Origin of the sequence: Pricia mediterranea (assembly GCF_032248455.1) — a bacterium.
GTDB lineage: Bacteria > Bacteroidota > Bacteroidia > Flavobacteriales > Flavobacteriaceae > Pricia > Pricia mediterranea.
This window is the reverse complement of the sequence record NZ_JAVTTP010000001.1, coordinates 1,095,759-1,153,429: the sequence shown is the minus strand read 5'-3', so window position 1 is coordinate 1,153,429 and position 57,671 is coordinate 1,095,759. Positions and strand designations below refer to the sequence as shown.

49 protein-coding genes (2 of these 49 cut by a window edge) are annotated in these 57,671 nt (G+C 45.5%); 24 read left to right on the top strand and 25 right to left on the bottom strand.

Translation table 11 applies throughout. The annotated features are described in order from the left end of the window. The 7 genes from RQM65_RS04875 to RQM65_RS04845 form a co-directional block, all read left to right on the top strand. Nucleotides 1-250 carry the end of a recombinase family protein gene (locus RQM65_RS04875; RefSeq protein WP_314013127.1) on the top strand. The gene continues 422 nt to the left of window position 1, outside the view, so 250 of the gene's 672 nt are visible here — the last part of the coding sequence; its start codon lies beyond the left edge, outside the window; its stop codon occupies nt 248-250. A gap of 27 nt (nt 251-277) precedes the next feature. Continuing rightward, a complete protein-coding gene (locus RQM65_RS04870) occupies nt 278-1,282 on the top strand; it encodes a PDDEXK nuclease domain-containing protein (protein WP_314013126.1) in 1,005 nt (334 codons plus the stop codon). Between the two features lie 86 nt (nt 1,283-1,368). Further along, nucleotides 1,369-2,445 carry a trypsin-like peptidase domain-containing protein gene (locus tag RQM65_RS04865; protein WP_314013125.1) on the top strand — a complete coding sequence of 359 codons (1,077 nt, stop codon included), beginning with the start codon at nt 1,369-1,371 and terminating at the stop codon, nt 2,443-2,445. Nucleotides 2,446-2,494: 49 nt separating this feature from the next. Beyond that, nucleotides 2,495-3,847, top strand: coding sequence for a YopA family protein (locus RQM65_RS04860; RefSeq protein WP_314013124.1), 1,353 nt, complete (start codon nt 2,495-2,497; stop codon nt 3,845-3,847). A gap of 387 nt (nt 3,848-4,234) precedes the next feature. Continuing rightward, on the top strand, nt 4,235-4,843 hold the full coding sequence (locus RQM65_RS04855) for a DUF2971 domain-containing protein (protein ID WP_314013123.1): 609 nt from the start codon (nt 4,235-4,237) through the stop codon (nt 4,841-4,843). A gap of 345 nt (nt 4,844-5,188) precedes the next feature. Then, nucleotides 5,189-5,461: a hypothetical protein gene (locus RQM65_RS04850; protein WP_314013122.1), complete on the top strand. Its 273-nt coding sequence runs from the start codon at nt 5,189-5,191 to the stop codon at nt 5,459-5,461. A gap of 38 nt (nt 5,462-5,499) precedes the next feature. Next, on the top strand, nt 5,500-5,967 hold the full coding sequence (locus RQM65_RS04845; protein WP_314013121.1) for a hypothetical protein: 468 nt from the start codon (nt 5,500-5,502) through the stop codon (nt 5,965-5,967). Between the two features lie 103 nt (nt 5,968-6,070). Here RQM65_RS04845 and RQM65_RS04840 read toward each other — a convergent pair whose 3' ends face one another. Together RQM65_RS04840 and RQM65_RS04835 are read right to left on the bottom strand one after the other, a co-directional pair. Continuing rightward, complete coding sequence (locus tag RQM65_RS04840) at nt 6,071-6,271, bottom strand: hypothetical protein (protein WP_314013120.1); 201 nt, start codon at nt 6,269-6,271, stop codon at nt 6,071-6,073. 472 nt (nt 6,272-6,743) lie between these two features. Then, on the bottom strand, nt 6,744-6,914 hold the full coding sequence (locus RQM65_RS04835) for a DUF6747 family protein (protein WP_314013119.1): 171 nt from the start codon (nt 6,912-6,914) through the stop codon (nt 6,744-6,746). A 641-nt stretch (nt 6,915-7,555) separates the two neighbouring features. On the opposite strand from RQM65_RS04835, the gene RQM65_RS04830 reads away from it, so the two are divergent. After that, nucleotides 7,556-7,765, top strand: coding sequence for a hypothetical protein (locus tag RQM65_RS04830; RefSeq protein WP_314013118.1), 210 nt, complete (start codon nt 7,556-7,558; stop codon nt 7,763-7,765). A gap of 217 nt (nt 7,766-7,982) precedes the next feature. Here RQM65_RS04830 and RQM65_RS04825 read toward each other — a convergent pair whose 3' ends face one another. The 4 genes from RQM65_RS04825 to RQM65_RS04810 form a co-directional block, all read right to left on the bottom strand. Beyond that, nucleotides 7,983-10,082, bottom strand: a complete 2,100-nt coding sequence (locus RQM65_RS04825; RefSeq protein WP_314013117.1) for a PAS domain-containing protein — start codon at nt 10,080-10,082, stop codon at nt 7,983-7,985. Nucleotides 10,083-10,230: 148 nt separating this feature from the next. Continuing rightward, complete coding sequence (locus tag RQM65_RS04820; protein WP_314013116.1) at nt 10,231-10,650, bottom strand: response regulator; 420 nt, start codon at nt 10,648-10,650, stop codon at nt 10,231-10,233. A 203-nt stretch (nt 10,651-10,853) separates the two neighbouring features. Then, complete coding sequence (locus tag RQM65_RS04815) at nt 10,854-11,279, bottom strand: response regulator (RefSeq protein WP_314013115.1); 426 nt, start codon at nt 11,277-11,279, stop codon at nt 10,854-10,856. Between the two features lie 318 nt (nt 11,280-11,597). Beyond that, nucleotides 11,598-11,990, bottom strand: a complete 393-nt coding sequence (locus tag RQM65_RS04810) for a response regulator (RefSeq protein ID WP_314013114.1) — start codon at nt 11,988-11,990, stop codon at nt 11,598-11,600. A gap of 360 nt (nt 11,991-12,350) precedes the next feature. Between RQM65_RS04810 and RQM65_RS04805 the strand changes: the two genes are divergently transcribed. The 4 genes from RQM65_RS04805 (at nt 12,351) to RQM65_RS04790 (ending at nt 16,772) form a co-directional block, all read left to right on the top strand. Beyond that, the gene (locus tag RQM65_RS04805) at nt 12,351-12,698 is read left to right on the top strand and encodes a hypothetical protein (protein ID WP_314013113.1); all 348 of its coding nucleotides are present in this window, start codon (nt 12,351-12,353) and stop codon (nt 12,696-12,698) included. Between the two features lie 330 nt (nt 12,699-13,028). After that, nucleotides 13,029-13,259, top strand: coding sequence for a hypothetical protein (locus tag RQM65_RS04800; RefSeq protein ID WP_314013112.1), 231 nt, complete (start codon nt 13,029-13,031; stop codon nt 13,257-13,259). 424 nt (nt 13,260-13,683) lie between these two features. After that, nucleotides 13,684-14,832, top strand: a complete 1,149-nt coding sequence (locus RQM65_RS04795) for a zinc-dependent alcohol dehydrogenase (protein WP_314013111.1) — start codon at nt 13,684-13,686, stop codon at nt 14,830-14,832. A 1,280-nt stretch (nt 14,833-16,112) separates the two neighbouring features. Beyond that, complete coding sequence (locus RQM65_RS04790) at nt 16,113-16,772, top strand: porin family protein (protein WP_314013110.1); 660 nt, start codon at nt 16,113-16,115, stop codon at nt 16,770-16,772. Nucleotides 16,773-17,315: 543 nt separating this feature from the next. Here RQM65_RS04790 and RQM65_RS04785 read toward each other — a convergent pair. Then, the gene (locus RQM65_RS04785) at nt 17,316-19,070 is read right to left on the bottom strand and encodes a PAS domain-containing sensor histidine kinase (protein ID WP_314013109.1); all 1,755 of its coding nucleotides are present in this window, start codon (nt 19,068-19,070) and stop codon (nt 17,316-17,318) included. A gap of 347 nt (nt 19,071-19,417) precedes the next feature. On the opposite strand from RQM65_RS04785, the gene RQM65_RS04780 reads away from it, so the two are divergent. After that, nucleotides 19,418-20,710: a Glu/Leu/Phe/Val family dehydrogenase gene (locus RQM65_RS04780; protein ID WP_314013108.1), complete on the top strand. Its 1,293-nt coding sequence runs from the start codon at nt 19,418-19,420 to the stop codon at nt 20,708-20,710. Nucleotides 20,711-20,788: 78 nt separating this feature from the next. Here the strand turns inward: RQM65_RS04780 and RQM65_RS04775 are convergent, their stop codons facing one another. From RQM65_RS04775 to rpe, 4 genes are all read right to left on the bottom strand, one after another. Then, the gene (locus RQM65_RS04775) at nt 20,789-23,800 is read right to left on the bottom strand and encodes an SbcC/MukB-like Walker B domain-containing protein (protein ID WP_314013107.1); all 3,012 of its coding nucleotides are present in this window, start codon (nt 23,798-23,800) and stop codon (nt 20,789-20,791) included. A 31-nt stretch (nt 23,801-23,831) separates the two neighbouring features. Continuing rightward, entirely contained in the window at nt 23,832-25,040 is a 1,209-nt protein-coding gene (locus RQM65_RS04770) for an exonuclease SbcCD subunit D C-terminal domain-containing protein (protein WP_314013106.1), read from the bottom strand. A gap of 171 nt (nt 25,041-25,211) precedes the next feature. Then, the gene (locus RQM65_RS04765; protein ID WP_314013105.1) at nt 25,212-26,195 is read right to left on the bottom strand and encodes a YpdA family putative bacillithiol disulfide reductase; all 984 of its coding nucleotides are present in this window, start codon (nt 26,193-26,195) and stop codon (nt 25,212-25,214) included. Further along, nucleotides 26,192-26,854, bottom strand: a complete 663-nt coding sequence (rpe, locus tag RQM65_RS04760; protein ID WP_314013104.1) for a ribulose-phosphate 3-epimerase — start codon at nt 26,852-26,854, stop codon at nt 26,192-26,194. Before rpe ends, RQM65_RS04765 begins: the two co-directional genes overlap by 4 nt. A gap of 307 nt (nt 26,855-27,161) precedes the next feature. Here rpe and RQM65_RS04755 point away from each other — a divergent pair, with 307 nt between their 5' ends. The 3 genes from RQM65_RS04755 (at nt 27,162) to RQM65_RS04745 (ending at nt 30,946) form a co-directional block, all read left to right on the top strand. Beyond that, nucleotides 27,162-28,871, top strand: a complete 1,710-nt coding sequence (locus RQM65_RS04755; protein ID WP_314013103.1) for a peptidase MATCAP family protein — start codon at nt 27,162-27,164, stop codon at nt 28,869-28,871. 102 nt (nt 28,872-28,973) lie between these two features. After that, nucleotides 28,974-30,026 carry an ATP-grasp domain-containing protein gene (locus RQM65_RS04750; RefSeq protein WP_314013102.1) on the top strand — a complete coding sequence of 351 codons (1,053 nt, stop codon included), beginning with the start codon at nt 28,974-28,976 and terminating at the stop codon, nt 30,024-30,026. 20 nt (nt 30,027-30,046) lie between these two features. Continuing rightward, nucleotides 30,047-30,946, top strand: coding sequence for a succinylglutamate desuccinylase/aspartoacylase domain-containing protein (locus RQM65_RS04745; RefSeq protein ID WP_314013101.1), 900 nt, complete (start codon nt 30,047-30,049; stop codon nt 30,944-30,946). 107 nt (nt 30,947-31,053) lie between these two features. Here RQM65_RS04745 and RQM65_RS04740 read toward each other — a convergent pair whose 3' ends face one another. The 8 genes from RQM65_RS04740 to tamL form a co-directional block, all read right to left on the bottom strand. Then, nucleotides 31,054-31,512, bottom strand: a complete 459-nt coding sequence (locus RQM65_RS04740; protein ID WP_314013100.1) for a tRNA (cytidine(34)-2'-O)-methyltransferase — start codon at nt 31,510-31,512, stop codon at nt 31,054-31,056. A gap of 6 nt (nt 31,513-31,518) precedes the next feature. After that, complete coding sequence (locus tag RQM65_RS04735) at nt 31,519-31,743, bottom strand: VF530 family protein (RefSeq protein ID WP_314013099.1); 225 nt, start codon at nt 31,741-31,743, stop codon at nt 31,519-31,521. A gap of 153 nt (nt 31,744-31,896) precedes the next feature. Beyond that, nucleotides 31,897-32,760: a sigma-70 family RNA polymerase sigma factor gene (locus RQM65_RS04730; RefSeq protein WP_314013098.1), complete on the bottom strand. Its 864-nt coding sequence runs from the start codon at nt 32,758-32,760 to the stop codon at nt 31,897-31,899. A gap of 256 nt (nt 32,761-33,016) precedes the next feature. Next, a complete protein-coding gene (locus RQM65_RS04725; RefSeq protein WP_314013097.1) occupies nt 33,017-35,248 on the bottom strand; it encodes a polyribonucleotide nucleotidyltransferase in 2,232 nt (743 codons plus the stop codon). Between the two features lie 285 nt (nt 35,249-35,533). Then, a complete protein-coding gene (gene rpsO / locus RQM65_RS04720; RefSeq protein ID WP_314013096.1) occupies nt 35,534-35,803 on the bottom strand; it encodes a 30S ribosomal protein S15 in 270 nt (89 codons plus the stop codon). A gap of 148 nt (nt 35,804-35,951) precedes the next feature. After that, a complete protein-coding gene (accD, locus tag RQM65_RS04715; RefSeq protein WP_314016785.1) occupies nt 35,952-36,812 on the bottom strand; it encodes an acetyl-CoA carboxylase, carboxyltransferase subunit beta in 861 nt (286 codons plus the stop codon). Nucleotides 36,813-36,870: 58 nt separating this feature from the next. Further along, nucleotides 36,871-37,938 (bottom strand): class II fructose-bisphosphate aldolase, encoded by a 1,068-nt coding sequence (fbaA, locus tag RQM65_RS04710; protein ID WP_314013095.1) that lies wholly within the window; start codon nt 37,936-37,938, stop codon nt 36,871-36,873. A gap of 259 nt (nt 37,939-38,197) precedes the next feature. Further along, entirely contained in the window at nt 38,198-40,801 is a 2,604-nt protein-coding gene (gene tamL, locus RQM65_RS04705) for a translocation and assembly module lipoprotein TamL (RefSeq protein WP_314013094.1), read from the bottom strand. Between the two features lie 243 nt (nt 40,802-41,044). Here tamL and RQM65_RS04700 point away from each other — a divergent pair, with 243 nt between their 5' ends. Further along, nucleotides 41,045-41,785 (top strand): TrmH family RNA methyltransferase, encoded by a 741-nt coding sequence (locus tag RQM65_RS04700; protein ID WP_314013093.1) that lies wholly within the window; start codon nt 41,045-41,047, stop codon nt 41,783-41,785. 138 nt (nt 41,786-41,923) lie between these two features. Here RQM65_RS04700 and RQM65_RS04695 read toward each other — a convergent pair whose 3' ends face one another. Both RQM65_RS04695 and RQM65_RS04690 read right to left on the bottom strand, forming a co-directional pair. Further along, a complete protein-coding gene (locus RQM65_RS04695) occupies nt 41,924-42,709 on the bottom strand; it encodes an SDR family oxidoreductase (protein WP_314013092.1) in 786 nt (261 codons plus the stop codon). Between the two features lie 137 nt (nt 42,710-42,846). After that, nucleotides 42,847-43,164, bottom strand: coding sequence for a cupin domain-containing protein (locus RQM65_RS04690; protein ID WP_314013091.1), 318 nt, complete (start codon nt 43,162-43,164; stop codon nt 42,847-42,849). 234 nt (nt 43,165-43,398) lie between these two features. Here RQM65_RS04690 and RQM65_RS04685 point away from each other — a divergent pair, with 234 nt between their 5' ends. From RQM65_RS04685 to RQM65_RS04660, 6 genes are all read left to right on the top strand, one after another. Further along, nucleotides 43,399-44,754: a UDP-N-acetylmuramate--L-alanine ligase gene (locus RQM65_RS04685; protein ID WP_314013090.1), complete on the top strand. Its 1,356-nt coding sequence runs from the start codon at nt 43,399-43,401 to the stop codon at nt 44,752-44,754. Between the two features lie 125 nt (nt 44,755-44,879). Next, nucleotides 44,880-45,578, top strand: coding sequence for a RadC family protein (radC, locus tag RQM65_RS04680; RefSeq protein WP_314013089.1), 699 nt, complete (start codon nt 44,880-44,882; stop codon nt 45,576-45,578). 380 nt (nt 45,579-45,958) lie between these two features. Further along, nucleotides 45,959-47,254 carry a DUF7033 domain-containing protein gene (locus tag RQM65_RS04675; protein WP_314013088.1) on the top strand — a complete coding sequence of 432 codons (1,296 nt, stop codon included), beginning with the start codon at nt 45,959-45,961 and terminating at the stop codon, nt 47,252-47,254. Nucleotides 47,255-47,474: 220 nt separating this feature from the next. Beyond that, nucleotides 47,475-48,020, top strand: a complete 546-nt coding sequence (locus RQM65_RS04670) for a hypothetical protein (protein WP_314013087.1) — start codon at nt 47,475-47,477, stop codon at nt 48,018-48,020. After that, a complete protein-coding gene (locus tag RQM65_RS04665) occupies nt 48,017-49,438 on the top strand; it encodes a DUF5723 family protein (RefSeq protein ID WP_314013086.1) in 1,422 nt (473 codons plus the stop codon). Before RQM65_RS04670 ends, RQM65_RS04665 begins: the two co-directional genes overlap by 4 nt. Nucleotides 49,439-49,639: 201 nt before the next feature. Continuing rightward, nucleotides 49,640-50,584: a hypothetical protein gene (locus RQM65_RS04660; protein WP_314013085.1), complete on the top strand. Its 945-nt coding sequence runs from the start codon at nt 49,640-49,642 to the stop codon at nt 50,582-50,584. Nucleotides 50,585-50,728: 144 nt separating this feature from the next. Here the strand turns inward: RQM65_RS04660 and RQM65_RS04655 are convergent, their stop codons facing one another. After that, nucleotides 50,729-52,006, bottom strand: coding sequence for a replication-associated recombination protein A (locus RQM65_RS04655; RefSeq protein ID WP_314013084.1), 1,278 nt, complete (start codon nt 52,004-52,006; stop codon nt 50,729-50,731). A 123-nt stretch (nt 52,007-52,129) separates the two neighbouring features. On the opposite strand from RQM65_RS04655, the gene RQM65_RS04650 reads away from it, so the two are divergent. Further along, nucleotides 52,130-52,861 carry a rhomboid family intramembrane serine protease gene (locus RQM65_RS04650; protein ID WP_314013083.1) on the top strand — a complete coding sequence of 244 codons (732 nt, stop codon included), beginning with the start codon at nt 52,130-52,132 and terminating at the stop codon, nt 52,859-52,861. 142 nt (nt 52,862-53,003) lie between these two features. Here RQM65_RS04650 and rlmB read toward each other — a convergent pair whose 3' ends face one another. From rlmB to RQM65_RS04635, 3 genes are all read right to left on the bottom strand, one after another. Continuing rightward, nucleotides 53,004-53,747, bottom strand: coding sequence for a 23S rRNA (guanosine(2251)-2'-O)-methyltransferase RlmB (gene rlmB, locus RQM65_RS04645; protein ID WP_314013082.1), 744 nt, complete (start codon nt 53,745-53,747; stop codon nt 53,004-53,006). A gap of 72 nt (nt 53,748-53,819) precedes the next feature. Then, nucleotides 53,820-55,340 carry a SusD/RagB family nutrient-binding outer membrane lipoprotein gene (locus RQM65_RS04640; RefSeq protein WP_314013081.1) on the bottom strand — a complete coding sequence of 507 codons (1,521 nt, stop codon included), beginning with the start codon at nt 55,338-55,340 and terminating at the stop codon, nt 53,820-53,822. Between the two features lie 10 nt (nt 55,341-55,350). Beyond that, nucleotides 55,351-57,671 carry the 3' portion of a SusC/RagA family TonB-linked outer membrane protein gene (locus RQM65_RS04635; protein ID WP_314013080.1) on the bottom strand. It continues 895 nt past the right edge of the window, so 2,321 of the gene's 3,216 nt are visible here — the last part of the coding sequence; its start codon lies off the right edge, out of view — the gene reads right to left on this strand; it ends in the stop codon at nt 55,351-55,353.

Below are 57,671 nucleotides of genomic sequence, written 5' to 3'. Positions count from 1 at the left end.
CCGAAAAAAAGGACTGGGTAAGGAGGCCAAACAAAAAGCTATTCTGGCGGCCTCGTATTATCGGCAGAACAACTTACCGGTCACCGACATCATGAAATTAGCCGGTATCAAGTCCAAACCTACACTTTACAAATATTTGGCCATTGAGGGGAGACGGAACTGCAAAGAATGTGGAATCGTTTTCTGGGACAAGGAACAAGATTTGGACAATTGTTTTTGTGATAACCATATCAAACTAACAAGAACTTAAATGTAGCACAACTGTGCTATAAAAGCCATGAAAAAAGAAATCTCAAATTCACTGTTCCTTGAACTTGCCAAGACTATCGAGTATGGCAAGAAAAGGGTGACAGCCCAGATAAACGGAACGCTGACACTAGTATATTGGCAGGTCGGTTCCAAGATAAATACGCATATTCTGGAAGAAGAGCGTGCGGAGTATGCCGGTGAAATAGTGGCGTCGCTATCTGAACAGTTGGTCGAACATTTTGGAAAAAGCTTTGAGTTGCGCAACCTAAGACGCATGATGCAGTTCTCCAAAGTTTTCCCCAAGTTGGAAATTGTGTCATCACTGATGACACAATTGAGCTGGACCCATTTCATAGTTCTTTTGCCAATCAAAAACGATGATAAGCGCCACTTCTATGCGGTAAAAACCGCCGAAGAGGGATGGAGCACAAGACAACTTCAATACCAGATTGAACGAAAGGCTTACGAGAGGAAAGAAATTGCCCAAAGCCAAATAATGCTTGAATCGAATAAAGTCAGCGCTTCTTTCAAAGACCCCTACCTATTGGATTTTCTAGGTGTAAAGGACGGTTATCAGGAAAAAGACCTTGAATCCGCCATAATCAAGGAACTGGAACTTTTCATTCTTGAACTGGGAAAAGGGTTCGCATTTGTAGAACGTCAAAAAAGGATGATTATTGATGGAATCGATTTTCATCTGGACCTTCTGTTTTACCATAGAAAACTGAAACGTCTGGTCGCAATTGAGCTTAAACTTGAGCATTTTAAGGCGGCCCACAAGGGACAGATGGAACTTTATCTCAAATGGCTCAACCGATATGAGAGACAGGAAGGGGAGGAGCACCCGATCGGCCTGATTTTATGTGCAGAGAAAAGTAACGAGCAGGTTGAACTTTTAGAAATGGGAAAGCATGGCATCATGGTCGCAGAATACTGGACAGAGCTGCCCGCAAAGGATAAATTGGAAGCAAAGTTGCACGAGGCTTTGGTAGAAGCTAGAGAACGCCTATCGAAAATGCGCCTTGACCATTAAAATTTGAGGATTGTGTCATCATTGATGACACAATTAAATTTAAAAAAAGGAAGAATTGCTGCTGTTTAGCATAACAATATTAAGAAATGAAATTTTATAAAATATTAATTCTATTTTCAGCGCACTTCTTTATATCTCACACGGTAATTTGTCAGAATAAGGACAAAGCCGTTAGAAAACTATTTAGTTCGATAGTTTACCTTTCAGACTCTATTTCTCAACGAGCAGGCACTGGGTTTCTCATATCCAAAGATCTTGATGATTATCTGGTGACAGCTGAGCATGTAGCTAAAAGTATCTCAATCCACGGATCCGTTCAGTACAGAGGAGAAAACGGTACGAGAAAGAAAATACCCATCGCTCATTTACTAAATTCAAATAAAACGAATAATATAAGTTGGATAGTACATCCAACTGCAGACGTTGCTGTTTTACATTTGGGGCTTCGAAAGATGGATTCAATTGAACTCAGTAAACTTGATATAAGGACCATCTCATATTCTTCACTCAATGACAGTTTGGCGGCCCCTGATAGACTTAGAGAGGTTACCGTGTTTGGATTTCCTTTGAACTTAGGCATATCATCCAGTAATATTTCACCGGTCACTAAAAATCTCCGACCGTCTAGTGATATTGTATACATTCAAAGAGCCGACAATAAAAAACTTAATCCATTTTTTATTTTAGATGATCCCAGTATATCAGGATTTAGCGGTGGTCCTGTAATGCATACCTATAACCCCAAAATTCCTGACTATATGGATGATCCTATAGAGGTATCTCCAACTATTTTAGGTTTGGTACATGGCACCATAAGTGATAAAACTGGCGGTTTTGCCGCTATTGTTCCGTCAATTAATATCGTTGAGACTATAGAATTGGCACCATCGTTTAACGGGCTGTACAAATTCTATTATCCAAACGGTAAATTATGGAGCGAGAGAATATATAAGAATGGAATTCCTTGGAGAGTTATTTCAAATTATAGTCCTGAAGGGGAGTCTCAAGAAAAAGGCACTTTAAAAAATGGCAATGGCACGATAGAAATCTATGATGAAAGTGGAACATTAAAATGGAGTTTTCATTATAAAAATGGCAGGCCACAGGGGAACTCCTATCATATGAGCGATGCTGAAATTATGAAAAGTGGAATGAGAAACTAAGCAAGTAGACAAGTTCAAATAAAGGAATCATTATAAATATTCATATTGAATGCTAACTCAGAAAGAATTTGAAAACATTCCCATTGCTCTTGAGGAAAGTACTGCAATGTCGGTGCCTAATGAACCAATCGAAATTTTCGAAGGCGCATTCAATTTTAAACTTGATGAAACCGACAGACTTCACGCTGCTAACGGCAGGTTGGAAATAGTTTGGCAACCTACCATTCGTATAAAACTATTTTGCGAATATGAAAGCTCTGAGTCTATAGGCTTTCATGACCTATTTTTGGCAGAATACATTTTTCTCAAAATGGATTCCGAAATTTTTTACAAATGTTTTATTACCAAATCATCTTCCAATAAACGACTAATACAGGGAGAACTAATGGAGACGCCGTTTTTCGGCAATATAGATGCAAATATTGACCATGTCTTATTTGATGTTCCGAACTTAAGAAAGTTTCATGGAGATATTGTAAAGAGAGAGCTAGATGGCGGTCTTAGTTCGACAAGTAGTAGACTTGTTCTAACTAATAAAAAATTTATTACAATCTTAGAAATGCGCCATTCCTTTGATAGTTTATCTGAAACTCTTAGGAATGAAGGGGGGTATCTCTTTTTACACAACGGTCTAATAAAAAAGAAAAGAAACAACCAGTTGATGACACATGAAGATTTGAAAAATCAAATTCAATGTCTTGACTTTTTTTTATCGTTTTTTAATGGACGTGCCGTCTGTGCAATGTTCCTCAAAGGAAAAGTTGGTCACCAAAAAGTCTGGGAAGACTATCAATATCTAAATACTGAAAATTATAGATCCAGTTTTTCTTGGGCACCTACTAATATAAAATCCAAGCATCTGCAATCATTATGGTCAAGTTTCTGCAAAATATGGAACTATCGAGAAGATAGTAGTTTTCTGACTTTTGCCGTAAAATGGTACAACGAAGCTAATATGAATGAAGTTTCCACTGATACTCGACTAATTATGGCTCAAACCACTTTAGAATTAATTTATAATTGGTGGTTGATTGAAAAGAATCAGTTGATAACAATAAATGATGCAAACAATCTTGCAGCAGAAAATAAGATAAGATTAGTCTTGGCTCAAATCGGAATATCCTATGAAATACCTGTGGAATTTACAGGTTTAATATTGCAAAAGAAGAAACAAGTTTTTAAGGACGGACCGAATTCGATAGTATACATTCGTAATTCACTTGTTCATTCTAATACTAATAAAATTAAAGGTGTTACCAATTTACCCCCAGAGACGAGAGGAGAGGCCGTAATATTAGCAAACTGGTATATCGAGTTGGCCTTACTTAAGATATTAGACTATAATGGAAAATATCAAAAGCGCATGGGAGGTGTCGAATTAGTTCCATGGGTAAATACATGAAGTTCATAAATTTCATAGGTGAAGAAAATAATTCGGGGTAGTAGAATCCCGCAGAAAAGTTCAAATAAAGGAAGGAAAACTTACATTGAAAGAAATAAGTGATCGGGTAGTGATTTCTATGCTCATTGTAAGTCTTTAAGATATCAAGGGCTTAACGGGGAATTAAGGTTTCACAAGAATTGACAGAGCGCTACATTGACAAAGAATAATAGTATGCCTATAATAAAACGAGGGCCAAATTCATCTCTTTTTAAGTACCCATCCAACAATTACTTGTTGGTAAAGTACCTTGATATAACAAAATTTATATCCTTACTGCAAAGGGAGTCACTATTCTTCTGTAGGCTAGATATATTAGAAGACCATTTCGAGGGTACTACGTCTAGTTTGAATCAGGAAAAGAGGTACGAATATTTTGCGAATCGCCATAATTATATATCTGGTCACCCTAAATTAACGGATAGAGAGATTGTAGAGAACGTCCATATACTTAATCAGGAGGCGGAAAAATTTAAAAAGTTAGTATGTGTTAGTTGTTGGAATAAAAGTAAGAATGAGTCAGCTGCACTTTGGAAGATATATTCAGACCTCAATAAAGGGATTATGATTACTTCCAAAGTAACAAATATTATAGAAGCATTTTCGGGCACCTCAGAAAATATTGAATTTACTGAAGTAGTCTATATAAATTACAATACGGATATTATGCCTGACAGCAACAAATGGGACCCAACATATCATAAACATAAAGCGTACGAGTACGAAAATGAGGTCCGCTTAATATTTACTCAAAACTTTGATACTACATTGACCTACGATTGGAACAAGGAAGAAGTACAAGAGGGTAAATATGTTTCGTTGAAAATAAAAGATTTAATTGACGAGATAATTATTAGTCCCTATGCTCCACAATGGTTCTTTGAATTAGTTAAAGATATTAGTCAAAAATACGGGTTAAACAAGCCTGTAATGGCTTCAGAACTTTCAAAAAACTGAAAATTGCTCGCCAACCCAATAACAATTATATTGCTCGATTTACAATTTGGGGAGTATTATAAAGTTCAAAGGTCAAAATAGACGATGGTAAGGAGATCATTAGATTATCAAACATTCATCTACCAAGCAAAAGCTTTAAAATTTGCCGCTGATGAAAATTTAACATTATTTTCTTCACAGTTTCGCAGTAATAAAAGGGGCTCTGAAGAGTTTAAAAACGTAGCTCTTTATTACTCGACCATGTTGTTATATGCAGTGTGCGTTGAGAACTTATTTAAGGCGATAGGCTTATATCGTGAAAATTCATCAATTTAAAACGGCCGTATAAAAACCTATAAAGAATTTATGAAGAAATGGAAATCAAAATCAAGTGGACACTATTTTTCTGATTTAATTGATTACTACAATATTAGTATCACTGATCAAGAGAGTAAGGTCTTAAAAGAATTACAAAATTTTTCGATATGGGCAGGCAGATTTCCATTTCCACTTCCAGAGAAGGAAATTGAAAAGTTTGAAAATAATTCACTTCATCTAGGAAAAATGAATGGTAGGTATGAGCAGATCTTGGCCGATTTATTCGAAAGGAATATTTCTATGATGACTGAAGGAAGATAAATCCAGAGTTCAAATAAACGATTTTATAAAATTAGCCAATGAAAAAATTTTCAATAATATCGATAATCGGATTTTTTCTCATGGCCTGTTCGAACAACAAAGATTGTTGTGTCAATATTGACACCGCCATATCGATAAAATATGTTAACATGATTGGAGAAAATCTCTTTGAACTGGATAGCGGTCTTAATGAATCAGATATAACCATTTACCATCGGATTAATAACGAGTGGGTGAAATATTTCGAAGGAAACCTGGATTATCCCAAGGGCATCAGGACTGTTGAGAGGGGAGACGGAAAATATTTAGTGGTGTTTCCTAGTGCCACACTCGTTGAAAATAATTATTCCGAAACGAAAATTGCATTTTCAGGGACTGACTCGGACATTATTAAAACGGAGATTGATAAAAGTAACTTCAATGAAATAGTTACCAAGGTTTGGTACAACGGTGAATTAAAATGGGGAGGGTCTCAAAGTGAAAGAATTTTCGAAGTCATAAAGTAAAACGCATAAAGTTTAAATAAACGATATGATTCTTTGGCAGTCCACGTCGAACGAGCATTACCGTTTTAGGGAACAGCTGAAGCGGATTACTTCCCATCCTTCGTTATGGCTTGTTCCTTAATAGAGCCTGGAACAGCCCCACCGTTCTTTCCTGGAAGGGTTCAGGAATCCGCCCCCCGATGATCCATTTTTTCCTGACCGATTTTTTGCTCTTGACATCGAACTCCTTCTTAAGGCAGGCCAGTGCCTGTTGCTTGGTAGAGCGGTCCATTTGTTCGAAAAGACGTTTGATATTTTCGGTCATGGCGGTGTTGTAAAGAAAAATTATTATATAACACGAGATTAAAAAGGACATCGACGGTAATTCGGTCGAAACCCCCGGTTACCCTTGGTATGCGCTCGTTAAGAGTTGTTTTCGACAATTTGCCAAATGAGAATGAAGGCCGTCCGATTACCTTGGGCCTCCATCATTGATCATGGGATAGCGGGGCTAAGGGCCTGGCCCGTACCCCATTTGTCCCGTAATTCTTATTTTTCCCGCGCTCACGCAGGTCCATCCGATACGTCTGTCTTCAATCGTTTGAGCTTCCAGACGTATATCGACCAATCAACGATCTGGGGCCCCCTGACCTGAAACTATTTTCCCCTAGGTCAAAAGAAACAGGCCAAGGATTGTCAGGGAAGCCACAAAACAGAGCCAAGCGATAGCCAGAAAAAGGTGACCGGTCAGGTAACGCCGGAACCATCTAGTCTTGGACCGGAACCGGGCCCTAAACCTAGTCAAAGGCAAATCCCGTGGCCAACCGGAAAACAAACGCGTACAGTACGACAGCGAACATTGCAAAGCAGAACCATGAGAATACCTTGAAATACTTCCTAACGATGAAGTGGCCCAAATTCCGAAATCCTGCGGTATAGATTTCCTTGATAAGTAAAGCTGTTTTCATAAATATCGATTTTTTTGTTCGGGACAAAGTTGCAACCGAAATATGTAAAGAATCCCGATTCTAGACCAAACGCCGAATAAAACGGTCATGAGCATACGGGGACGATGCCGCTCGGCAAAACACCCTTTCGCACCGACGTTTTTCCCTTGGCAAATGTGTAGGCCCCCTGTAACTCCCCGGTCCCTCTACCTATCAATAGGTTCATGGCTAACTGATGTTGGGTGGTTTACCTAAACATCACGATCGATGTTAAGCAGGTATTATACGACTATCCAAAAGTGGCCGACACTTGTCCAGAATTATTTTCGTTCGTCGATTTTCCTTCAACATCTGATATTGCAAGTTGAACTTTGTATGAAACATATTCTATGGACAGGATTTACGCAAGATTAAAGGACCGTTTTCGGATTCGGGACATATTGGCCGGAATAGGCTGCCTGATTACAGCCCTTATCGTCAAGGTTTTGAACATGGGTATTCCCCTCTGACCTCAATGCTTTGGGACCTGCGAACCATGGAATCGAGAGAATCAATTAACGGTGTATCAAGGCTATTTTCCAACTAGAAAAAGTCATTTTTCCGGCCTTAGGTAACCCATTTGAGTCTACGTGTTCCCGAACAGATATCTATAGAAAAAAACGATGAGATACCTCAAGAAGTCTTTTTTGTTTTTAACGGTGCTTTTGGCAGCGCTAGCCATTTATGCCCTCCAAAACTCCGATACAAGGGAAGACGGCCAGAGCTCCGCGGGGACATCGGTCGATACCGTTGGCATTGATTGGGACACTTTGCGGACGAAAAGAACAGGCCGGACCGGCGAAACGGTTTCCGGTAGGATATCACCGGAATGACAGGATCCGTTAGGGAAAGGACTTCCCTTTCCCGGCAGCGGTACCGCCAGGAAAATGGGTTTAAAAAAATGGTTGTTGTCCCGTCCCCCCGTGGGGAGAATCGTGTTATTCGGAAACCTAAAAGGTAAGTATGGCCCCCCTTCGACCCCTGATTTTTGTGCGGGGTTTTATCCGCCCATAGAAGGGAAACCCCCAAAGTTCTTGCTTCTTAAAAAATTCAGGATTGTGGCTCATGTATACTGTCGAAGACTATCGTGAAGATAGAGCCCTTGCCGGGTTCGCTTCTTACATTTATGGAGCCCTTCATGGTCTCCACCTGTGTCCTTACCAGGTACAGTCCCATCCCCCTGCCTTCCGACTTACCGCTCAGTCTGCCGTACATATCGAAGATTTTCTTGTGGGCCCCCTCCGTTAGCGCCATACCCTTTCCGTTGTCCGACACAACGATCTCGGTGCCCTTCATAGCGGTCCGCCGGGACCGTATGCTTATATACGGATCTCTCTCGTCCACCTTGTGCGTGATGGAGTTCAGCACAAGGTTGTACAGGATATTGGTAAAATAGCTTCTGACCCCGAAGGCGTCGGGGGCCCGCGAGAAGTCGTGATCGATCCTGGCCCCGGAAACCTTGATGTCCCGGGCAAGAAGATCGCAGATATCCCGTACGACCTCTTCCAGGTCCACTTTCCCAAAAGTGTCCTCCGATATGTCCTTAAGGGACAGGGCGTGGTTCAGGTCCTTGATGGTCCTGTCGAGCGTATCCACGGTCGAGCCGATATAGTCGATGACCTGCACATTGGATGCGGCGTTGCCGGGTTCGAAGATATCCACCAGGCCCTGCAGGGTCGAGATGGGCGCCCTGATATTATGGGATATGATGTATACAAAATTTTCGAGTTCGTTGTACTGGCGCATGATACGGAGTCTGGCGTTCTCGAGCCCGGTAACGTCCTGTGAGGTGCCCGCCATCCGGACCGGCCTGCCCCTATGGTAATGGGTCCGTCCCCGCTGGTGTACGTAGCGGATGCCGCCGTCCCCCATTACGATACGGTGTACGATATCGAGGGGCGCCCCGTTTTCGATGCAGTTGTCCACATCCTCCGTGAAGGCCTCCCGATCCTCGGGGTGTATGATCTCCAGAAAGCTCCCGTAATCGGGGCGGAAGGTTTCGGGGTCCTGTCCGAAGACCTGGTACAATTGGTCCGACCAATATATCCCGTTGCTGGCCATGTCCCAGTTCCAGTTGCCCAGGTTGGCAATCCTCTGGGCCTCCTTCAGATATTTTTCGCTCCTCGCCAGCTTTTTATAGGTCTCGGCCCGTTCGGTCACGTCCCTGCTGAAAACGTTACATCCCGTTACGCGTCCCTGCGGGCCGTAGATGGGGTTTAGGGAAACCTCGATATAGCTGGTACCGTCCTCCCTATCGGACCGGATCTCGGTAGAAAAGCTCCTTCCCGAAAACGCCTTTTCGTACATGCTCTCCCATTTCCGCAGGATTTCCTCGGGGTAGGGGTCACGCAATATCGGGCTGCCTATCACCGGGGCGGTTCCGGTCTGCTCTAGGATGGCCTTGGAAAATGCGGAATTGAAGGACAAAAGTTTCCGATCAAGGTCAAGGGACCAGATAAGGTCCGAGGTGTTCTCCAGGATGGACCTTATCTGTTCCGCCCGCTCCTCCCTTTCGTCCGAAAGGGTCTTTACGATCTTGATGATGGGTTTTACCAAGATCCTGTACAGCCCGAAGATGAGCAGGAGGAACAGGGAGATCAGGAAAGCTACGATATACTTGAGAACGGACATGCCCCTTTCGGCGTCCGCCTGCAATTCGTCTACGATCCGGTCCATCCCGGCCTGATAGCGGTCGTTCCATCGTCGGATGTCGCCGTATACCGGACCGCCGGGTCTTGCCGGGCCCGTGCTCAGGGAGGCCAGGTACAGCTTTTGCTGGTAAGGTGAAATTTCTTCGAAAAGACGGATAATTTCGGGGTTTTCGGATTTTCGTACGCCCAGTTCCAAATTACCGTACCGCAGGGCGTTGTGGATACTGTCCCACAGTTCCGCATCGTTCTCGGTTTCGGCCAGGGCCCGGCCGTCGGATCCCGTAAGATGGATATCCGTGGCCAGCTTTTGGCCCAACATGCGCTGACGGCCGGCCATATTGATGATTCCGGAGTCGTTTTTCCTTTCGTTGATGAAAAAACCGATACAGAGCACCAGAAAAACGGAGAAAAGGGCGGCAATGGTAAAACTGGCCTTTATGCCCTTTCTGATATTGGTGAAGGATATTGTCCGGTTGCGGGAAAGGATGTTGATCGGCATATGGGGGAACCTGTATTGTTCTGGCCGGAGGCTGTCGGAATTGAACCGAAACCATTAAAACGGCCCTCTAAAAAAAGTAAGATGTCGTCGGATTCCCCCTGGCCCCGCCCGGGACCCAAAGGGGGCATGCTAGCGCCCGTTCCGTGATTTAGGCGGACAGGGAAGAACGCTTCTTGACGAAATCGAGAACTTGGGGACCGGTCAACGGTTTTTGGATGTACCCGCCCACCAGGTCATTGCAGAGCCCCTTTTCCATATCTCCCTTCGCTATCGAGGAACTGACCACGAGCACATGCAGTACGTTCCCATTTTGTTGGTACATCGAGGCGGAATCCAAAAATTCGAAGCCGCTCATTTCGGGCATGTTGATGTCCAAGAGCACCAATATGCTCCTTCCGCAGCGGGCGAGCTCGGTATACAGATATGGCAGGGCCTCCCGGGGATCGGTAAAGGACCGTATTTCATTGGCGATGCCGACCTTTCCTAGGACCTTTTGGTGTACCAGGTTGACGATGGGGTCATCGTCGACAATAAGTACGGTGTCGTAAGTATTATCTTTGTGATGCATTTTTTCCGGTTTTAAGTAGGTTGATAATGGGACCCCTATTGTATGGCAGGGCCTTTTTTCATTTCACTCCAAAGATCCACTTGTTTTGCAGGTGACCCTGTTCTTACGGCCTTGCCCGCGACCGCGAACCGATAGCGATCGGGGCTTAGCGGGATTGTTCGGCTGTCCTGTTTGAACAATTGCCGTTGTCACCGCCTTTTGGGCTAGCCAAAGCCACTTTCCGGGAAGGTGCGGTCCGAGCCGCTATCGCCCGATAGGATGTCCCCCAGTTTTTCCATCTGCAAGGGCTTGACGACAAAGTCCCTTACATATCGGGGATACCGGTTCGCCAGTGCCCTGTCGGAACCCGAAAGGGAAGAGGTCACGACGACCACATCGATATTGTAGGGAAAGAACCCGGCCACCATCCGATCGAGAAACTCGAAGCCGCTCATCTCCGGCATGTTGATGTCCAACAGGATCAATATCCGCAAGTCTTCCCCGCTGCGGGTACGTAGGTCGCCCAAGGCCCTTTTGGGGTCCGTGAACACCTTTACCCTTTCTTCCGCCCCAAATCGTTTCAACAATATGCGGTGCAGGTGGTTTACCATATCCAAATCGTCCACTAGGTAGATCAGATCGTATATCATAGGTCGGTACCTTTATTTCACGTTACACTTTTTCCCTTGGTCGTTTTCCGTCCGTATGCGGTTAGGTCAGTCACGGCGCATGGAAACTTTCCGGAACATAAACGGAAAAACAGGACGAATAGTATGTTTTAAGGGATTATCCGTGCCATCGGATATTCTTTGGACCCTTGGCCTCGGCGCATGGACTACGATAACTTGCAGGTTCTTTGCCGAAGACGGCCGGGATTGCCGGCCGGCCGGTCGTCTGGACTACCCGTTGCGGATGATATTTCCGATACCGTTGAAAATGGAATGCTGTTTTTAAAGTTCGATCCATTATCATGGCCCAAAGGATCGTTTCAGGATTTCTTCCAATTTTCCGAGACCTAAAGGTTTGACGACAAAGTCCCTGACAAATTGCGGAAACTTTTTGGCCATTTCCATGTCCCCCTCCGAAACGGAAGAGGTCACCACGACCACGTCGATACTGGGCGGAAAGCCCTCCTTTACCATATGTTCCAAAAATTCGAAACCATTGAGCCCGGGCATATTGATATCCAATAGGATTAACAGGCGCTGATCCCCATAAAGGGCGTGCCGCAGATCTTCCAGGGCCAGTTCCGGGTCGGTAAATTCCCTTGCCCTTCCTTCCAGCCCCAATTTTCGTAAAAGTAAACGGTGAAGGATATTCACTATTTCGAAATCGTCCACTAAATAGATTGCATCGTACATAATAGTGTGATTTTTTTTATGATAGCCGCATTACGGACCACGGTAGTTTTTATTGCCAAAAATTTCGAACTGTGGATACAAAATAAGAGGTTTCCTACAAATTATACGATAGGATTCGGTGAAAAAAATAGTACTATTATGTAATGGACTATTGATCAATAAGTTGGGATTCGGTCCAAAGAAACCGTGAAACTTTTACCCGATTTGATCAATGTTACACAATATTGCACAATTGAGAATCCCCCTTGAAACCTTAATATTTTAACAACCAGTTATTTATAATTGGCAACTCAATTCGGCATCCTATTTTCAATAGTTAAATGGAATTCATACAATTAATAAAACTAAAAACTAGAACACATGAAAAAGTTATTTATCACAGCCGTATTTGCATTGGGAAGTTTGACCGCATTCGCTCAAGTCGACGAGGCCACCGAAGCCCAAGACCCGGCCACTGAAACTCAAGAGCAGGCTACCGAGGCACAAGATGCCGCTACACAAGCTGCAGCTCAAGACGGATTTAGCGAAATCGCTGTCGAAGAAGTACCTGAAGCAGTTACTTCAATGATCGAGACTAACTATCCCGGTGCCACTATCAACAAAGCGCACAAAAACGAGGAGAACCATTTCAAAGTAGAAGTTTCTTTGGAAGATGGAACCTCAGGTGCCCTTATCGTTGATGAGGAAGGTAACGCGGTCGAGCAATAAAAACTAAGTAGTCCATATGGGGAAACCCAATAGGTTTTGATAGAAAAGGGAATCGTTGTAAATATAAAACGGTTCCTTTTTTTTTGGTGGTATGGTTCACGTTACGCCAATAAGACCATTATCTTTTTCAGTTTGGTTTTTGTTTTATGTGACTTGAGGTTTTGTTTACGTAGTTGTTGAATAATTTTTGGAGCAAGTATGGACTGTAAGGGCGTGTTCAAACTTGGCCAAAATCGGTGCCATTAATACTGAATATTTGGACCACGAAGATTAAGAGGGCAACTAAATGAAAATTAAAGGGGAATTTCCATCTTTGATTATATTTGTACGATGAACGCATTCGATTTTTTTAAGAAAAAACCATTTGACCGTTTGCAGACCTTTTCGGCAAAAACAAGGCTAAAACGCCCTGAACCGTGGGTATTGGTCAATGCCGGGGTTTTTATGCTTTCCCTGTACGGTTCCCTTACCAAACTGCCCGGCACCTTGGGCGTAATTTCTTTAATTTCCTTGTTGATCAGTTCCGCCGTAGGGATATTTCGTTTTTTAAGGACCGTATAGATTATAATCCGCAGGTGATTAACAGTTCAAGCTAGCGATTGCTCAATCGATGACTTTAAATGTCAACCACTTCTTAGTAAAAGGTTACCAACGCGGAGTATTGCTCATTTTATAGAGAAGTCTAGAGGTGCTCAAAAATGACGTAAGGTCACAAAAGCCAAAATTTTCGTTTTCCGATCAGAAAGTTTAAATCGCTTCATATCCAGGATTGGGAGAATGAGGATAACCAATCGTAAAAATTTAAATAAACAATAAATCTTTTGTTGCGATACGAGCGAATTATCCTTGATATTTTGTCAAACAAAAGTTCTATCTGTAGTCCCCTTGAAACCAATGTCAGTTTATCCGGTCAATAATAGTCTCTTATGAGTACATGGCGCACGCCTTATAAGGATACATTTATGTCTCACGTAAAAAAAATATTATGAAGGCACTATGTTACCATGGAAGGGAAGACGTCAGAATCGATAATGTCCCCGATCCCAAGATCGAAGATCAAAAAGATATAATAATAAAGGTGACCTCTACCGCTATATGTGGCTCGGACCTTCACCTTTACGGTGGGCTTGTCCCCACTATGAAGGAGAACGATATACTCGGCCACGAGTTCATGGGCGAGGTCGTCGAAATCGGCAGTGAGGTGAACAAATTCAAAAAAGGGGACCGGGTGGTGATACCTTTTACTATTGCCTGTGGGAATTGTGAATACTGTGACGACGATAAGTTTTCCCTGTGCGACAATTCGAATCCGAACGCCGAACTGTGCAAGGAAAACCTTGGACATTCCATTTCGGGGCTTTTCGGTTTTTCCCATATGTTGGGCGGATTTTCAGGAGGACAAGCGGAGTATGTAAGGGTTCCCTATGCCGATGTCGGTCCGATCAAGGTTCCCGATTCCCTCACGGACGAACAGAGCCTTTTTCTTTCCGACATCTTTCCTACGGGATACATGGGCGCGGAAAATGCGGACATTAAACCAGGGGATACTGTCGCAATCTGGGGATGTGGTCCCGTAGGCCAGTTCGCTATCCAAAGTGCATGGATGCTGGGCGCGGGAAGGGTAATCGCCATAGATGTGGTAAAGGAAAGATTGGATATGGCGGAAAGGCACAGCAATGCCGAAGTGATAAGGACGGTCGATGCCGAAGAAGTATATGCCCGATTGATGGAAATGACCGATGGTAGAGGGCCCGACTGCTGTATCGATTGCGTAGGTGCCGAGGCCCATGGTGCGGAAGGTTTCAACACCGACATCGAAAAGTCCCAACCGAACGCGCTCTCGCAAATTTTCAAATCCTGCAAAAAAGCAGGTAACGTATCCATTCCCGGGGTCTACGTAGGTAAGGTCGACGGCCTTCCGATGGGCATTGCCATGAATAAATCCCTTAACCTCCAGATGGGGCAGACACATATGCAGCATTATCTTGAACCATTGTTGCAGAAAGTTGTCGAGGGCAAGATCGACCCCTCCTTTATCATAACACATCGAATGAAATTGGATGAGGCTCCGAAGGCCTACGACATGTTCAGGAACAAGAAGGACAAATGCGTAAAGGTCGTTTTGACACCTTGATGGAGGGGAACGAAGTAGATATAATTAGACGGGCACCGGCAATTGCCCGTTTTTATTTTAATCCGCTTGCCCAAAATACCAAAAGTATGGGCAAACAAGGAATAAGATAATATGGCAAAAAAACCTAAATTTCAGTAAAAATTTTTCGTAAGAAAAGTGAGACGGCCACAATATGTTTTGTGTAGAGGAAGTTCAATTAAACGATTAAATATATAATTAATTGTCATAAACCTGCGTTAGGTATAACCATGAAAAGAAAATATTATAGCGCCCTCTTAATTATCTTTTTTTTGATTTGTCAAATCGGAGTTTGGATGGGATTTTCAACAGTAATTCAAATATCTGATGAAACTGGTTTTTTAAATTGTATACCCGACATAACTAGTGAACAACTCTGCTAGAAATTATCATTTTATAAAACTGTTTTTTGGATTGGATCAATACCCTTAATTTTAATGTTGATATTTCGCAAAAGATTTCTCTCTAAAAAATAATCCTCGACCGAAAAATGTCTCTATGAAAAGCCGTGGCCCGTTTCTTGAAAGTTCAAATAAAGGATGTAATCGATGAACTCCATACTAAATTATCTTATTGGATTAAAACCCGTAGTTCTTTACAAATCAGTTTTGCGGATTGGTTTCAAAAGTATGGCATGTTTCAATTGGAAGCTAATTATTAATTTTTTTTCCAGTCCCCTGAAACGAACATGGCTGTTGCACAACCTTTACAATTAGTGTGACAGAAAAACAGCTTGTGCAGAAATTTTCAGGATGCTGAAACCTAATGGAACTGTACTTATATCGGACTATAAGAACATTGCCAAATATCGGCGGACATTTACAAATCCTGGTATGGAGGTGAAAAAATCGGGCACATATTTTTTTGATATCCCCCTTGACCCTTGTCAAAGCCACCAAAACTTGAATCAGCCGACTAATTGGCAATAATATTTATTCGGATTGTCACTTAAGCTTAAATAAACTATGGGTGAAAACCAAATGTTTGGAGTAGTGTAATCCCGCAGCAAGGTTCAAACAAACGATTATTTTGTGCAATGACTCTCACATATTTGCGTTTGTATGGATATCACAAAGAATATTCTCATTGGCATTTGTAAATATGCTCAAAAAAAAGGGACCCAAACATACGAAAAACACCTTGAAAGAAATATTTGCCGAACCTACGTTCGTCTTATTCCCTAAAGTTCTTACCGAGGAAAGTGTTAGATCCACCATTATGAACCTTAAAGCAGATAAGGTAAAGTTTAAATAGCCCATAAAATGCAAAAGCTTTTAATTCTGATTTTCTTATTCTTGAATTTATTAAACTTTTACGGTCAGGACAGGAGTTCGAATTTCGGATTTAAGGCAGGAATTGATTATGGGAAGTATACTCCGGATAAAAATTCAATAGATTACAAATATAAGTTTGGATTTTATGCAGGAGGATTTTTTAATATCCCATTAGAAGAAAAACTGGAATTTCAGCCAGAGCTTCTTTTTGCATTGCAAGGGAGTCGAATATTTATTAGAGGTTTGAATATTCCTAACTTCGATTACAAGGGTAATCCAATACCCAATCCCAACACTTATGAGTTCACTTATGAGGTTAACGAATTGACTATATCGATACCACTTGCAATAAAATTCTATCCTTTCAAAAACTTTTATCTTGAAAGCGGTCCGCAATTTGGAATTATAGTTGACCGAAATCTGAATACTTCACAGCAATTGTTGAGTAGAGGAGATGATAGGTTTATAATTAGGGAAGGAGATCCATTTGATTTTGGGGTAACCCTAGGATTTGGTCTAAAATTATCAGAAAGGCTATCCTTGAACTTGAGGTCATATTCTGGACTAATAAAACGAGATGACGATATTAAATCATTTGTTTTCAATCTAGGAATTGAATATAGTTTGAAATACATTGTCGATCGGTAAAAAAAAGCACTACTAAAAACCCTACCCCAGTTTTCCAAAGTTCAAATAAGCGATGGGTGAAGAGCTCCGTTTAGGGTAGTGGAATTGCCTTCCCTCTACTAATATGAAATGATTTATTGATGATAATTTCAATATCTTCATTCAAAAAGTTCGAATTCCGTCCTCTTGAGGTCACTACAAGCAGCGGACCACGCCATTTTCGGCGTGGTTCTTTGTTTTTGGAGAAATCGAAGCGAGAGCTTCGAGATTTCGGAAAAAACAAAGAACTAGGGCGGTAGCCCGTGGTTCGCTATTTGCAAAGGGGAGCTCAAAGGATATGCAATCCTGCCCGCGACAAGCTTCGAAATTTCGGAAAAACCGAGGCATAGCCTCGAAGTTTTGGAGAAAAACGAAGAACGAGGGCGATAGCCCGTGGTGCGCTATTTGCAACTGCATCCGACGAGTGAGGAAGCGAGCGAGAGGAATGCAAAGCGCACTCAGGATATCATCCAATCCTACTATCCCAATGAAGGTTTTTCAGATTTTTGGAAGTTTCTTCTCTTGCTATCCCTGAACTCCGCGACCATGTATTTCGGGGATTATAATAGTAAACGTAGAACCCTTTCCCTCGACGCTATCGGCCGAAATGACCCCATTGTGGTTGTCGATTATTTTCTTGACAATCGATAGTCCGATACCCGTACCTTCGAAATCACTTTTGCCATGTAACCGCTGAAATACCTCGAATATTTTGGTTTCCATGCCTTCGGCAAAACCGATGCCATTGTCTTCGATACTAACCTTGTGGTAGGTTACCCCTTCTGCGTGCCATCCTAGTTCTTCGACCTCTCTTTCTGGGAGGACCTCTGCGGTTATTTTAACCTTGGGTCGCGCATCTCTGGCGAATTTTAAGGCATTGCTCAGTAGATTGCCGAAAACTTGACGCATTTGAAAGGGAACGCTTTCTACAGTGGGTAATTGATCACTATTTATGCTTGCGCCTTTTCTTTCGATTTCGACCGATAGGTCATCCAACACTTCCGCCAAAATCGTATTCAGGTCGGTAGGTGCAAAGTCCGCCTGATCGACATCCGTTCTCGAAAAGGCCAAAAGGTCGTCGATCAAAGCGCGCATGCGACTAGCCGCTCCGATGATCTTCGCAAAATATTTCTTGTCGGTATCCGAAAGATTTTCGTTCCCCGGCTCCTGTATCCTAGAGGTGTACATCTGTATTTTACGCAGGGGTTCTTTTAGGTCGTGACTCGATACATAGGCGAAGGACTCCAATTCGGTATTGGTCCTTTTTAATTTTTCCAAGTATAGGGTCAGTTCAGTATTGGCATCCTGAAGCTCCATGGTCCGTTGCGCTACCTGATTTTCCAATTTTTTGGAGAAGTTTTCCAGTTTGGTTCGTGCCCTGACAATTTCCGAGATATCCTGTAAAACTCCGATAGTGCGTACGGCACACCCCTCTTGGTCGAAGCGTGTTCGGCCTTTTGCCCGCACGATTCGTTCTTTCTCTGTTTCAGGGTCATAAATGGGATACTCGATGTCGAGCCGCCCGTGGGTATTGCTGGTTGATTGGTCTAAGGCGTTCTTTATAGTTTCTCTATGTTCCGCTGGAATGCGGTCCATACTTTCCTCCAGATTAAAATCTCCGGTTTGGGGCAAACCGTGCCATTTCCGAAACCTTTCATCCCCGACCGCAATTTTTGTTTGCGGATCCATCTCCCAAATTGCCATTTCGGCCACATCTAAGGCCAACTGTAATTGCTCGGATTTGTTTTTCAGGTTCTTCTCCCTTAATTCCAATTTCTGCAGATTTTCTACGGCTTCCGTGGTTTCGGCACAAGTGGTCAAGATTCCCCCGATCGCCCCGTCGTCGTTGATTAGGGCGCTATAGCTGAATGTCCAGTAAATATTTTCGATGCGGCCGTTGCGATAAAACGGAATCAGTTGATTTTCGCTCCAAGTGGGCTCCCCGGTTTCCCAGACACTGTCTAACAATGGCTTGATGGTATCTATGATTTCGGGCCAAGCGTCTTCGGCTTTCTGCCCTAGGATGAAAGGATGCTTCCCTTCAATACCCAAGCTTGGTCGATAGGCGTCGTTGTAAAAACAGCGATAATCCTTCCCCCAGAAAATGAAATTCGGAAAGGCTGTTTTCAACATGGTTCCGATAGCGAATTTAAGGGCCAGGGGCCAGTTCTCCGGTATTCCCAATTCGGTCGAGGCCCAGTTTTTGTCCCTAATTATTTGGCCCATTTCGCCACCGCCTTCGAGAAAATTAAGCACCCTATCAGGTCTTTTAGAAATCATAGTTTTTGGATAATGGAAATTACGTTCAGGAACGGGGATAAGTACGATTACCGTTCAAATTGAAATGCACAAGTTCTTTTATTTTTTTTGATAAGAAAAGCTCAATTGGTACTATTATTTGCTTTAATCGAAATATACATGTGTAGAAACAGTCTCATGCGAGCCCCGGTAAAGACCCCAGAAAGAGTAGTGGCATCGATTTGAACGATATACAAACCCTTTGTAACAAGTTGTATTATGATTATTATTGACCGAAAAGAATAAAGTGTACAATTTGAGATGATGTCATGGCGGGATTAAGATACAATTTGTGATATTTGTAAGCATATAAGCTTAATACGTTAATTATGGGTGAAAGAATATTGGGGAAGAAGAAAGTCGCAAGGCAGGGCATGTTGGAGAACGTCATGAGACAGTTCGATAATGCGGCCGATATCCTTGATTTGAATCCGAATATCCGAAAAATATTGGAGGTCACCAATAATGAGTTGGTCGTGCATTTTCCCGTTAGGATGGATAATGAGGAGGTCGAGGTCTTTACCGGGTATCGGGTGCAACATAATAACTCATTAGGACCATACAAGGGAGGACTCCGTTATCATCCGACCGTCGATATCGATGCCGCCAGGGCCTTGGCCATGTGGATGACCTGGAAAACCTCGTTGGCTGGTCTGCCTTTTGGTGGTGCCAAAGGGGGAATCAAGCTGGATCCCGCTAAATATTCTAGCGCCGAAATCGAACGTATTACCCGAAGATTTACTTACGCCTTGGGCGATAACATCGGTCCGGAACTTGATATACCGGCTCCTGACGTGAATACAAGTGCGCAGACGATGGCCTGGATATTGGACACGTACATGTCAACCAAGCCCCCGGCGGAACGTTCTACCAATACGCATGTGGTGACCGGAAAACCTATTGGGGCGGGCGGCTCCGAGGGCAGGGATAGGGCCACAGGTTACGGGGTATATCTCAATATCCGATTTTGGGCCAAAGAAAAAGAGCTATCGATAAAAGACCAAAAATTTATCGTTCAAGGTTTTGGCAACGTTGGCTATTGGGTTGCCCATTTTCTGGATCGGGATGGAGCGATACTCGTTGCGGTACAAGATCAGTACGGAAGCATTTGTGATGAAGAGGGGATTTCGGTGGAAAAACTGCACGACTACCAAAAGGGCAATAAGGGAAGTATCGTTGATTTTCCCGACGCTGATGCCATTGATAATGATGAATTTTTCGGATTGGAATGTGACATTTGTATTCCTGCAGCTTTAGGGAACCAGATTACGGCCGAAAACTCCGGTGGAATCAAAGCTCGTTTGATTGCGGAAGGGGCCAATGGCCCGACGGATATTGAGGCCGAAGAAATACTGTTGGAAAAAGGTGTCGAGATCATTCCCGATATTCTGTGCAATTCTGGAGGTGTTATCGGTAGTTATTATGAATGGTTGCAAAACCGGAACGGGGAAATTTGGCAGCTCGAAGAGGTTATGGAGAAACTGGAAAAAAAGATGAAGGAGAGTTTTACCCGTGTCGTAAAGACGTCCCGCGAACGAAAGGTCGATATGCGCACCGCTGCTTTCGTCATCGCCATCGGGAGACTCGAGGAGGCTTACATACAACGGGGAATATTTCCTTGATTTTAATCTCCTTGGTTTAAATATCAAGAGGCTTGCCCCGAGAATTTAAAAAAAGGGGGCTAATAAAGTTCCTTTAAACTACACGATTTTCAGCGTGCTATAGCCTTGACCGTTACGTTGTAGTTGAATCTGGGTGCCAATTCTATCTTTAAGCGAATCGACGTGGCTGATGATTCCGATGGTTTTCGATGATTCGGACTGCAACCTTTCAAGCGTATCCAGCGTTTGGTCCAAAGTTTCGGGGTCGAGCGTGCCAAAACCTTCATCGATGAAGAGGCTATTGATTTCCACATTGCTAGATGCAAGATCGGATAGGGCCAAGGCCATGGAAAGGCTCAATAAAAATGTCTCGCCGCCCGAAAGGGTCTTTACGGATCGTCGCTGTCCGCCCATGTGGCCATCTAAGATGATGAGACCATCGTCTTCCTCCTCGGTCGGGATGTCAAGGCGGTAGCGATCGCTAAGGGACTCCAGCCTAGCATTGGCAAGCGCAACCAGATGACGTAGGGTTAAATCTTGGGCAAAATCATTGAAACGTTTTCCTTGGGCATCGCCGATAAGCTCGTTGAGCAGCTTCCAGCGCTTGATCTGTTTCTCTTCAGTGGCGATCTGTTGTTTTAGGTTTGCGATTTTTTCCGTTTTTTCCCTGTGGTTTACGAGTTGGCGTTCCAATTCAGCCTTTTCTTCCCGGGTGCTTTGAAGCTTTTCCCGTTTAATGTCATGATCTTCCTGCAACTTTTCCTGGGTCTGTGGCACGTCGGATCTTTTATCGGTATCGAACTGTTTTTGTAATAAGGCAAGACTGGTGTCGAGCCGGTCGAGCTCCTTTTCGATCCCCGATTTTTGCGACTGTAAACGATCCAAGGTTTTTTCGTCAAGAAGTGCCTTTCGGGCGTCGGCTATGGTATCAAAGCTTTTAAGACTGACGGATCGGTTTAAGAGTCCTTCCAGAACTGCAATCTCTTCAATTCTTGTTTTCCTTTCCGTTTTGATGTCGGACAAGCTTTGCTGTAGTAACCGTTCTTCTTTATTGAGCTCCGTCCATTTTGTGAGTAATTGTTGGGAGTCGGCGTTGATGTCCTTACCCTTATACTTTGCCTTTAACGTATCTTTGGTCTTGATGCCCGCTTCGAGTATTCTTCCCAATTTTTCCAGATTGGGCCGCAGCTGCTTGTATTTTATAAGCATCTTGTTCTCCTGTTCCAAATGGGTTAGGGCCTCTAGCTTTTCCTGACAGGTTCGGGTATAATGTTCCCAAGAGGAGTACGGCGGCAGGCGCAATCCTTCCGATAATTTTGTTTCCTCGGCGCCAAGCTTTTCGATTTCTTTGGAAAGGACTTCCATTTTTGGCCGTAGTTCATCTTCCCGCTCGTTCAGGCTTCCCAATTCGGATATCTTGGCAATAGCCTGGGCGTTCCATTTCTCGAATTCCTTACCTAGCGCCTTTATTTCTTTTTCAGAGGTCTGATCTTGGGGTAGATGTTGGGCAAACGGATGCTCCAAACTACCGCAGAGGGGGCAGGGTTCGTTTTTCTTAAGCTTGTTCCTGTGTTCTTCGAGGCTGGCCCGCAGCCTTTGCAATGCTAGACGTACTTGCAGGGCCTCGGACTCTTTCTCGAATCCTTTGGCTTTCGCCTGGGCCAGTTCGATATCCTTTGGTAGCGCTTTGCGCTGTAGTTTTATCCGTTCGACTTCGCCCATATATTGATCGAGGTTTTGCTTTTTTTGTTCGAAGACAATCCCAATTTTTTCAAGTTGTTGCGAACGGTCGATCTGCGCTGACAGCGCTTCGCGATGGTGGGCTAGGTTGCCGATATCCGCGATACCCGTAAACTTTAAAAGTTCGGCCAAATGTTTCTCAGAAGTCGATTTTAATTGGTGTAATGTCTCTAGGTTGTTTGCCTTTTTATTGTAATTGAAGGCAGTTTCCCGGGCCTGCTCCTTTATGATGGACTCGATGTTGGCATGTTCTTTCAGTTTTGTATCCCTCAACTTCTGCAGTTCCCTGACCGTGTCGGAAAAGTCATTGATGTCCCTTACCAGATTTTCGGAATCCGTTTGTTTTCCGATATAGTCGCTAACTTCCCTCAACAGGATAGCGACGGCTTTTTGGTTGTTTCCTTGGTGTTGCGCAAGCTTTTCCAACTGCTTGTCGCGTGAGGCCAAGGCCTCTTGCAATGATGACCAAGAACGGAGCTCATCGGCCACGGGACGGACCTTTTCGTGCTGGTCAAGTTGCGCGCCGGACTGCTCTTGAAAAGTGGCCATCTTTTTCTTCTCCAAAGATTGCTTTTCCCGTTCGGAGTCGATTTCCTTTTCGGTTTTAGCAAGGCGTTCTTTTAGTTCGACCTGTTTCTCCAGTCGTTTGATCTGGACTTCTAACGAGCCAATAGTTTCTTTTTTGGTCCTGAAGGCCGCTGTAAATTCCTTCAAAATACCGTCTTCTAACAGTTCGCTGTGATGGGTTTGTATCTCGTCTTGCTGTCGTTCGATTTTTCGGATTTCGGTCTTAAAGCGTTCATAGGTTTTTCTACCTATATCCCTATAAATACCCGTGCCGGTAATTTTTTCCAATAAAGCCCCGCGTTCGTCCTTTTTTGCCTTAAGAAATTGAGCGAACTCTCCTTGGGCCAGTACTACCGATTTGATGAACTGCTCGTAGTTCAGGCCGATGAGCTTCTCGTTGTGCGTTGGTACCTGTGATTTTTTGAGGTCCAATAAAGTTCCGACCTCATCGGCAATTTCCATTTCATAATCGCGTAGCTGGTGGTTACGGTTCGTCGAGATGCGCCAACTCGAAGTGAAGACGCCCGCTTTGCACCGATAGGTTACACTGGCCGCGGCCTCTTTTTGATTTCGGGTCAATAGGGCACCCTTGGCCAAAATTTCTTTCCTAGATATTTTGCCCAAGCGTGGGGTTTGGTTGAACAAGGCCAACGAAATGACGTCCAGTAAGGTGCTCTTTCCACTCCCTGTCGGACCGGTTATGGCAAACAGGGTGCTGCGGTTAAAGGGTGCTTCGGTGAAGTCCACCTGATGCGTCCCCTTGAGCGAATTGATGTTCTTAAAATGAATGTTAAGGATTTTCATGGACAACGGCAGGTTTTGTTTTCCGGACAATTTAAGCCTCGGTGTACACCTCGTCGAGAATTTCCTCAAAGGCCGATAACAGTTCCTTTTTGGTTTCGTTCTCGTATTCATGTTCGGATATTCTTTTCAAAAAGACGTCCTTTGGCCGTACATCTTCCAGTTTTTCCGGTGTTTCGTATTGTCCCAATTTTTTTTCGGCTATCGAAAAATACGTTTTATGCTTGACAATTTCATATCCGGGCATATCAAAGCTGGAAATCAGGCTGTCGAGCTGGAACATTTTTTCAGCGTCATACGATTCCTCGTGCAGCTCCACCTCGATCAGGGTGTCCAGGGCATTGTTTTCTGGCAAAGTGGATAATTTAGCGGAGAGCCTTGACATCGTGCCCTTTATTTTTAAAAGCGATCTAAAGGATGGTACAGGAATACTCTGGGGTACGAACGATTTCTCGGTGTCGAGGAACAAGATGCGTTTTTCATCGGATTGTTCACTAAAGGATAGGGGGATGGGCGAACCGCTGTAATAGGTCGGGATCGTGGCGTTGATGCGCTGGGGTTTATGGATATGGCCCAAGGCCACGTAGTCAAAACCGCTTCCGAACCGATTCGCTTCAAAGGCGGCCTGGTTTCCGATCTGAATGTCCCGTTCGCTTTCGGATGTTTCCGCGCCCGTGGCGAAAAGATGGCCCATGGCTATGGCTGGGATGTCAGGATACTTTTTAGAACACTGTTCGGCCGCCGAGCAAAAAATGGTTTCGATGCCCATGCGTACCGCGGCCAAACGATCGTCGTAGGTATCCCCTGTGTGGGCGGTGCGAAGGTCCGTATCCCTTAAAAAAGGGATGGCGGCCACCACGAGCTCGGTTTCGCCGGAACTGCTCTTTACGGGAATGATGGTATCGTTTATACAGTCAGACATTCCGCCTACAACCGAGATATCCAGTTCTTTTAAAAGTTGCTGCGGGGCGTCGAGCATTGCCGGAGAGTCGTGATTGCCTCCAGTAAGGATAATCTTGGTATCCAGTTTCCTAAGTCTTAAAAGCGACCGATAATACTGCTCCCTCGCTTCGGATGAAGGGTTGGCCAGATCAAAAATATCGCCCGAGACCAAAAGAAGATCGACTTCCAGATCCGCTATCCGATTGGCCAACCAATCGATGAAGAGATCAAAATCGGCGATTAAATTGTGCTTGTGCAATTTTTTGCCTATATGCCAGTCCGCCGTATGAATGATTTTCAATGGTATTCCTTTTTCTCTTTACGCTTCTCCTTTTTCTTTACGTCACCCGTCGCCCGTCGCCCGTCGCCCGTCACCCGTCACCCGTCACCCGTCACCCGTCACCCGTCACCCGTCACCCCGTCACCCGTCGCCCCGTCACCCGTCACCCGTCGCCCGTCACCGGTCAGCCCTTCAAGCTTCCACGGTCTCCGGACTTTCGTGTAAGATGGCGTTCATGATAATTTTGGCGTGGATGCGCGAATTTTCGATGAACCATTTGTGGGTTTCCATTCCGCCGCAGATGACACCGGCGAGATAGAGTCCCTTGACATTGGTCTCCATGGTTTCGGGATTGTATTGCGGCAACCTCTTTTTGTCATCGGAAAGGACAATGCCCAATTTCTTCAGGAAAGCGAAATTCGGCCGGTATCCGGTCAGGGCCAGTACAAAATCGTTTTCTAGGCTGACAGCTCCCTCCGGGGTGTCGATGAGAATTTCGTCTTGACCGATTTCCCGTACCGTAGCGTTGAAGTAGGCCTTGATGCTTCCTTCTTCGATCCGGTTGATAATATCGGGCCGAACCCAGTATTTTACGCGCTGCCCCACCTCGGGACCGCGAATGATCAGGGATACTTCCGAGCCCTTCCGCCAGCATTCCAGCGCCGCATCGATGGCGGAGTTGCTGGCTCCTACCACCGCCAGTTTTTGGCTGGCATAGAAATGTGGGTCGTTGTAATAGTGCGATACTTTTGGAAGGTCTTCCCCAGGTACGTCCAACCTATTGGGTAAATCGTAAAATCCGGTCGCAATAATAACATTGGAGCAGGAATAGGTTTCTTTGTCGGAAAGCACCGTAAACCCGTCTTCCGTTTTTTCTACGTCTTCCACTTTTTCAAAAAGATGGATATTCAATTGGTTCGAGGTAACGATCCTCCGGTAATATTCCAAGGCCTCGTTGCGCTTTGGTTTGGCCTCCTTACTGATAAAAGGAATGCCGTCGATTTCAAGCTTTTCCGAGGAGGAAAAAAATTGCATGTTCACCGGATAATGAAAAAGGGAATTCACGATCGGTCCCTTTTCCAAAATGACATAGCTCAATCCTTTTTTCTTGGCTTCCAGTCCACATGCGATTCCGATCGGCCCTCCACCAACTATAATTACATCAAGTTGTTTCATGGGTTTGCACTTTCTTTTAGTTCTTTAATGGTCGCGGTGGGGTCGTCACTTTTAAACACAAAACTGCCCGCAACCAGAACATCTGCACCCGCCTTGACGAGCTTTCCAGCATTCAGCGACGTTACCCCGCCATCAATTTCTATCAAGGCCTTTGATTTCTTATTCGTAATCAGTTCTCGTAGCGCCCTGACCTTGTCGTAGGTGTTTTCGATAAACGACTGCCCTCCAAAACCGGGATTCACGCTCATGACCAATACGACATCGATATCTTTAATAACATCTTCCAATAGCAGAATATTGGTGTGCGGATTGAGGGCGACCCCTGCCTTCATCCCTTCCGCCTTGATGGCCTGCAAGGTTCGGTGCAAGTGGGTACAGGCTTCGTAATGAACGGTAAGGTTGGTGGCGCCCAACTCGGCAAAAGTCTTGATGTACCGGTCGGGGTCGACGATCATCAGGTGCACGTCCAAGGGCTTGGTGGCGTGTTCGGCCATGGTCTTTACCACGGGCATCCCATATGAAATATTGGGTACGAAAAGTCCATCCATAATATCGACATGGTGCCATGCCGCCTCACTTTGGTTGACCAATTCTATGTCTCGTTGCAGGTTGCCAAAGTCGGCAGCGAGTAGGGAAGGGGCAATTTTTGTTTCGCTCATCGGTTCATTTTAAATGGATTACAAAGATAGGTAATTGTGGACGTTCGGGACAGGCTATCCAAGGCTAAATCTTGAACTTACGGAGACCGAAACTTGCCTTAAATCAATGTTAAAGATTGGTGGCCCCATCACGGAATTTGTATATTTTCAACATATTGATATATAATTTATTTGCTTTCCGTTGAAAAATCCAAAGACCAAAAATGCTTTCCCACCCCATTTAACAAAACTGGAACCCGGGGAGAGAACCACGCTTGTACTACCCGGTGGTGGATCTCTTTTTCTCGAACACGATATACCTTATTTAATGGTATACCGAAAGCGGAAAAAAGATAAGAATACCTTACGCCTGGTGAAGACTGCGGCATCCTATCTGATTTTAGGATCAACCGAGACCACGGAAATCAAAGATTTTTTAGAAAACCTCCTGAGCAAATTAGCGGAAAGGTTTCGTTCGTTTCTGGTGGTTGAAATTCACGAAGGTGCCTTGAAAAGCACGGAATTTCTCATTTCAGGACCCTACAAAAAACTTCCTGTCACCTTGGACGCCCTGTTCGATGGACTTAGTCAAATCGAGTCCCGCTACGGGACCGAACTGTCTGCCAGGTTTTCTGATATTGCGGAAAAAACTCCTGATGATATCATACCTTTTTTCAATACCGAAAATCTCAGGACCCTGGGCGGCACCTACATCGAGATTGAGGTGCCCCCGGTCTATCGCGATGGAACGGGCACTGAATTCCCCGTATTCTTCAGAAAATTCAGAACTCGGTTCGCAGAAACCGTTCAAGAAGCGCTCTTCGATTTTTTTCGGGTCCAAACCAATTCAAAATTGGCCAGTTACCACGCGCTCGGCAGAAGAGAGATACACGAAGAGGTACTCGAGATCGATAAGAAGATTAATGATATACAGAATAGTTATTCCTTTCTGTTGTTGGTGGCGCCTATCAATATTTCGGAACTAAGAACGCGTTATTTCGACAATGGATGTCGGCATGTCGGCACCTATCATTATCGATTGCTGCCCGTTGATCCCGATATTCTGAAACGCAAATTGTACAATCTGGAAATTGACAGAATCGACGATCCGGCACTGGCCTATATCTACGACGAAAAGCGGGAGGAGATCGATCACGAATTGACCATGCTGAAAGAGCGGGGGTCACGGAATTTCTTTTACAGTAGTATCCGAATGTACGGCACGGTATCGCAAGACTTGCTTGAAGAAGCGGAACAAATTTTAAACGAAATACCGGAGGTGCCCGATGCGCTACGCAAACCTGTGATGAACGTCCGTGATTTTGAGCGTTTGGCCGAGCGGGAGTTCGATTATTTCAGGAAGACGGCCCCGGATTATTCCAGTAAAGTCCATATCAGGAATGACGTGAACATCATGATGGTGGCGCAAGGGGAGCTCTATCTTCCTGCGGACTACAATCTTACCGAGATGGAGGCGCAGGCCTTGATACAGCATGAATTGGGCACCCACGCCCTGACCTATTACAACGGGTCGCGGCAACCCTTGCGACAAATGGCGGGGGGCTTGGCAGGTTATGATGCCTTACAGGAAGGAATTGCGGTATTGGCCGAGTACCTAGCCGATGCCCTAGGGGCGAATCGCCTACGTACCTTGGCGGGCCGGGTAGTGGCCGGGGATGCGCTCAGCAAGGATGCAACGTTCGATGAGATGTTCGCGCTACTACACATAGACCATGGCTTTTCTAAAGAGCGTTCGTTCGATATCACCTCCCGTATGTTTCAGGGCGGCGGCTTTCTAAAGGACATCGTATATTTAAAGGGATTGTTGGCATTACGAGAACATCTGTCCGATGGCGGTGCTTTGGAGCCTTTACTTGCCGGAAAATTCGCATTAAAACATCTGGCCACTATAGAAGACCTTACCGAGCGGGGCCTTCTGTATCCCCCGAAATTAAAGCCGCGGTATTTGTTGAGCGAAGCCTGTAACCAGAACCTTTGGAAGTTCAGGGAAAAACTGCCGCTCTACAGGATGGTGTAGGTACAGCTTGCTTCCTTTTAGGGTAAAAAATATTGTTTCTGCGTTTACAGGTTTATGAGTTTATACCTAATCTGCCACCGATAATAATAAAACACCTACGCCATGAAAATATGCTTTGTACTGAGTGATCTGAATAAGGAATACGTCGGCACCTCGTCCGCAATGTTAAAAAAAGCTTTTGAGCGAGACCACACCGTTTACATCATGGAGGTGGGAGGGTTTAATTTTGTACACGGGTCCCCCTTGGATATTCGATGCAAAAAAATCCCTAAATCCTTAAAAGATGAAACGCATTCCGATTTTTTGGACCAAATTAAGAGCGATAAATTGGAGTGGGAAACGATTTCTTCCGATGAGCTCGAAGTGCTTTTCGTTCGCAACAATCCCACCGAAGAGCCGGCGCACCGAAAATGGGCCGAGCATTCGGGACTCGCGTTTGCCAGGGCCATACAGCAGCAGGGGGTATTGGTGTTGAACGATGCCAATGCGATGGCACATTCATTCATCGACAAGATGTATTTTGAAGAACTGCCCAAGGCCATCAAACCAAAGAGTGTCATCACCCGCGATAAGCAGGTCATTCTCGATTTCTGGAAGGACACGAACAAAAAGATAGTACTAAAACCCCTAGAAGGCTCGGGCGGTCAGGATATTTATCTCATCGGAAAGGAAAAGGCCAATTTCGAACAGATTACGGATGCACTGCTCCATAAGGGCTATGTCATTGCCCAAGAATTTCTACCGGGCGTGAGCAAGGGGGATGTGCGTGTTCTTTTAATGAACGGAAAAATCTTGGAGCAGGACGGTGAGCTCGGACTGATACGCCGTATCAATTCCGATGCCGATGAATTTAGAAGTAATCTGGCCTTGGGAGGGAGGGCCGAAAAGGCCGAACTGACCCCGGAAATCGAACGGATCGTTGAGTTGACCGGTCCTAAATTGATTCGTGACGGTTTCTTCTTCGTAGGTCTGGACGTGGTCGACGATAAATTGATAGAAATTAATTGTATGAGTCCAGGAGGGCTCGCCTATACGGAAGATACCGGGCTGCCGGACTTTTCCGAGACGGTGATCGAATCCATCGAACGCAAGGTCGAGTACAAACAACTCAATAAAAATGAGCTCAGTAACAAGGAGCTGGCTACGATGGACTGATGGGGAACAAAAATTTGAAGATGGACGAAAATAGAATTATAGGAACCTATGGAACCGACAATGAGGGGCCGCTGTTGTTCATTTCCGCCGGTATCCACGGTAATGAACCGAGCGGGGTGGTAGCCCTTGAAAAAGTGATCGACCTACTAGAAAGGGAAAAACCTGAAATTTCCGGCAAGGTGGTCGGGGTCTACGGTAACCGTACGGCCTTGGAGAAAGGAGTGAGGTACATAGACGAAGACCTGAACCGGACCTGGACGGAAAGGAATGTGGAAGCACAGAAAAAGGATTCCAACGAAAAGAAGGAAATGTTCGAAATCATCGACGTCCTCGAGTGCCAATCAAGAGACGGGTATCGCAAAAGGTACTTTTTAGATTGTCACACTACCTCTTCCGACAGTCTGCCTTATATCTCCGTGCAGGAGGTGGGTGAAAACGATGCCTGGGCGCACCGCTTTCCCGTGCATATCATCCGGGGTTTTTCTGATATCGTCTTTGGATGTATCGACCACTATCTGAGCCGGATCGGGTTGACAGGCTTCGTTTTCGAGGGAGGCCAGCATCAGAGTCCGGATGCAATCCGATATCATGAGGGAATGATCTGGCTGGCATTGGTCGAGGCCTGTGGATTGGATTTGGAGCGTCTTTCCGAATTTCCCCAAGCCGTAGAAAAAACGACCGATCAAAGAAGGGATCAGAAGACCTTTGAAATTATTCATCGGCACAGCCTTGAAGATGATGACCGGTTTGCGATGGAGCCAGGTTACGAAAATTTTCAGACCATTGAAAAAGGCGAGCTTCTGGCCACGCACAACGGAAAGAAAATTATAAGTCGATGGAATGCCCATATCTTTATGCCGTTGTACCAGACGCAAGGAAACGATGGGTTTTTTGTGGTGGAAGAAGTCGAGGTTGAATAAAGAACGGGTTGTTCATCAAAATCAGTTTGCGACTGCGAACTCTCATTTTTAAGACAATCTACGACCTGTATCCGTGAACTTCCAGCTTTGTATTTTTCGGGCCGCCATTATGGCAACGCGAACTGCCTTAGTCCCTCATACACTACAATACCCACGGCATTGGCCAGATTCAAACTGCGAATATGCTCGCTGAACATCGGAATCTTGAAGAGCCTATCTTCGTATTCTTTCGCTATCTCCGGGGCAAGCCCTGAGGCCTCCTTCCCGAAAATCAGAAAAAGTCCGTCCGTGAAATCGAGGGACCAGTAGTTCCGTACGCCATGACTGGAGAAAAATGCCATTTTTTTGTCCCGATGCGTGCCAAAAAATTCATCCGTATTTTCATAAACCGATACGGACAGATGTTGCCAATAATCGAGCCCCGCCCGTTTCAAACGCTTGTCGCTCAATTCGAATCCGAATGGCTTTATGAGGTGTAAATGAGAGCCGGTGGCTAACGCCAGGCGTCCGATGTTACCGGTATTATTGGGGATTTCGGGTTCGACGAGAACTATATGGAGCGCCATTTATTTTTAGAGTGTTTTCAGATAGAGTCGTTCCACTTTTTCCCGTGCCCAAGGAGTCCGCCGTAAAAATTTCAATGAGGATTTAATGGAGGGATTGGACTTAAAACAGTTGATGTCGATTCGCTCCGCAAGCTCGTCCCAAGTATACTTTTCGGTGAGCTGTTCAAGAATATCCGCTAGTTTGACGCCGTGCAGGGGGTTATTGGGCTGTTTAGATGTGTGGTCTTTCATAGGGTTAAAATCAAAAAACTCCGGTAATCAGCCGGAGTTTATTCATCAATCAAAAAACGAACAGTCATGATAAACTGTTGTCACCTTAAAGATACAACTAATATGCCAAACCTCCAATTTTTAGAAAATTTGAGCGTGTATATCCCACTGGGGCTATCCCAGATAAGACTTTAAAATTTTGCTTCGCGAGGTGTGCTTAAGACGGCGAATTGCTTTTTCCTTGATTTGGCGTACCCGTTCGCGAGTCAGGTCAAAGGTTTCCCCGATTTCCTCCAAGGTCATCGAATGTTGTCCGGCAAGACCGAAATACAGGCGGATGACATCGGCCTCCCTTGGGGTCAAAGTCTCCAAAGAGCGCTCGATTTCTACCCGAAGGGATTCTTGCAATAGTTCTTTATCCGGATTGGGCGATTCGCCACTGCGAAGTACATCGTAGAGATTGGAGTCCTCACCATCGATCAAGGGCGCATCCATAGAAACATGTCGCCCTGAGTTTTTCAGGGACTGCTTTACGTCTTCGACGGTCATATCCAGCTCCTTCGCAATTTCTTCGGGACTGGGCATGCGTTCGTGGGCTTGCTCCAAAAACGCAAACGTCTTGTTGATTTTGTTTATAGAACCAATTTTGTTCAGGGGCAAACGTACGATACGCGACTGCTCGGCCAAGGCTTGCAAGATGGACTGACGGATCCACCACACGGCGTAGGATATAAATTTGAATCCTCGGGTCTCGTCGAAGCGTTGCGCCGCTTTAATCAGTCCGAGGTTGCCCTCGTTGATCAGATCCGGCAAGGTAAGGCCTTGGTTCTGATATTGTTTGGCGACCGAAACCACGAATCGAAGGTTGGCTTTCGTCAATTTTTCAAGGGCTATCTGGTCGCCTTTCTTGATGCGCTGTGCCAATTCGACCTCTTCGTCCGCAGTAATCAGATCTACTTTCCCAATTTCCTGCAAATACTTGTCCAATGATGCGGTTTCCCTGTTGGTAACCTGTTTGGTAATTTTTAACTGTCTCATCCCTGATTTTCCTTTTCTAGTTAAGCGCTGAAGTTCCGGTATAAATTTGAACAAGAACCGGCTCTTCGGATTAGCTGCATATACTTATACGTCGAAAAACGCGAAATGTTACAATTGAAATGAAAAAAGTTGATTTTTTCGCTGAACACCACAAAAAATCCCCGTTCATCGAATTGAACGGGGATTTCTACAATTTACGTCTAACGTCTAACGTCTAACGTCTAACGTCTAACGTCTAACGTCTAACGACTAACGCCTAATCTCTATCGCGTCTCGGCTTGCGATCGCGGTTGTCCCTTCCACCTCGGCGGTCATCCCGACCACGGCCGCGGTCATTGCTGCGGGGCGGACGTTCCTTAAAACCTTCTGGTTTGGGTTGCAGAACCTTTCGCGATACACGGTCCTTTTTAGTCCGTCTATCGATGCCCATATACTTGACATCGAAGACATCGCCCATATTGACCACGTCGGACACGTTTTCGGTACGTTCCCAAGCGAGTTCGGACACATGCAGTAAAATCTCGTTGCCCGGGGCATCGGTGTATTCCACAACGGCACCGAAATCAAGCATCTTAATGACCTTTACCTCGTAAACACTGCCTTCTTCAGGCTTGAACATCAGGGAATCGATTTTGGCCAATACGGCATCGATCCCATCTTGGTTCGTTCCCAAAATCTCAACAATTCCCTCTTCGGTCACTGGGTCTTCGTTGATGACGATGGTCGTATCGGTCTCTTTCTGCAGTTCTTGTATCACTTTTCCACCAGGGCCGATCAAGGCACCGATAAACTCATTTGGAATTACGGTAGTGACCATTTTAGGGGCATGTGGCTTCACATCTTCCCTTGGTTCCGCAATGGCGTCGGTCAATTTCTCTAGGATGTGCAACCTGCCGTCACGAGCTTGTTGCAGGGCCTTGACCAAGATTTCATAAGAAAGTCCCTTGACCTTGATATCCATTTGACAGGCGGTAATGCCATCGGCGGTACCGGTGACTTTGAAGTCCATATCACCAAGGTGGTCTTCGTCCCCAAGGATATCCGACAGTATGGCGTACTTTCCGGAATCCCCATCGGAAATCATTCCCATTGCGATTCCTGAAACTGGTTTTTTTAATTGTACCCCGGCATCCATCAAGCCCATGGTACCAGCGCAAACAGTGGCCATGGAAGAAGATCCGTTGCTTTCCAACACTTCGGAAACCACTCTTACAGTATACGGACAGTCATCGGGTATCATACCTTTCAAGGCACGCTGGGCCAAGTTTCCGTGGCCGATTTCCCTACGGGACGTACCTCGGATGGGCCGGGCCTCGCCGGTACAGAAAGGAGGGAAGTTATAATGAAGGTAAAAGGTTTCCTCTCCTTCGTAGGATGGCATATCGATCTGATTTGCCTCCCTTGAGGTGCCGAGGGTAACCGTGGCCAGAGCTTGGGTCTCCCCTCGTGTAAATAGGGCGGAGCCGTGGGTAGAGGGCAAATAATCGACCTCGCACCAGATGGGCCTTATTTCATCGGTCTTTCTACCGTCTAGGCGTTGGCTCTCGTTGAGGGTCAGATCCCTGATCGCCGCTTTTTCGGCTTTGCGATAGTAATCGGAAATCAAATCGCCTTTTTCTTCCAACTCTTCTTCGGAATAACCCGCTTTGATGTCTTCTTTAATGCTGGCAAAAGCCTCGCTTCTTTCGTGTTTGGAAGAACCGGCCTTGGCAACTTCGTATACTCTATCGTAGGCAAGCTCGTGGATTTTCTTCTCCAGCTCCTTGTCCTCCGATGCTTGCTCATATTCGCGAACTTCCTTTCTACCGAAGGCGTCGGCGAGTTTCATTTGGGCATCGATCTGTTTTTTGATTGCCTCATGGGCGAATTTGATGGCTTCGACCATATCCTCTTCGGAAATCTCGTCCATCTCGCCTTCCACCATCATTACAGAGTCGGCAGAGGCACCGATAATCATATCGATATCGCTTTCAAGCAATTGCGAACGGCTCGGATTGATAATAAACTCTCCGTTCACCCGACCTACGCGTGCTTCGGAAATGGCGCATTCAAATGGGAAATCGGACAGTTGGATGGCGGCCGAAGCGGCCAAGCCGGCCATGGCATCAGGCATGACATCATCGTCGTGAGACATTAGTTGAATCATCACCTGGGTCTCGGCGTGGTAATCTTTGGGGAAAAGCGGACGCAAAACACGGTCCACCAAGCGCATGGTCAATATTTCGCCATCACTGGGCCGAGCTTCCCTCTTAAAGAAGCCACCTGGATAGCGGCCGGAAGCCGCAAATTTTTCACGGTAATCTACCGTTAGCGGCAGAAAGGGAAGGTCTTTTTGTTCGTAATTGGATACGACAGTACACAATAGCATACATTTTCCGGACTGTACAACAACGGACCCGTGGGCCTGCTTTGCCAATTTGCCGGTCTCGATAGAGATTTCCCTACCGTCACCGAGGTCGATGACCTCTTTAAATACTTCTGGAATCATAAATTGAATTTTTACCCGACCTAGTTGTCGGGAGTTTGTTAAACAATGGTCTTTTGTGGCGTAAATGCCCTGGACGGATTTCCGCCCATTTGTGTTGTTGTGTTGTGTCGACCAATGAAAAACCGTGTGTTGCTTTACCAACGCACAATCTCTATTATAGAACTCGTTTTGAGTTGATTTTTTACCTGCAATACGTTTACAAGCATGAACTCAAGACGAGTTCAAAAGCAAAAAGGGCTGAAAGTTTCAGCCCTTATCTCTTCGTTTTGGGCAGTGGTTATGCCCTTATTTCCTGATTTTGAGTTCTTTGATAAGTTCACGATAGCGAACAACATCCTTTTTCATCAAATAATCGAGAAGATCACGTCTTTTACCTACCAATCGAACCAGCGAGCGCTCGGTATTGTAATCCTTCTGATTGCTTTTCAAATGCCCCGAAAGGTGGTTGATTCGATGGGTGAACAGGGCGATTTGCCCTTCGGTAGAACCTGTGTTCTCCGCTTTTCCGCCATACTTTTGAAAGATGTCGGCTTTTACTTCCTTGGTTAAATACATGCCAATATTATTTTAATGATCTTTATGTATGTGGCCGCTTTTCGGCCAGCGTGCAAATGTAAGATTATTTTACAAGCTATTCTATCCCGTCGCCCTAAATTTTGGTACTACCGTCTTGTGGCATCTTCGGGCGAAGAGATTTGTGACATTAGCTGCGCACGGGATTGTTCTCGATGAGATCAATATAAAGGTTGATTTTCTTTTTCAGGTTTTTTCGATGTACGATAAAATCCAAAAATCCGTGTTCGAGAACGAACTCGGCGGTCTGGAACCCGTCCGGAAGCTCTTTTCCGGTTGCTTCCTTTACCACTCGGGGGCCTGCAAACCCGATCAACGCACCGGGTTCGGAGATGTTGATATCTCCCAACATGGCGTAGGACGCCGTGGTTCCGCCCGTGGTAGGATCTGTACAAAGTGAGATGTAAGGCACTTTCGCATCCGCCAACTGCGCCAGTTTAGCTGAGGTCTTGGCCAGCTGCATCAACGATAGTGCGGCTTCCATCATTCGGGCCCCGCCGGATTTTGATATCATGACAAAGGGGATTTTTTTCTTGATCGAATGGTCGATGGCCCTGGCAATTTTTTCGCCCACCACACTGCCCATGGATCCCGCGATAAAGCTAAAGTCCATACAGGCGACTACCAAATTTTTGCCCTGGGATTTCCCCACCGCGGTGCGTACCGCATCCTTGAGTCCCGTTTTCTTCTGGGCGGATTTCAAACGATCGGAATATTTTTTGGTATCCTCGAATTTCAAGGGGTCTTTCGAGGTCAATTTGGCGTCGAGTTCCTTGAACTTATTGTCGTCGAAAAGAATTTCAAAGTAATGTTTGCTTCCAATTTGTACGTGGTAATCGTCTTCGGGACTGACGTAATGGTTTTTTGCCAAAACTTCGGATTCCACAATCTTTCCGGTGGGCGATTTGTACCACAGACCTTTCGGCGTGTCCTTCTTTTCTTCCGTGGCCGTTTGGATTCCTTTTTCCTTTCTTTTGAACCAAGCCGTCATGTTTTCCATATTTGGGTTAGTGGGACATTTTAAGATGAACCGGACTAAATCGGTTCATTTATAAGGTATCTACGTTATTTAAATCCTCAAAAGCTTTTTTCAAGCGTTCTACAAAAGACTTTTCGCCCTCACGGAGCCAGACTCTAGGGTCATAGAATTTTTTGTTGGGCTCGTCGGCACCTTTGGGATTTCCTATTTGGGTTTGAAGATAGTCCTTTTTATCCTGAACATAATCCCTTACTCCGGTGAGAAAGGCGTACTGCAGATCGGTATCGATATTCATTTTGATAACTCCGTAGCCGATACCCTCCCGTATTTCGGCAACCGATGATCCCGAACCGCCATGAAACACGAAGTCGATATGGTTATGTCCGACGCCATATTTTTCGGAGACGTAATCCTGTGAGTTTTTCAGTATTTCCGGAGTCAGCTTGACATTGCCCGGTTTGTAAACGCCATGGACGTTGCCGAATGCGGCGGCGATGGTAAATCGGTGACTCACTTTGGAGAGTTCTTCGTAGGCGTATGCCACTTCTTCGGGTTGGGTGTATAGTTTTGAATCGTCAACATCGGTATTGTCGACTCCGTCTTCTTCCCCGCCCGTGATACCCAGTTCGATTTCGAGCGTCATGTTCATTTTGGCCATCCGCTCCAGATACCCTTTGCAGATTTCAATGTTTTCTTCGATCGGCTCTTCAGATAGGTCGATCATATGCGAACTGAACAAGGACTTGCCCGTTTCCTCAAAATGCTTTTCGCTCGCATCGAGCATCCCGTCGATCCAGGGCAATAGTTTTTTTGCACAATGGTCGGTATGAAGAATGACGGTGGCGCCGTAGGCTTCCGCCAATTGGTGTACGTGTTTGGCTCCCGCGACGGCACCGAGTACGGCTGCTTTTTGCCCCTCGTTGGAAAGACCTTTACCCGCATTGAACTGTGCGCCCCCGTTCGAGAACTGGATCATGACCGGAGCGTTCAGGCTCGCGGCGGTTTCCAAGACGCCATTGATGGTGTTCGATCCTATTACATTTACCGCCGGAAGGGCAAAACCTTTTTCCTTGGCGTATTTGAAAATTGCCTGTACTTCGTCTCCGGTAGCAACGCCGGGTTTAATATTGTGGGCCATAATCCGTACTCTTGTAGTTAATAATTAGTATGACTGCAAAAGTAATAAAATAATGCAAGAGCGGATAAAGGCACAGGTTGAAAATGGGGGAGGGTCGAAAGGTTTATCCGTAGGTGTACTTCAAACTTCACTTCGGGCAAGCCATAGCACTGTTATAAGTAGGGGAGAACTGAATTTGCTTAATGCACATGGACTTCCATTATGTGCCGAAACTCGCACTTGAAACGATCACTTGACTCTGGCTCTTAAAACTTAAACCTTAGAACGGATAGTTTATTCCAATTTGTAATACGGCGTTCTTAAGGTTGTAGTCAGTGAACCATCTTTCCGAAATTTTATTGGCGGGGTTATAGGTCTTGAAGCCAAGATCGGCCCGGAGCACAAAAAAAGTAAAATCGTAACGAAGTCCGAAACCGGTCCCCAGGGCAATGTCCTCCAAAGAATCGAACCCCGTGAAGGTCGCTTCGGGATCCTCTACGTTATCGAAAACGTTCCAGATGTTTCCTGCATCGGCGAAGAGGGCACCCTTGAAATTTCCGAATAGCGGAAACCTATACTCCAAACTTAAGCTTAATTTTAGATTGGCCTCATTAAAGTCGTTAAGCGCATCGGTTCTCCCCGGGCCTAGCGAATAGGGCGACCATGCTCGAATGTCATTGGCGCCCCCTGCAAAATAACTGCGTACGAAAGGTATGTTGTTGGAGTTGCCGTATGGAATTGCGATACCCGAAAAGGACCGGAAGGCCAGTACACTGGTACGCGATACGCTCCAATATTTCACATATTCCAATTCGGTCTTAAGGTATTGGCTGTAGGGTACGTTGAAGATTAAGCGACTCCCGGTTTCGTTTTTATCGAAAGGAATCAGGGCCGAAATGCCCGAAAGTAAATTTCCCGCACTTTCGAGCTTAAATCGCAACCGATAAAACTTATTGTCCGCCAGTCCGTTACGGCTGCTGTAGTTAAGGGTATAGTTGCTGGTAAAGATTAAATTGTTTTCGGTCAGGCGCCGTCTTCGCTCTTCGATACGGTTGACGGGTTTAAAATCTTCCGCCGAAATCGGTACTTCCCGATTGAGAATAGCTTCGGTAAATCCGGTGGTCCCAAAGGGGATAATCAGGCGACCGGGGTCCTCCGAACCGTCACGGGATTCGTAAAATTCCGATAAATCAGGATTATCCTGATAGATAGGGGCAGATGCAATGTCATTTAATTGGGAAAAGGAATTGCGATACACGTTAAAGAACCGGTCTGTATTCACATTTCTGACAAACTGAACGTTCAGCAGCTCGATATTGTGTTTGATATGGTCGGAGGGCACCCAATTATAGCCTAAAATAGTGTTGAAGGCCTGTTTATCAAGACCTATATTCTTCTGAAAGCTGCTGCCCAGCGATATTCGGGTTCTCGGAAGGGTATAGCTGGGGATGATTTTTTTGGTATCGTAAAAGGGAAACCAGATGCTGGGAATATCGAGATTTGCGTCGGCACCAAACTCCTGGATGTTAAAGAACCGGTTATCGGTAATACTTCGATCGTTGGAGTTGCCAATGCTGACGCGCCCCGATATACTCAGGTTCTCGGCGCCCCCGAAAAGATTTCTGGCCTGCAGGGCGGGATTGAGGGCCAGCCCGACCTGTTGGATGTTCGATCGAGTGAGCTCAAAAGACATTCCCAGTGAATACCTGGGCCGCGCCGCCAGATAGATGTTCGTGTCGAGGGTCGCCTCCTCCTCATTGGGAATGGAGGTTATCGTAGGATATTTAAAAACGCCAAGGTTGGTGATCTGCCTATAGGTTCGGGTGCGGTCGATGTCGCGATATACGCTGTCCCTTTCAAAAAATACGGCATTGGCCAAAGTGTTGGGGTTGAACCGCAGTTTGTCGCGATAAAATATATTGTAATCGCCAAAACGGATGAATTTTTGCTCCCGGTCGCGTTCGTCGAAAAGATAATCGGTGTAAATATTGATGTTGTTGAAACGGTAGATTTGGTAAGGAGTGGTGGTTATGGCCGAGTCGCCCCTTTTTTTAAAATTATCGATATTCAGTTCGATGTTCATTTTCTGATCATCGGCGAGCTTGGTGGTATCGGTCGCAATATCATATGATATAGAGCTTTCCTGAAAATTATATATTCCCGTGTTGCGGAAGATGTCGCTGAGGCGTTTCCTTTCCGCACTGAACTGGCTCAGATTGAACTGGTCGCCTTCTTTCACGATCGATTCAGCACTGTTAAGGGCATAAATCGAATCGACTGTCGCGGAGGCGATCTGGCGTGAAATCGAATCAATGGTAAAAGGCTCGCCTAAATCAACTTTATAGTTCACCTCCGCCCGTTGTCGCTTGGCAAGCGTGTCGATGTCATAGCGGGTATCCGTGTTGAAATAGCCTTTGCTGCCATAGTATGTCTTTAACCGCTCTAAGGTTCTTCGGGTCTTAACGGTATCAAGTATTACTGGTTTTTCTCCCGTTTTCTTGAGCCATTCGCTGAGACCCTTGACTAAAAAGGATTCCCCCAATCGGTCGACCTGTTTTTTTGATAGAAGGTTGACCAGCCGCTGTTCCCTTTTTTCTTTACGATGTAGCCAATTCCGATAGGATGAATCGGGATTCTGTTTCGCTAAATTATAAAGGTTGAGCCGAAGCGGGTATCCCAAGATGGTACGGTTCGGCTCTTGCAGTACGAGACTTTCTACATCGGCGTCATTGATCTCGACGCTGTCGACGTAAATATTGTTTTCTTTGAGCAACAACTGGTTTCCACCTACCCGTTTCAGGGTATCACAAGAGTTGATTGCCACAGCTATAAATAATAGGCCTATTTTAGCGGTGATTTTGGTAAAGCGAAACAATATGCCCATAGCCACCAAAAATACATTGAAATCATGTAATGTTTGAGGGATTTGGATACGAATTGCACGAATTGCGCGAATTGCCGGAAATCGGGTCGAAAGTTAGGCGAGATGGGTCAACTAGGGTGGGATTAATTTAATGAATATGTCCGTACCGTTCATTTACCGGACCGCGGAAGAATAATGGGACGCCCGTGGATAGTAGGATAGTCCCCGGATAATGGGATAGATTTTAACCGAAATATCATCTTTATGGTCAGTAAAAAGCAAATAAAGTTCGTAAAAAGCCTTGGTCAAAAAAAATATCGCAACCGGCACGGTCTGTTCGTGGCGGAAGGTATAAAATTGGTGCGGGAGTTACTGCTCTCTTCTTTTAAGACGTATCGGATATTTACCACGGATCTTTCGGTCTTCGACGGTAACAACGGGGCAATTGAAGCCATTACCGAGGCCGAACTGGGTCAGATGAGCGGGCTAAAATCTCCCAACACCGTTGTAGGGGTGTTCGAAATACCCAATGCGGGAAATCTTGATTTTTCAGACTGGATACTGGCCGTTGACGATGTGCGCGATCCGGGAAACTTGGGTACCATCATCCGTTTATGTGATTGGTTCGGCATCAGTCATCTTGTATGCTCCGAAAATACGGTAGATTGCTACAATCCGAAAACTTTGCAGGCTACCATGGGTTCCATCGCCAGGGTAGCGGTCGGCTATACCGATTTAGAGGATTTCTTGGAAAAATCCGACCTGCCCGTTTTTGGTGCTTTTATGGAGGGGGAAGCGGTTTACGAAGCGGAGTTGCCAAAAAAAGGGATTTTGGTGATGGGCAACGAATCCAACGGTATTTCCCCAGAAGTAGAACGTCAGGTTTCGAAGAAACTCAGTATTCCCCGGCCCGGACACACCGATCGTTCCGAGAGGAAATCCGCCGAAAGCCTGAACGTGGCAATGGCGGCGGCGATTTTACTGAATGAGATACGACGCAAATAGTATGTAGGTTTTCAAAGAGAGGTTCATGCCTACACTTTTAATTGCAATTACAACGAAAGCCAACTCTGTTTTGTAAGTTGATAGGGGGAACTGAATTGGCCGAAGAAATATACAGCTGCCCAAAGGGGCAAGAAAATATCAAAGCGACTTCAACAATCCCCCGTCGATGGGAATTTGGGTGCCGGTAATGAATGCGGCCTGTTCGGATGCCAAATACGTGACCAGATAGCCATATTCCTTTGGGTCGCCGATACGTTTTAGGGGTACCTTGGATTCCATATCAGACCTTACCTCTTCTTGCGGTATGCCCTGTTGTTCTGCCTTTTTGGTATTGAGCTGGTTGATACGGTCCGTATCGAAATAACCCGTTAGAATGCTATTGACCGTGATGTTGTGCTCGCCCACATCGCTGGCCAATGATTTGGCCCAGGTGACGACCGCTGCCCGAATGGTGTTGGAAAGGGCCAGGTACGATAATGGTTCCTTCACGGAAACGGAGGCCGCATTGATAATGCGGCCCCATTTGTTTTTTATCATATGCTTTAGTGCCAATTCAGTGGTAAAGACCACTGTTTTGAAGAGCAGGTCAAAGGCTTCCTGATAATCGGGCACTTGTTTGTCCAACGTGTTCCCGGCATCGGGACCTTGAGTATTATTGACCAAAATATCTACCGAATTGGTTGCAAAGAAGTCCGAAATCAGTACTTTATATCCTTCGAAATCGGAAAAATCCACCACTAAATAATTATGGACCTGTCCCTGATCTGTAGAAAGTCCAGCGACAATGGATTTCAATTTGTTCCCGCTGTGGGACATCAGGGTTACGCTGGCGCCACTTTCCGCCAGCTGTTCGGCCACTGCCTTGCCGATTCCGCCGCTACTCCCACCGACCAGGGCGGTTTTTCCAGTTAAATTTATTTTCATGCTTTTGCGTTTTAGATGTTAACTCGCTTCAATAATCCTACCTTAAAGACCGGAAGTTAGTTTTTCCGGGCCCGTCTGTCGGCGGAGCGGTTTGGCAGTCTGTTTTTTTTACTGGCCACTAGCCACTAATTCACTACCTACTTATACTCTTCCCTTACCGGACTAAATGCATCCATTAGTTTACAGGGGGTCAACGCGCGACCACTATGTTTTTTATAGGGTGCGATGATCACTATATCCCCTGGGTGATACACTTGGGTGTCCCCATTTAATGTAAACTCGAACCTGCCCTCGATTACGTGCATCACCTGCTCGTTCATGTGCGAGTGTTCGGGGACCTCCGCACCCTCATCGACTTCCCAAAAAGCGAGGCTCATGTTTTCCGTATGAACCAATCGACCGTGGTAACCGGGCATGATTTCTTTGGAGGGTATTTTGGAGAGATTGAGCGACATAGATTCAGATTGAATTACGAAGATAATAAGAAATAGAACGCGGGTAAGACCTCGGACAAAATACGCAACCTTTCCACCAATTTAGTATTCGCGAGACCCGAGTTTCAAAATCCGAAAGCGCATTGGCGTACAATGAACGAACGAATGCAACGTTTTGTAGAGTTTTTTGGTTAATACTCCGGGGACAGGAAAATTTCGCCACCCTTTCTTACCTTTGGTGAAAATTGATAGGAAATGCAAATCCACTTTATTGCCATTGGCGGAAGCACCATGCACAATTTGGCATTGGCACTGAAGGACAAGGGCTATATGATAACCGGAAGCGATGACGTAGTTTTTGAGCCCTCTAAAGGCCGCTTGGCGGAAAAGGGATTGCTCCCGGAGAAAATGGGATGGTTTCCGACAAAAATCCGGGAAACCCTTGATGCCGTAATCTTGGGGATGCATGCCAAGCCCGATAATCCCGAATTGTTGCGGGCCCAAGAACTGGGACTCAAAATCTATTCGTATCCCGAATACCTGTACGAACATTCCAAAGAAAAGACCCGGGTCGTCATCGGGGGAAGCCACGGAAAGACCACCATAACCTCTATGATCTTGCACGTGCTGGACTACCACGGCCGGAATGTCGATTATATGGTCGGGGCCCAATTAGGGGGGTTCGACCGGATGGTGCACCTTACCGATGATAACGATTTTATAGTTTTGGAAGGGGACGAATATTTGTCCTCCCCCATCGACCGGCGACCCAAATTTCACCTTTACAAGCCCAATATTGCCTTGTTAAGTGGAATCGCGTGGGACCATGTCAATGTATTTCCCACTTTTGAAACATACGTGGAACAGTTCAGGATTTTTGTGGATGGTATCGTTAAAGGGGGAAGCATTACCTATAATGCTGAAGACGATGAGGTCAAAAAAGTGGTCGAGGCTTCCGACAACGCCATCCGAAAGTTGCCCTATTCGACTCCAGATTATGAGGTGGAAAACGGACAGACGCTTTTGGATACCCCCGAAGGTCCTATGCCCATTGAGGTTTTCGGGAAGCATAACCTGAGCAATCTTGCCGGGGCCAAATGGATCTGTCAGAACATGGGCATCGACGAGGCCGATTTTTACGAGGCCATCGCGACCTTCACCGGGGCATCGAAACGCTTGGAAAAATTGGCCGAGGGAAAATCGAGCGTTTTGTATAAAGATTTTGCCCATGCTCCCAGCAAGGTGGCCGCCACCACGCGAGCGGTAAGGGAACAGTATCCCGAGAGAAAACTGGTTGCCTGTCTCGAACTGCATACCTACAGTAGTTTTGAACCGGAATTCCTAAAGGGATATAAAGGCGCCCTAGACGCCGCTGATATCGCCGTGGTCTTTTATCTACCGGAATCCGTCGCCATAAAAAAGCTGGATCCCGTCTCCCCCGAACAGATATCCGAGGCCTTCGAGCGTAAGGACCTGCGCATCTTTACGGATGCTACGGCCTTCAAGGATTTCATTTTCGAACAGGATTATAAGAACTCCGTGCTGCTGCTCATGAGCTCGGGTAACTATGGAGGCTTGGATCTGGAGGCGGTCGGAGGGGCAGTGAAATGACCTTATCGGTTTAAGGGTGTATAGGTTTATGGGCCAATTCATAGTAATTCGGAACCATATTTTGTAATAAATATCCTGGGGAAGACGTTAACCAGTACCACTTCACGGTTAACCCTTTTTAAATTATGCAGGAAAAACGCTCATCCTTCTCCATAAAATATTGGTCCGATGACGACAAACCGCGCGAAAAATTAGTTCAAAAAGGGAAGTCCGCCCTATCGGATGCCGAACTGATCGCCATCTTGATCGGGTCGGGAAGCAGGAACGAAAGTGCGGTGGCCCTGTCGAAAAGGATATTGGCAGGGGTCGATAACAATCTGAACGAACTGGGCAAACTCAGCATAAAGCAATTGAAGGTCTTTAAGGGCATCGGGGAGGCAAAAGCGATCAGCATAATTGCGGGACTTGAAATCGGCAGGCGGAGAAGGGGAGAGGCGATCAAAAAAATAACCAAGATCAACAGTAGTCGGGACGCCTTTGAGCTATTGCGGCCCCGAATCGGGGATCTCGAGCACGAAGAGTTCTGGATCCTCTATCTGAACAATGCGAATAAGGTATTGCATCTGGCCTCGCTCAGCAAAGGCGGACTCACAAGCACCTTGGTCGATGTGCGCCTTGCCATGCGACAAGCTCTTGAACATGGAGCAGTAGCCTTGGTGCTGGCCCATAACCATCCCTCGGGAACCCTGAGGCCGAGTAAAGGAGATCGAGACGTCACCGCTAAATTGAAAGGAGCCGCCTTGACGTTGGACATTACTGTTTTGGATCATATCATCGTTACCGAAAAAGACTATTTTAGCTTTGCGGACGAAGGGGTGCTGTGAAGATTGTTGGGGGTTCTTCCTTTTTGGGAATGCACAAAAACCCAATCCGACCTCGAGACCCCTTTTCCTGCAATCCCATTTCGCCGCTATACTGACACTGGCTTACCCTCGTCTTCCGATTCCACGCTGCATCCCGATTCCGGTCCAACCTCATGCGAACCTCGGCCCTTCTTCTTTTTCACATCTCCGGGCTGTAACTCCACCCTTTTTCGATCCTAACACCCGTCCAACCCGGTCCAGACCCGAACTCGACCCAACTTCAGCGGGAGCCCATCCTCATCCCGCTCCCATCCCCAAGCCTCAGTTAACGTCTAAAGTCTAATGACTAAAGATTACCCCCCACTCCCCAAACTATTTGTACTTTTGAATTTTGAAGAACAATGCTATTAATCTACACCCATAAAATCACGCCTCGCTTCACGTACACCATGAAGCAGGTGTTCACCCGTATCTTAGGTCTCAAAATCACCTTTACTACTAAGGTAGAGGACTTTATAAAGCACGCCGGACCAAAAATCACTTACACTAAACAACCGCTCCAGAACGAATTCTTTATTCGGAGCAACGATTTGCTGTTCGAGCAGGGCATCAACGATTTTGAGATCAAGATTTCCGAATGGGACGGGGTTCCTTGTTTCTTCGATGCCGGGGACCGCAGCAGCATCCCCTTTGATATTTTTTCGGCCAGTTTTTATCTGATAAGCCGCTATGAGGAGTACCTTCCCCATGTGAAAGATCATCACGGGCGATTTCCCCCCAAAGAAAGCCTCGCCTATAAACATGTGTTTCTACAATCGCCGGTAGTTGACATCTGGGCTTTTAAATTTCTGGAAGCCCTCAAAGTAAAGTTTCCGGATTTGGAGCGTAAATCCAGATACTATACCTATACATCCCTTATCGATGTCAACACATCCCATGCCTTTGCCTATAGAGGTTTTGTAAGAGGTGTCTCTGGGCTGTTGTATGATTTGGCATCCTTGAAATTCAGCCGGGTGGCAGAACGAGTCAAGGTGTGGTTGTATCCTAAGAGAGATCCGTACGATAATTTTGACTCCCTGGTCGAACTGCATAAAAAGTTCAAGATCAAAAGCATATTTTTTTTCCAGTTCGCGACCTATTCCACGTATGACAAGAACGTTTCCCCGAACAGTAATAAGTTCCGGTTTCTAATCAAGTCTATTGCCGATTACAGCATAGTGGCCCTGGCCGCCTCCTACAGTTCCTTTTCTGATTTTAATCTCTTAAAAAAGGAGAAGAAGCGGCTGAGCGGCGTAATCAACCGCCCGATAGATACTTGCCGCATGCGCTATAACCGAACCCATTTGCCGGATACGTACCGCACCCTGATCGAAGCGGGTTTCAGTGACGACTATACCATGGGGTACACCAATGAACCTGGGTTCCGTGCCGGTACCTGTACCCCGTTCTACTTTTACGATATGAACCTTGAAATACAACAGCCCATACGCATCCATCCCTTTACATTTCACGATTACGCCTTTACCAGTGTCGGCGGTCGCGATGCGGTTTTAAAGCGTATGGAAACCCTTAATAAAGAAGTCAAGAAGGTAAACGGCAATTTTGTAACGGTTTTTTCCAACGAACTTCTGGGTAACGATCATAAGGTCGATTGGATGGACTTGTACGAGACCGTGTTGGAGCGTTACAATCAATAGTCCGTAAGTATTACGCTACTTAATTGTTGTGGAATACACTTCGAAATGCCGTAATTATTCTTATAATTGCTCCAGACAATCACTGTATTTTACCGAGGATAGCAAGCGTCATCCCGAAATGACATACTGATTAACAGTCCGAACGAAATAAAATCACTAATATGCAGTTATAGGGGTAAACGTACTGTGCACAAGGCATGGGGCGTTAAAGGATTATGGAATGAAAAGTAGCATCAAACTTTTATTAACTGTTTTAACCGGCTTTTCGGTCTTTGTTTCCTGTATTGAGGAGCAAGATTTCGACCAGTACGACGAACTACAGGCGAACCCTGAGGTCGAAGCTAGTATCTTGTATATCGAGGCCCCGGAATCTTTTGTCAATGCCGCGGGCAATGCCGACGTGATTACAAGAAATTTCGACTTTAATGCTTTTAGCGCAGATCTCTTTGCGGAAAGGGTACTCGATGGTACGGTTACTTATATTGTACAGAATACGACCAGCAAACCGGTCGATGTTTTCGTAGAGTTGTTGGATGTGAACGGGAATGTGCTCGATACGGAGCGGATCGAATCTGAAGCGGGTATGGTGAATCAGCAAGTAGATATAGCGTACGGCAGTGCAGGTAAAAGCATAAACATCATTAAAAACACCTCCAGCATTCGGGTTACGGCCAGAAATCGGGGCGATAGTACAAGCGTTGCTGACAACCCCGACCCCAAAATCATTTTAAAATCAAGTGGTAAATTCCGATTAGAATTAAAATGAGAATCCCCCATCTACTTTTTATTGTCCTCTTATGGGCCTGTATCCCCGTAAAGGCCCAAAACAAGCAATTGTTGTACGATTTTACCGAAATTCCGCAGGCCGGGATGGTCAATCCCGGAATGGAGACGGATTTTCATTGGTACGCGGGTATTCCGGGCGTATCGGGAATCATGGTCCAAGCCGGCTCCAGCGGTATTTCCGTCAACGATATTTTTGCGAACGATGGGCTCGATATCAACGATAAGGTACGCGAACGTGCCGTTTATGGGATGAAGCCCACCGATGAGCTCAGCGGAACCTTTCAGGTGGAATTCCTGAATTTCGGGTTCCGGGGCCGCGACCCTGACTTATTTTATTCCGGGGGGATGTACCTTGAAGGGGATGCCATTGGATATTGGTTTCAAGACTATGCCATTTTGGCCATTGAAGGTAACGCCGACAGGCTGAATCAAAGATTTGACGTCGGCCACTTAAAAACCCGGGGGGAATTAATGAATGTGTTGCATTTTGGAATCAACAAGAAAATCAACCGCGACCTGATTCTTGGAGGAAGGGCGAAAATCTATTCCAGTGTGTTCGATTTTAACTCCACCAAAAACAGGGGTTATTTTGTGACCACGGAAGGTGAAAGAAATATCTTCGCCACCACCCTTAACGCCGATGCCGAGCTTCGCACTTCGGGCCTAGAGTCCCTCTATGACGCCAGGGAAGAAGGTAATATTGCCAGTACCGCGGTCAAAAGAGCACTCTTCGGCGGCAATTTGGGCCTTGGCGTCGATTTAGGGTTCACCTATTACCTGAACGAGCAGACCGTACTCACCGGTAGCCTGTTGGACCTTGGTTTGATCTACCATACGAACGACGTCAACAACTATACCCTAAAAGGTTCGGCTACGGTCGAAGGGGTTGTCATCACTCCCGAAGGAACTATCAATCCCGATACCGATTTTTGGGAAGACCTGGTCGATGATGTGGAATCCTTGGTGCCCTACGAAGAGAATTCTCAATCATACGTTGCCTTTCGTCCCACCAAATTGCACGCTTCCCTCCGCTATAACTTTGGCGAAACGGTGGCACGCAGAGGTAATTGTAAGTGTGGGACTAAGCCAAGAGGGGTAAGGCTTCCCCCAAAATACGCAAATAGTGTAGGCGGACAGCTATATATGATCAATCGGCCCAGGGGCCCGCAAGCTGCCTTGACGGCCTTTTACCTGCGGCGCATTGGTAATATCATGGCGGTCAAGGGCACCTATACGGTCGATAAATTCTCGTACACCAACCTCGGCCTGGGCCTCAACCTGCAATTGGGCCCTGCTAATCTTTACGCTATGGCGGATAATCTTTTATCGTACCGCAACCTTGCAGATAGTCGTTACGCGTCCTTCCAACTCGGATTGAACATCATTGCCTGGGAATAGAAGACGGAGAGGTATCCTTAATTGATTAGGGTTCGTACGGTGAAACCCCACAAAAGGAGGATATGCCGATTCAGTTCCAATGTTAAATCCGTGGCACAATTGTTGACCTTCCATAGTATAATTCGTTAACTTCCGTCGAATTTTGGAAGCTTCGGAATGGAATTCGAATTTTTCCCATTGAAACTATTATTGATAAAGAAAATGAAAACAGCACTGACACTATTTTTAACACTATTTAGCCTACTCGCTATGGCGCAAGAACAATTGAACGACTACAAGTATATTGTGGTTCCTAAGAAATTTGAGGATTTCAAACGGCAGAACCAATATCAGACCAGCACCCTGGTCAAACACCTTTTTTCCGAACAAGGATTTGAAGCGGTCTACGAGGATAAGCTCCCCCAAGACCTCAAAAGCAACGGCTGCTTGGGACTCCGGGCAAAATTGGTCGACGGATCATCGATGTTTACGACCAAGGCCTCCATTGTTTTGGAAAATTGCAACGGGGAAGAAGTGTTCGCCACAAGGGAAGGTAAAAGCAAGGAGAAGGATTATAAGGACTCGTACGGAGAGGCCATTCGCGATGCGCTCAGCTCCCTCGATAGTTTCAACTATGCCTATAACGGAAAGGCCGGAAACTCAAGTTCCGTGAGCGTCGATATGGCGAACGATGTACGGGAAATAGCGGAGGAGCGTCGTAGAAACCATTCTTCGGCCAACCGTCCGGATATCTTGGTGGAGCAGGAGGCCACCCGTGAAAATCAGCGATATGTGGACAGAAGGCCGAGGTCTTCCAAACTTGAAAAGGCCGTCCCGGCAGACGAAACTCCGGAAAAATCGACCTCCCGAACCGATCGAACGTATAGGGACAACGATACGGCGGCATCCAATTCTGAGCGGACCGAAGCAAACCTGTCGGATATTGCCACGGGAACACTGTACGCCCAAGAAGTGTCAGTAGGTTACCAGTTAGTTGACAATACGCCTAAAATCCGAATGAAAATTTATAAAACCTCAATGCCGGACTTCTATTTGGCGGAGGCAGAAGGCTCCAACGGGGTCGTTTTCGAGAAAAATGGCACCTGGTTCTTCGAATACTATTCAGGGGGCAATCTTGTGACCGAAGAACTGGATATTAAGTTTTAAGAAAAAGTTTAGAGGTTTGGGAGTTTATGAGTTTAGTTGTTCACGCGCAACGCGATGAAATTTAAGGTCTAATGCTGCCGTCGCCAGATTGGAGGTTCAAAATAATAGGTTGCGTTGAAGTGAAATTAAGCCTTGAATCAATTTTCAACTATTATATTTTTCCTTCCAGCGTTTCTGAAGAAAGTCCTTTATCGCGTTCTCGCGGGAATTGTTCCCCGGTTCGTAAAAGGGGGTGCCGATGAGTTCATCGGGCAAAAACTCTTCTTCCACAAAGTTGTTCTGATAGTTGTGGGCGTATTTGTATTCCTTTCCGTAACCGAGGTCCTTCATCAGTTTAGTGGGCGCGTTGCGCAGGGGGAGGGGAACCGATAGGTCTCCTGTCTGTCTGACGCTCTGCTGTGCTTTGCCGATGGCCATGTAGCTGGCATTGCTTTTTGGAGAGGTCGCCAGATAGATGGCGCATTGACTCAGTATGATTCGCGCTTCTGGATAACCGATGGTCGTTACCGCCTGAAACGCGTTGTTGGCGATGACCAGGGCGGTCGGGTTGGCCAGGCCGATATCCTCCGAGGCCGAGATCAACAAGCGCCGCGCGATGAACTTGACGTCTTCGCCGCCTTCGATCATCCGTGCCAACCAGTATACTGCCCCGTTGGGGTCGCTACCGCGAATGGATTTGATGAAAGCGGATATGATATCGTAGTGCTGTTCCCCGGTCTTGTCATAAAGTACCGTATTTTTTTGCACCTTTCCCAAGACCAGTTCGTCGGTGAGGGTAATGGTATCACCTTCCTCGGAATTGACGACCAGTTCGAACATGTTCAGTAATTTCCGTCCGTCGCCACCCGAAAGCCGCAGCAGGGCCTCGGTCTCCTTGAGGTCGATATTTTTGGATTTTAGGATGGGATCTTCCTTGATGGCCCTATTGAGCAAATCTTCCAGATCTTCTTTCCCGAACGGATTTAGCACATACACCTGACAGCGGGAGAGTAGGGCGGGAATGACCTCAAAACTCGGATTTTCGGTTGTAGCCCCGATCAGGGTGACCCATCCCTTTTCGACGGCGGCCAAAAGGGAATCTTGTTGTGATTTGCTAAAGCGATGGATCTCATCGATAAAAAGAATGGGATTTTTGGCGGTAAAGAGTCCACCCCCCTTCTTGGCCTTCTCGATGACCTCCCGAATGTCCTTCACCCCACTGTTGATGGCGCTGAGGGTATAGAACGGCCGCTCGCTTTCGTTGGCAATGATATTGGCCAAGGTCGTCTTGCCCGTACCCGGCGGACCCCAAAAGATCAAGGAGGGAATCACCCCTTTCTTGATCTGTCGGGTCAGCGAGCCGTTCTCGCCCACCAGATGCCGCTGGCTGATATAATCCTCAAGGGTTTTCGGACGTACGCGTTCTGCTAAAGGTTCGTTCATAATTGCAAAAGTATGATAAAGTTGGAATCCTACTAACCGGATGATGAAGGGTTTTCTAACCTTAAATTATGTCAAATTTTCAGCTGCTTAGAAAACGGCGGAGTTATTGCTAATTTTGATACCATGTCCGAAAGCCACTATTTTAGATTTACGAACGCCGTTGTAATCGCGCCCTTGGTGGCGGTATTAAGTATATGGACGGTCTTTTTGATAGAGTTGCGCTTTCAGGTCAATTTGAACGACTATGGCATTTATCCGCAGAAGCTTTCGGGATTGAAAGGAGTCGTTTTGAGTCCCTTAATCCACGGCTCGACCGAACATTTATACAACAACACCATTCCCCTGGCCGTGTTGACCGCCGCACTGTTTTATTTCTATCGGAACATCGCCCTTCGCGTGTTGCTGATAGGGATACTGATATCGGGAATCTTTACCTGGGCCGTAGGCCGGCCATCATACCATATTGGCGCTAGTGGGATTATTTACCTCTTGGCCAGTTTTATGTTTTTCAAAGGGATATTCACTAGGCACTATAGGCTGGTGGCCCTCTCCCTAGTCGTAGTTTTCATTTACGGCAGTATGTTGTGGTATATTTTTCCGGTGGAGGATGGAATTTCTTGGGAAGGCCATTTGGGCGGCTTCCTGACAGGACTAGGTCTTGCTTACCTAATGAAATCGGACTTACCTCCACTTAAAAAGTACGACTGGGAGCAGGAGGATTACGATGAAGAGGCCGACGAATTTTTACGGCAGTTCGATGAGGACGGCAATTTTATTGGGACCAAGGAAGAAGAAATTGAGGAGGAGCGCATCAAGATTATCTATCATCTCAAAAAAAAGGAAAATGATGAATGAAAACAGTAGAACTTCGTTTCGATTATCCAATCAGCTTGGGGTTTCGTATGAGGGTCTGGATTTTGTGCACGAATCTAAAAACACCAAACCTTATGACCTTGAATCTTAAAAAACTTTAACCTTAAACTTTGACCCTTGACCCTTAAACTTTGAACCTTCGTTGTCGCACCACCTCATATAAAAAGACAGCACAGGCCACCGACACGTTCAACGATTCGATTTCGCCCAGTAAAGGAAGTTTGGCGAGCTGATCGACGGTCTTTAGGATAGAGGGGGAGATGCCCCTATCTTCCGACCCCATGACAATGGCGCAGGGGCCGTCAAAGGTTATGTCGTAAACCGTCTTGTCAGTCTTTTCGGTAGCGGCCAACACGGGTATCCCGCTGGCCTGTAAATAGAATACCGCGTCTTTTATATGGTCCACTTTGGCAATTGGGATTTTAAACGCCGCCCCGGCCGAAGTTTTGATGGTATCGGCGGTGACGGGCGCGGCTCCCTTTTTCGGAATAATGATACCATCTACCCCGGAACATTCCGCCGTCCTGATGATGGCGCCGAAGTTACGAACGTCGGAAACCTGGTCCAATAGCAGAAATAAGGGGGTTCTGTCACTTTTGAGCACTTGCTCGACTAGGGGTTCCAGCGTATGGAACTGAATAGGGGAGACCTGTGCCACGACCCCTTGGTGGTTGTTTTTGGTCAACCGGTTCAATTTCTCGATGGGCACGTAAGAGGAATGGATACCTTTTTTACGCACCATAGCCTCGAGTTGCTTTGATAGATCCCCTTTGAGGCCCCTTTGAATAAAGACCTTGTCGATGGGCTCCTCGGAATTTATGGCTTCGAGTACGGCACGGATTCCGTAGACGTGAGTTGTATTTTGCATGGGGCTAAAGGTAAATAAAAAAACCATCCTAAGAACTAGAATGGTTTTTACAAGGGTAAAAGCTAAGAACAGTTATTCTACATCCCAAAATATTTTGGAATACATAACGTCGCCATCTGATAGTTTACTTCTGGCGGCATCCCAATTTGAGTTATTTAACAACTGTTCATTGTTTGGATAAGTAACCCTGGTGGGAATAATATCAAGGCCTGGTACTAAAGTGGTAAAGGTCAAAATTTCTTCACCATCGTCGTAGGTATCCCCCGGGACTGTTAAAGTAGTTGGGAACCCACTTCTTCTATATTCGGTCCAACCTTCGAGTCCATCCATGTAAAGAGCAATGTACTTCTGAGTCAATACGGTTTCCTCACTTGCCGCAGGCAGTGCTGCTACATATGCTGTTGCATCTTCAGCTGAGATTCCCCAGTATTCCATGGAAGCTGCTACGCCACTCTCATAATTGGCTTGACTCCATCCTTCAAATTCAGAACGGATAAATTCAACTTCAGCATACGTTAAAAGTGGCTGAGTATAGTCAGGTTGAAGAATAGTCGCATCAGGAATGCCTTCGTCGTCAATTGCCCTAACGGAAGCATTACCAAAACCATAAGGTAAACCTACCACTTCTTCAGTATCTAATCTAGTGTCAAAATAAGCATCTACCCTTGGGTCATCCGATCCAACTCCATTGAATGGACCTACTCTGTTGTATAACAACTCTGTAAAAGACAATGACGGACCGAAATCCCTTCTTGCATCTACCGTAAAGGCAATATGCCAAGGGCCACCGGTGATATCGTCCGTTCCAAACGTGTATGTTGCGTTATCTGAGTTGCTAGTGAAGGCCTCATCATTCGATTCACTATATGTTTGTGCAGCCAAAGCCGGATTTGAATACGCAATATGAGCTGCTAATCTCAACCTGAGGGAATGTGCAAACTTAACCCATGCAGAACTATCACCATTGTAGATATTATCGCCTTCCGTAAACGCAATGGAAGAAGTATCCATACTGTTGGCAGCCTCTAACAGTTCGTTTAGCATATCCTCATAAATAACCTGGTCGTCAACATACACCGGACTATTAATGCCCGCTTCCAACTGAAGCGCTTGGAAATCGGCATTATCCCTGCCACCATAACTCCAATAAGGTACATCTCCAAAAGTATCCACCAGCTTGGAAAAGGTGAAAGCCATTAAAATTCGGGAAACCTGAATTTGATTATTGTTACTTCCGTAAGCAGACATCAAAACGCTGGTTTCGGGATCTTCATTTAATGATATTATCTCTTTTAAATCCGTTAATATTCTATACGGCCACTCCCACATGTCATCGACCATGGTATTACGAAGTGCATATCTGTTTTCTTCGGTATAAAAGGTTTGATTCCAGTATTGAGCCATACCCAAGGTACCTCTACCTGCCACCCATTGGTCGTTCAGTTCATAGGCTAAATCAAAAGCAGCCGAGTTCAATAATTGGGTTGACGGCGCAACGACTGGATTGTCTGGGTCATCGATATAATCGGTGTCACAGGAAATAACACCGAACATAATGACCAATGTCAAAAGTCTAAATTTATTATTTTTCATGTCTTATTTTTTAAAATGATAATTGCACGTTCATTCCGTAAGACCTTGTTGAAGGCTGTAAACCTCCTTCAAGGCCTTGAATGTTTCCTGAACCAGTAGATACGGTTTCTGGGTCAATTCCGTCGTAGTCTAGGCCCCAAATCAACAGGTTCCTTCCGAAAAGACTCACTCTTGCCGTATCGAAGAAGTCAAAGATTTGCTTTGGAAAGGTGTAGCCTACTGTAACTTCTCTAAGTTTAAAGTAATCGGCATCAAATACGTTTTGAGCGTCCGGTGTTCCGAAACCGCCGTAATGGTTACCACCATACGCTTGTGCTGAAACATTAGTTGTGTTAGGAGCAGTATCCGTAACTGTATAAGACCCATCAGCATTATACGTTACCGTCCCGGTAACGCCTTCTAAAACAATTCCGTCTTCCCGAATGTTGTTCGCTACTGTTTTCTCTAACATACCAGAGTACATGCCCCACATGTGAGAGGTAGAGAAATACTTTCCACCTTTGCTCATACCTAATAAAAAACTTAGATCAACATTCTTATATTGGAAAGCGTTTCTTAGGCCAGCGGTGTAATCTGGCAATGTAGAACCGATTGGTACGATATCGCTGGTTGCCGCATAGGCTCCACCGGCAGTTACCACTTTATTTCCTTCACTATCATAAATAAAGTCAGTGCCCATGATTTGTCCGTACGGTGCACCTACATAAGCCGCTAGTTGCGCCTGGAAAGGAGCATTGGTCAAAAGTATAGAATTAAGACCATCGATTAACTCTACAAGTTCACTTTCATTCTTAGCGAATGTACCGTCAATTTGCCACTTAAAGTTCTCTGTTCTTACAGGTGTAATACCAACGGCGATTTCGACACCTTCATTTGTCATCTTTCCGGCATTCACATATTGACTGCCATAACCAGTTCCAAACGAGAGGTCGATTGGAATGATTTGATCGACCGTTTCATTTTGGTAGTAGGTAACATCAAGGTTGAGTCTGTTTTTGAAAAAACTCAATTCTGCACCAGCTTCCCAAGTCGTTGTGGTTTCACTTTTCAATTCGGAATTAAGTCTCGTACTTGGTACGGTAACCCTACCTGTATTATTGAAAGGGTTATCTATGGTAAGTGTGTTCACGGCTCTGTAAGGATCCGTGTCGTTACCAACTTGTGCCCAACCCACTCTTAATTTACCATAATTGAACCATTGGCTGTCTTGGATAAAGGTATCGCTAAAAGCCCACGCCAATGATGCCGAAGGATAGAAATACGAGTTGTTGTTATCTGGTAAGGCAGACGACCAATCGTTTCGCGCCGTGAAATCGAAGAACAGTTGATCATATATTGCAAGGTTTAAGCTTGCAAAAAGGCTGTTTACCTTCTTTTTATCGGTATAAGTGTCTTTATCCAATTGTCCAAGACCATTCGCGATATTAAAGATGCCCGGTAGTGATAGTCCTCCTGTAGTTTCGTTTCTTACGAATGAGAGTTGATAGTCTCTTTTATTACCACCGACCAAAGCACCTAGTGAGAAATTATCCGAGAAATCTTTGTTGTAATTGGCAACCAACTCATAGTTGTACTCGCTGTAATCATAATTTCGCTCTCTGTATAATGACTGGGCTTGCGAACCTATTGATTGTCTTTCCTTATTTTCAAAATGATAGGTGTCACCATATACAGTACCCTTAACACTTAGTTCGTCGCTAACTTGATAGTTAAGACCGAAGTTTCCAAAAACTCGAGTTCTGTTGTCTGTTGGATAATTTTCATAAACCGTCCAGTAGGGGTTATCCGAGTAGTTCGGGGTAGCGTCATCCCAAGATATGCGATTCCACGTTCGCTGAGTACCATCCTCATTCTTGTATTTTCTTAGTCGATCATAGTCGAGTTGTCTTTGACCCCATTGAAAAAACTTTTGCGTTACACTATTGTCATCGTACCCAATTGTCGGCCTTTTACCTCTTGAAACGGTATAGTTGATAATACTGTTGGCAGTTAATTTCTCTGAAAGATTTTGTGTCAAACTCACTTTAGCCGAATATTTTTCGATTTCGGTATTCGGAACTATACCAGTTTGATTTTGTGATCCAAAAGAAAAAAGGTAATTTCCTTTTTCTCCACCCGATGATAGGGTTATATCGTTTCGATAGGTAATGCCCGTATTGAAAAAAGTCTCGACATCATTGGCAGGAGCAACCCATGGGCGCGGTCTTAGATAATCTTCAGGAAAACTTTCTTGGTCGAATGCATCCCAATGTAACACCATAAGATTTGGGTCGTACTTTGGTCCCCAGCTTTCATCGGTGTGGTAATCGGCCAACCTATAAGTAGTACCGT

What these genes read in the sequence shown, in the direction of transcription:
- RQM65_RS04870 (WP_314013126.1), top strand. Translation starts at nt 278, where the DNA reads ATGAAAAAAGAAATCTCAAATTCACTGTTCCTTGAACTTGCCAAGACT.
- RQM65_RS04865 (WP_314013125.1), top strand. Translation starts at nt 1,369, where the DNA reads ATGAAATTTTATAAAATATTAATTCTATTTTCAGCGCACTTCTTTATA.
- RQM65_RS04860 (WP_314013124.1), top strand. Translation starts at nt 2,495, where the DNA reads ATGCTAACTCAGAAAGAATTTGAAAACATTCCCATTGCTCTTGAGGAA.
- RQM65_RS04850 (WP_314013122.1), top strand. Translation starts at nt 5,189, where the DNA reads ATGAAGAAATGGAAATCAAAATCAAGTGGACACTATTTTTCTGATTTA.
- RQM65_RS04845 (WP_314013121.1), top strand. Translation starts at nt 5,500, where the DNA reads ATGAAAAAATTTTCAATAATATCGATAATCGGATTTTTTCTCATGGCC.
- RQM65_RS04840 (WP_314013120.1), bottom strand. Translation starts at nt 6,271, where the DNA reads ATGACCGAAAATATCAAACGTCTTTTCGAACAAATGGACCGCTCTACC.
- RQM65_RS04835 (WP_314013119.1), bottom strand. Translation starts at nt 6,914, where the DNA reads ATGAAAACAGCTTTACTTATCAAGGAAATCTATACCGCAGGATTTCGG.
- RQM65_RS04830 (WP_314013118.1), top strand. Translation starts at nt 7,556, where the DNA reads ATGAGATACCTCAAGAAGTCTTTTTTGTTTTTAACGGTGCTTTTGGCA.
- RQM65_RS04825 (WP_314013117.1), bottom strand. Translation starts at nt 10,082, where the DNA reads ATGCCGATCAACATCCTTTCCCGCAACCGGACAATATCCTTCACCAAT.
- RQM65_RS04820 (WP_314013116.1), bottom strand. Translation starts at nt 10,650, where the DNA reads ATGCATCACAAAGATAATACTTACGACACCGTACTTATTGTCGACGAT.
- RQM65_RS04815 (WP_314013115.1), bottom strand. Translation starts at nt 11,279, where the DNA reads ATGATATACGATCTGATCTACCTAGTGGACGATTTGGATATGGTAAAC.
- RQM65_RS04810 (WP_314013114.1), bottom strand. Translation starts at nt 11,990, where the DNA reads ATGTACGATGCAATCTATTTAGTGGACGATTTCGAAATAGTGAATATC.
- RQM65_RS04805 (WP_314013113.1), top strand. Translation starts at nt 12,351, where the DNA reads ATGAAAAAGTTATTTATCACAGCCGTATTTGCATTGGGAAGTTTGACC.
- RQM65_RS04800 (WP_314013112.1), top strand. Translation starts at nt 13,029, where the DNA reads ATGAACGCATTCGATTTTTTTAAGAAAAAACCATTTGACCGTTTGCAG.
- RQM65_RS04795 (WP_314013111.1), top strand. Translation starts at nt 13,684, where the DNA reads ATGAAGGCACTATGTTACCATGGAAGGGAAGACGTCAGAATCGATAAT.
- RQM65_RS04790 (WP_314013110.1), top strand. Translation starts at nt 16,113, where the DNA reads ATGCAAAAGCTTTTAATTCTGATTTTCTTATTCTTGAATTTATTAAAC.
- RQM65_RS04785 (WP_314013109.1), bottom strand. Translation starts at nt 19,070, where the DNA reads ATGATTTCTAAAAGACCTGATAGGGTGCTTAATTTTCTCGAAGGCGGT.
- RQM65_RS04780 (WP_314013108.1), top strand. Translation starts at nt 19,418, where the DNA reads ATGGGTGAAAGAATATTGGGGAAGAAGAAAGTCGCAAGGCAGGGCATG.
- RQM65_RS04775 (WP_314013107.1), bottom strand. Translation starts at nt 23,800, where the DNA reads ATGAAAATCCTTAACATTCATTTTAAGAACATCAATTCGCTCAAGGGG.
- RQM65_RS04765 (WP_314013105.1), bottom strand. Translation starts at nt 26,195, where the DNA reads ATGAAACAACTTGATGTAATTATAGTTGGTGGAGGGCCGATCGGAATC.
- rpe (WP_314013104.1), bottom strand. Translation starts at nt 26,854, where the DNA reads ATGAGCGAAACAAAAATTGCCCCTTCCCTACTCGCTGCCGACTTTGGC.
- RQM65_RS04755 (WP_314013103.1), top strand. Translation starts at nt 27,162, where the DNA reads ATGGTATACCGAAAGCGGAAAAAAGATAAGAATACCTTACGCCTGGTG.
- RQM65_RS04750 (WP_314013102.1), top strand. Translation starts at nt 28,974, where the DNA reads ATGAAAATATGCTTTGTACTGAGTGATCTGAATAAGGAATACGTCGGC.
- RQM65_RS04745 (WP_314013101.1), top strand. Translation starts at nt 30,047, where the DNA reads ATGGACGAAAATAGAATTATAGGAACCTATGGAACCGACAATGAGGGG.
- RQM65_RS04740 (WP_314013100.1), bottom strand. Translation starts at nt 31,512, where the DNA reads ATGGCGCTCCATATAGTTCTCGTCGAACCCGAAATCCCCAATAATACC.
- RQM65_RS04735 (WP_314013099.1), bottom strand. Translation starts at nt 31,743, where the DNA reads ATGAAAGACCACACATCTAAACAGCCCAATAACCCCCTGCACGGCGTC.
- RQM65_RS04730 (WP_314013098.1), bottom strand. Translation starts at nt 32,760, where the DNA reads ATGAGACAGTTAAAAATTACCAAACAGGTTACCAACAGGGAAACCGCA.
- RQM65_RS04725 (WP_314013097.1), bottom strand. Translation starts at nt 35,248, where the DNA reads ATGATTCCAGAAGTATTTAAAGAGGTCATCGACCTCGGTGACGGTAGG.
- rpsO (WP_314013096.1), bottom strand. Translation starts at nt 35,803, where the DNA reads ATGTATTTAACCAAGGAAGTAAAAGCCGACATCTTTCAAAAGTATGGC.
- accD (WP_314016785.1), bottom strand. Translation starts at nt 36,812, where the DNA reads ATGACGGCTTGGTTCAAAAGAAAGGAAAAAGGAATCCAAACGGCCACG.
- fbaA (WP_314013095.1), bottom strand. Translation starts at nt 37,938, where the DNA reads ATGGCCCACAATATTAAACCCGGCGTTGCTACCGGAGACGAAGTACAG.
- tamL (WP_314013094.1), bottom strand. Translation starts at nt 40,801, where the DNA reads ATGGGCATATTGTTTCGCTTTACCAAAATCACCGCTAAAATAGGCCTA.
- RQM65_RS04700 (WP_314013093.1), top strand. Translation starts at nt 41,045, where the DNA reads ATGGTCAGTAAAAAGCAAATAAAGTTCGTAAAAAGCCTTGGTCAAAAA.
- RQM65_RS04695 (WP_314013092.1), bottom strand. Translation starts at nt 42,709, where the DNA reads ATGAAAATAAATTTAACTGGAAAAACCGCCCTGGTCGGTGGGAGTAGC.
- RQM65_RS04690 (WP_314013091.1), bottom strand. Translation starts at nt 43,164, where the DNA reads ATGTCGCTCAATCTCTCCAAAATACCCTCCAAAGAAATCATGCCCGGT.
- RQM65_RS04685 (WP_314013090.1), top strand. Translation starts at nt 43,399, where the DNA reads ATGCAAATCCACTTTATTGCCATTGGCGGAAGCACCATGCACAATTTG.
- radC (WP_314013089.1), top strand. Translation starts at nt 44,880, where the DNA reads ATGCAGGAAAAACGCTCATCCTTCTCCATAAAATATTGGTCCGATGAC.
- RQM65_RS04675 (WP_314013088.1), top strand. Translation starts at nt 45,959, where the DNA reads ATGCTATTAATCTACACCCATAAAATCACGCCTCGCTTCACGTACACC.
- RQM65_RS04670 (WP_314013087.1), top strand. Translation starts at nt 47,475, where the DNA reads ATGAAAAGTAGCATCAAACTTTTATTAACTGTTTTAACCGGCTTTTCG.
- RQM65_RS04665 (WP_314013086.1), top strand. Translation starts at nt 48,017, where the DNA reads ATGAGAATCCCCCATCTACTTTTTATTGTCCTCTTATGGGCCTGTATC.
- RQM65_RS04660 (WP_314013085.1), top strand. Translation starts at nt 49,640, where the DNA reads ATGAAAACAGCACTGACACTATTTTTAACACTATTTAGCCTACTCGCT.
- RQM65_RS04655 (WP_314013084.1), bottom strand. Translation starts at nt 52,006, where the DNA reads ATGAACGAACCTTTAGCAGAACGCGTACGTCCGAAAACCCTTGAGGAT.
- RQM65_RS04650 (WP_314013083.1), top strand. Translation starts at nt 52,130, where the DNA reads ATGTCCGAAAGCCACTATTTTAGATTTACGAACGCCGTTGTAATCGCG.
- rlmB (WP_314013082.1), bottom strand. Translation starts at nt 53,747, where the DNA reads ATGCAAAATACAACTCACGTCTACGGAATCCGTGCCGTACTCGAAGCC.
- RQM65_RS04640 (WP_314013081.1), bottom strand. Translation starts at nt 55,340, where the DNA reads ATGAAAAATAATAAATTTAGACTTTTGACATTGGTCATTATGTTCGGT.